Below are 57,671 nucleotides of genomic sequence, written 5' to 3'. Positions count from 1 at the left end.
ATCGCCTGGCGAAGTCCCTGGCGGCCATGAGCTGCGCCCTGCCGCAACTGGACGGCCTGATCTTCACCGGTGGCATCGGCGAGAACTCGCCGCTGGTGCGCAGCAAGACGGTGGCCCACCTGCGGCTGTTCGGCCTGTCCTTGGACAACGAGGCCAATGCGCGTTGCGTGCGCGGCGTCGGCGGCGCCATCCAGGCTTATGGAACGCCCCGCGTACTGGTCGTACCGACCAACGAAGAACGGCAGATCGCGCTGGATACCCTGGCGCTGCTCGACCACTGATCGCAGAACCGCGAGGCGTGCTACCCGCCTGCCTCGCAGAAACAGTACGGGCGTGCAAAAACGCGCCCACAAGGACACGACATGCATACCTTCTTCATCGCACCCACCGGCTTCGGCGTCGGTCTCACCTCCATCAGCCTCGGCCTGGTCCGCGCCCTGGAGCGCGCCGGCCTCAAGGTCGGTTTCTTCAAGCCGATTGCCCAGCCGCACCCCGGCGACGAAGGGCCGGAACGCTCCACCGAACTGATCGCCCGCACCCATGGCCTGACCCCGCCCAAGCCGCTGCCGCTGTCCCAGGTCGAGCACATGCTCGGCGACGGCCATCTGGACGAGTTGCTGGAGGAAATCATCAGCCTCTACCAACAGGCAGCCGAGGGTAACGACGTGGTGGTGGTCGAAGGCATGGTGCCGACCCGCCACGCCAGCTATGCCGCACGGGTCAACTTCCACCTGGCCAAGAGCCTGGACGCCGACGTGATCCTGGTGTCGGCGCCGGAGAGCGAGACGCTCAACGAACTGTCCGACCGTATCGAGATCCAGGCCCAACTGTTCGGCGGCCCGAAGGACCCGAAGGTGCTCGGCGTGATTCTCAACAAGGTGCGCAGCGACGACGGTGTGGACGCCTTCGCCAACCGCCTGAAAGAGGTCTCGCCGTTGCTCAGGAAAGCCAACGACTTCCGCCTGATCGGCTGCATTCCCTGGCGCGACGAGCTGAACGCGCCGCGTACCCGCGACGTTGCCGACCTGCTCGGCGCGCGGGTGCTGAATGCCGGCGACTACGAGCAACGCCGTGTGCTGAAGATCGTCCTCTGCGCCCGCGCAGTGCCCAACACGGTGCAACTGCTCAAACCCGGCGTTCTGGTGGTGACCCCTGGCGATCGCGACGACATCATCCTCGCCACCAGCCTCGCCGCGATGAACGGCGTGCCTCTGGCCGGCCTGCTGCTGTGCAGCGATTTCCCGCCGGACCCGCGCATCATGGAACTCTGCCGGGGTGCCCTGCAAAGCGGTCTGCCGGTGCTCACCGTGTCCACCGGCTCCTATGACACCGCCACCAATCTCAACCGGCTGAACAAGGAAATCCCGGTGGACGACCGCGAGCGGGCGGAGAACGTCACCGAATACGTCGCCAGCCACATCGAGCACGAATGGCTGCGCCAGCGCTGCGGCACCCCGCGCGAACTGCGCCTGTCGCCGCCGGCGTTTCGCTATCAACTGGTCAAGCGCGCCCAGGCCGCCAACAAGCGCATCGTCCTGCCGGAAGGCAGCGAACCGCGCACCGTACAAGCCGCCGCGATCTGTCAGGCGCGCGGCATCGCCCGCTGCGTGCTGCTGGCCAAGCCGGAAGCCGTACACGGCGTCGCCCAAGCGCAAGGCATCGTGCTACCGCCGGACCTGGAAATCCTCGACCCGGACCTGATCCGCGAGCGCTACGTCGAGCCCATGGTCGAGCTGCGCAAGGGCAAGGGACTGAACGCGCCCATGGCCGCCGCCCAGCTCGAGGACAGCGTGGTGCTCGGCACCATGATGTTGGCCCTGGATGAAGTGGACGGCCTGGTGTCCGGCGCCATCCACACCACCGCCAACACCATCCGCCCGGCCTTGCAGCTGATCAAGACCGCCCCCGGCTACAAGCTGGTGTCCTCGGTGTTCTTCATGCTCCTGCCGGACCAGGTGCTGGTCTATGGCGACTGCGCGGTGAACCCCGACCCGAGCGCCGCCGAGCTGGCCGAGATCGCCATCCAGAGCGCCGACTCGGCCACCGCCTTCGGCATTCCGCCGCGGGTGGCGATGATCAGCTATTCCACCGGCGATTCGGGTAGCGGCGAGGAGGTCGAGAAAGTCCGCGAGGCCACCCGCCTGGCCCGCGCCAGCCGCCCCGATCTGCTGATCGACGGCCCGCTGCAGTACGACGCGGCGGCCATCGAAAGCGTCGGCCGGCAGAAGGCTCCGAACAGCCCGGTGGCCGGCCGCGCCACGGTGTTCGTGTTCCCCGACCTGAATACTGGCAACACCACCTACAAGGCGGTACAGCGCAGTGCCGACTGCATCAGCGTCGGCCCGATGCTGCAGGGCCTGCGCAAGCCGGTGAACGACCTATCGCGCGGCGCCCTGGTGGACGACATCGTCTACACCATCGCCCTGACCGCCATCCAGGCCGCGGCCAAGCCGTGAACCGCTCCCGCGAGGCGCCCGGACGGGCGCTTCGCAGGTGACCCGCAGCCCGACAGGCCCCGGAAAACGTGACTTGCCGGTCCGTGATGGCGCTTGCAGTTCAGTGCACAACCGTTAACCTTGGCGCCCGATTCGCCGCCGTGAGGGAGCACAGCGGCCCGACCCACGGCGCGGCTTCGCAGGCAGGCGCCCTTAGCCAAGGCATCTCCGCACCATGCTGAGTTTTCTCCCCGCCGCCCTGCGCGGTGTGCTCGCCGGCTTGCTGCTGGCGCTGAACACCCTGTTCTGGTGTTGGCCCCTGTTCGCCGTCACCTTGTTCAAGATTCTGCTGCCCTTCGGGCCGACCCGGCGCCTGTGCAATGTGGCGATGAGCTTCATCCAGGAATCCTGGATCAGCTGCAACAAGGGCTGGATGGCCCTGGTGCGGCGGACCCGCTGGGATATCCAGGGCCTGGAACCGCTGGACTACCAGCACTCCTACCTGGTCACCAGCAACCATCAGAGCTGGGCCGATATCCTGGTGCTGCAATACATCCTCAACCGGCGCATCCGCCCGTTGAAGTTCTTCCTCAAGCAGGAGCTGATCTGGGTCCCGGTGATCGGCCTGTGCTGGTGGGCGCTGGATTTCCCGTTCATGAAGCGCTATTCGAAGGCCTACCTAGCCAAGCACCCGGAGAAGAAAGGCAAGGACCTGGCCACCACCCGCCGCGCCTGCGCCAAGTTCCGCCACAACCCGGTGGGCATCTTCAACTTCCTCGAAGGCACCCGTTTCACTCCCGAGAAGCATGCCGAACAGGCATCGCCGTTCCGCCACCTGCTCAAGCCGAAGGCCGGCGGCATCGCCTTCGTCCTCGATGCCATGGGTGAGCAACTGGAATCGCTGGTCAACGTGACCATCCACTATCCCAGCGGCAATCCGAGCTTCTGGACGCTGCTCAGCGGCGGGCTCGACGAGGTGGTGGTGCGTTTCGAAGAACTGCCGATCCCACGCGAATTCATCGGCAAGAGCTATGACCAGGACGAGGCTTATCGCCTGGCCTTCCAGCAGTGGGTCAATCGTCTGTGGGAAGACAAGGACGCCCTGCTCGATCGCTTGCACGCTGCTGGCGAGTAACGGCGTGGAGCCTCGCAACGCGGGGCTGGCGCTTACTCTCTGTACGCGGGAATCCGCACTCCCGGATTGCGCTTCGCTTCTCCGGGCTACAGGTATGGGCCCACACGGAGATTCGAAAACCTGTAGGAGCGAGCTCTGCTCGCGAATCGGTGCATCGCCGAACATGTGAATCGCCCGCAAAGCTGGCTCCTACGTCAAGCCCCTCCGCGCACGGCCCCGCGTTCCCCGGCCACCAGCGCGTTCCAGTCCAGTTGCTGCGGAAACACCGAAGCTACCTTGGCCGGCAGTCCCGGAGCGACGAGGTAGCCCTGCATGATGTTGCAGTCATGGGCGATCAGCCAGTCGCGCTGCTCCAGGGTTTCCACCCCTTCGGCGATCACCTCCAGCCCGAGGTGGCGGCCAAGATCGATGATGGTGCTCACCACCGCCGCATCCCGTGGCGATTCGAGCATGTTGGAAATAAACAGCCGGTCGATCTTCAGCGTGTCCAGTTCGAAGTGGCGCAGGTAGGCCAGCGACGAATAGCCGGTGCCAAAATCGTCGATGGCGATGCGCACACCCAGATCGCGCAGTTGACGCAACTGCTCGCGGGTCACATCCAGATCCTGCATCAGGGCGCTTTCGGTGACCTCTACCTCGAGCTGGGCGGGCGCGAGCCCCTTTTCGTCCAGCACCCGGCGCAGGTCGTCGACCAGCTTGGGCATGCTGAACTGCACCGGGCTGACGTTTAGGCTCATCACCAGGCCATTGCCGAACACCGGCTGCCAGTCCCGGCATTGGCCGATGCCATGCTGGAAAATCCAGTCGCCCAGGCGGTTGATCAGCCGGGTTTCCTCCAGCAGCGGAATGAACACACTGGGCGCCACGGTGCCGGCGACCCGGTGCTGCCAGCGCAAAAGCGCCTCGAAACCACGCAGGCGGCCGCTGTCCAGGTAAATCTGCGGCTGATAGACGAGAACGAAATCGTCGTGCTCGATGGCGCTGCGTAGACTTTCTTCCAGCATCAGCCGCGACCGCGCCCGGCCGTTCATCTCCGGGGAGAAGAAGCGATACTGCTGTCGCCCGGCCCGCTTGGCCTCGTACATGGCCATGTCGGCGGCGCAGAGCAGGCCGTCCACCGTCTGCCCACACTCGGGAAAACAGGCGATGCCGACGCTGGCGCCCATGGTCACCTCGATGCCATCCACTTCATAACGGCCCGACAGGGTTTCGATCAGCTTTTCCGCCACCCGCGCGGCGTCTTCCGGGTGGCCGAGGGAATCGAGCAAGGCGGTGAACTCATCGCCGCCCATGCGCGCCAGGGTGTCGTAAGGGCGCATGCAGGCGCGCAGTTGATCGGCGACCCGGCGCAGCACCATGTCCCCGGCGGCGTGGCCGAGGGAATCGTTGATGCGTTTGAAGCCGTCCAGGTCCACATACAGCAAGGCCATGCGCCGGTTGTTGCGTTCGCTGTTGCTGCTGCGCTCGATCCGCGCCAATACGGACTCCAGCGCCTGGTGAAAGCCCCGCCGGTTGAGCAGGCCGGTCAGGGCATCGGTGATCGCCTGGGATTCGAGCTGGGCATGCAGGTCGCGCACGGTCGACATGTCCAGGACGATCACCACCATGGACTGTTGCAACTGCGGCAACGGCGAGCAGGACAGCGCCACCGGCAGCAGCTCGCCGCCCCCGGTGCGCAAGGCGGCGTCGTGCAGGCGGTAGGTCTCGCCCTGGCGCCAGTGGTGATAGAACTCGGACTCGCTCCAGCGCAGCGGCATTTCCGGGCTCGCCAGGTAGCCGAGCAGGGCCGTGCCGCGCAGCGCCTCCACCGTAGTGCCGAGCATGCGCGCCATGGCCGGGTTGGCAAAGCCGATGCAGCCCTTGTCATCCACCACCAGGATGCCTTCCGCGGCATTTTCCAGCACCGAGGCGTTGAACGCGCGGGCGCTGTCCAACTGCTGGCTGAGCATCTGCAGCTCATGGCGATTGCGCTCGTGCTCCAGCAGCACGTTGATCTTGTAGCGCAGTACCTGTGGGTCGAACGGTTTGAGCAGGAAATCCACCGCCCCGTTGGCGTAGCCATGCAACACCGAGTCGTGGGTGTGGGCGATGGCCGAAATGAAAATGATCGGTGTGTAGCGGGTCCGTGGGTTGCCGCGCATCAGGCGCGCCACCTCGAAGCCGTCCATCTCCGGCATCTGCACGTCCAGCAGCACCAGCCCGACGTCCTCTTCCAGCAGGCAGCGCAGGGCGGCCTGACCGCTATCGACGCAGCGTACCTCCCAATCGCCGTCGCCCAGCAACGCCTCCATGGCCACCCGGTTCTCCTCGCGGTCATCCACCACCAGCAGCACCTGGTTCTTGGGCACCGGCTTAAGCTGCGCTAGCACCATCGCGACCTCCCGGTTTGTCCAACCACCGATACAGCACATCGAGCAACTCCTGGCGTCCCACGGGCTTGGCCAGGTAATCGTCCGCGCCGGCCTCCAGGCATTTCTCCCGGTCGCCCTTCATCGCCAGCGCGGTCAGGGCGATCACCGGGGCGCGGCAACCGTGTTCTTCCTTGAGCAGGCGGATCGCCGTGTAGCCGTCCATGTTGGGCATGGCGATATCCATCAGGACCAGATCGAATGGCTCGCGCAGGAACAGCTCGATGGCCTCCTGGCCGTCCCGCGCCGGCATCACCAGCAGGCCGACCTCGTCGAGCAGCGCGGTCATCGCGTAGATGTTGCGCACATCGTCATCCACCAGCAGCACCCGCCGCCCTTGCAATGGGCTGAACGCCTCGCCGATCGGGACCGGTTCCCCCACGCTGGAAAGGAACCCCTGGACCGCGGCGCTCAGCGCGCTGAGATCGTCGCCCGCCTTGCGCACCACCACCGCCGAATAGCGTCGCAGGCGTTGCAGGGCCTGCTGGGTGACATCCACGCCGGTGTTGATCACCACCCGCGCGTTCTCCAGCGGCCGCAACCGGTGCAGGCTTTCCAGCAGATCGAAACCGTCCTGATCGGGCAGGTCGAGATCGATCACCAGGGCGGCGAACGCATGCTGCCCATAGGCCTTCCGCGCTTCCTCGGCGCTCCCCGCGGCAACCACGGTGAAGCCCAGTTGCCGGAGGTGCCCGGCGTAGTGCTCGCGCTCCCACTCGACATCCTCCACCAGCAACAGATAGGGCAGCGTCTGGCTGAGCAGGGTCAAGTCTTCGAACACGTGCTCCAGTGCCTCCCGATCGATCGGCTTAACCAGATAATGGGTGTCGTCCTGCCAGTTCTGCGGCTGCGGTACGCAGGAAATAATATGGACTGGCGTACCACGATGCTGGTTCAGGCTGCGCAGGCGCCGGTAGATTTGCCAGCCACTGACGTCCGGCAACAGGATGTCGAGAATGATCGCGGCGAAACGCTCCTGCTGGAGCAGGTCGAGCGCCTGCCTGCCGGTCTGGCAGAGCACGCTGGAAAAACCGTGGGCCTGGGCCGCCTCGGCCACCACCGCGGCGAAATTGGCGTCGTCTTCGATGATCAGCAGCGCCGGCCCCTCGCCAGCGCGCAACGGACCGCTCCCGGCCGTACTCTCCTGGGTCTGCGGCAGCGGGATGATCGGCAGCCTGACGATGAAATGCGAGCCCTCCCCCGGGGTGCTCTCGAGTTGGATGTCGCCATCCAGTACATCCACCAACTGGCGGGTGATCGCCAGCCCCAGGCCGGTCCCGCCGAAGCGCCGGCTGGTGGAACCGTCGATCTGCTGGAACGCCTGGAAGATTCGCTCGTGCTGCTCGGCCGGAATACCGATGCCGGTGTCGCTGACCTCGATGCGCAGGGTCTGGCGCGTATCGTCCGGGCCGGGCCCGCAGGACACCCGCAACGCCACCTCGCCGTGTTCGGTGAACTTGAGCGCGTTGGACAGCAGATTGCGCAGAATCTGGTGCAGCCGGCCACGGTCGCTGTAGATGGTGCGCGGCACGTCCGGATCGACGCTGCTGTGCAACTGCAGACCTTTCAGCTCGGCCATCGGCCGCAGGCTGGCATCCAGCTCCGCCAGCATGTCGTGGACGGTCACCGGCTCCAGCTTGAGCTGGACGCGTCCGGCCTCGATCTTCGCCAGGTCCAGCACATCGTTGATCAATTGCAGCAGATCGCTGCCGGCCCGGTGGATGATGTCGGCGTGCTTGATCTGCTTTTCGCTCAAGTTGCCGGCGCTGTTCTGCTTCAACTGGTCGCTGAGGATCAGGATGCTGTTCAACGGGGTGCGCAACTCGTGGGACATGTTGGCGAGGAATTCCGACTTGTAGCGGTTGGCCACCGCCAGTTGCTCGGCCTGGATGCGCAGGCGCTCCTCCGCCGCCTTGCGTGCACTGATGTCGATGATCACCGCCTGCACCAGCACGTCGTCGCCGCTACGCAGCGGCGACAAGCCCACCTCCAGCGGGATCGAATGACCGTCGCGGTGCTGCCCGAACAGCTCGCGGTTGCCACCCATGCGCCGCGGAGTCGGCGCACGCAGATAGCCTTCGCGCAGCCCCACGTGGATTTCCTGCAGGGCGGACGGCAACAGGACCTCCACCGGCTGGCCCAGCAGCTCGGCACGGGGATAGCCGAACATCTGCTCCGTCTGCTGGTTGGCCATGGCAATCCGTCCCCGGCTGTCGACCAGCACGATGGCGTTCGGCGAGGCCTCCACCACCAGGCGGAAGCGCTCCTCGGCCGCCTTGCGCGCACTGATGTCGATGATCACCGCCTGGACCAGTACATCCTTGCCGCTGCGCAGCGGAGACAGGCCCACTTCCAGCGGGATCGAGCGACCGTCGCGGTGCTGCCCGAACAGCTCGCGGTTGCCGCCCATGCGGCGGGTTTCCGGGCTCTTCTGGAAATTCTCGCGCAGCCCCACGTGCGCCGCGCGCACGGCGTCGGGCATGAGCATTTCCACCTGCTGCCCGAGCAACTCGTCGCGGGAATAGCCGAACATCACCTCGGTCTGCCGGTTGACCATGGCGATACGGCCGCGGCTGTCGACCAGCACGATGGCGTTCGGCGAGGCCTCCACCACCAGGCGGAAGCGTTCCTCGCGCTCGCGCAGGCGCTCGCCGAGCAACTGGCTGCTGGCCAGCGTCCGCTCCCGCAGGAAGAGGTAGCCGCCGATCAGCAGCGCCAGCAAGGCCGACGCCAACAGGCCGCTCCACAGGCTGAACGACAGATGCCGCCCGCCCAGTGCGCGCTCGTAGGCCGGCATGCTGCTGACCGTCAGCCGCCAGTCGCGGCCATAGAGATTCAGATCGCGGCTCATCTGAAAGCGGGGTGCCTTCGGGCCCACCTCCTGGGCGCGGAGCAGCGGCGTGCCGGTGGCCGCGCTGTCGAACAGTTCGATGTGATAGAGCGTGCCGGTGGCCCCCAGCACGCCACGTAAAAGGTCATCGACCCGGAATGCGCCGTAGACCATACCGGTCAGCGCTGCCCGCCGTTCCTCCGGCGTGGTGATCGGTGATTTCGGGCGATAAACCGGCAGGTAGAGCACCACGCCCTGGGCATCCTGCTCGGTTTCCTGGCGCAGCCGCAACGGGCCGGTCAACACCGCCTCGCCGCTGTCGCGAGCCGCCTCGATGGCCTGCCGGCGTGTGGCCTGGCTGAACATATCGAAGCCCAGCACGCGGCTATTGCGCCAGTCCATCGGGTGGATGTAGCGGACGAACACATAGTCGTCCCGCTTCCCCTCCGGAAAAATCCGTACGGCACCGCTGGCGAGCCAGACGTCCAGCCCGCTGCCCGGCAGATAACGCCCCCAGCCCAGCGCCTGCATGCCCGGATAGCGCTCCTGCAGGCGCAACTGGTCGGCGGCACGGTGCCAGGCTTCCTCGCTCGGCTCGGCATCGTCGACGAACAGCCCGGACATACCGCGCAGTACCATTTCGTAGGCCCGCATGCGGTTGAGCAGACTCTGCTCGACGTCGTCCACCGCCAGCTCGAAACGCTGCTCCTGCTCATGGCGGTTGCTGTCTTCCAGCGTCCGCCACTGCCAGGCGACCAGGCCGCCGAGCCCAACGAACACGACCAGCGCCACCAGCAAGGGCAACCAGGACCGCAAAGAGGAGAAAAAAGCAGGTTCGTCGTCCATGCGAGCTCCGAATCCCTGACCGATACCATCACCGGCAACACAGTGACGGCCTTGCTGAGCAGTCTAGTCAGGAATCCATCCCGCGGCGTTTTGCCACCTGCCCGGCGATGGACGGCTATCGGAGCCCCAAAATGAAAAGCCCCCGATAACGGGGGCTTCATGCGCAACCGGGGAGCTTACTGCTGACCGGCCAGCGGGCGCAGGTTGATTTCCACGCGACGGTTCTGTGCCCGGCCGGACTCGGTGGCGTTGCTCGCTACCGGCTGGTCCGGGCCGGCGCCACGGGTGGTTACGCGCATGCCGTTGACACCCTGGGCGATCAGGTAGTTGGCCACGCTCTGCGCACGGCGCTGGGACAGCGTCATGTTGTACTGGCGGGAGCCGGTGCTGTCGGTGTGGCCGACGATCTCGATGCTGTTCTGGTCGTACTGCTTGAACGAGGTCGCCAGATTGTTCAGCGGGGTGTAGAAGTTGCTGGCGATATCCGCCGAATCGGTGGCGAAGGTGATATTGCCGGGCATGATCAGGGTGATGTTGTCGCCCTGGCGCTGCACTTCCACGCCGGTGCCCTGCATGCTGCGGCGCAGCTCGGCTTCCTGCTTGTCGGCGTAATAACCGTAACCGGCACCGGCCGCACCGCCGACGGCGGCGCCGATCAGCGCGCCCTTGCCACGGTTGTCGTGGTTGATCGCCGCACCGGCGATGGCACCGGCCAGGGCGCCGAGACCGCCGTATTTCATCGTCTTGTTGGAGCCGGCCGGCTCCTGGGCTTCATAGGGATTCTGCGAGGCACAGCCCGCCAGCAGGGTAACGACGGTGGCGGCGGTCAGCAAACGACGTGCAGTGGACATGGATCGACTCCTGAGATTTTCTTACCCAACCCTCTGGGCTGGCCGCGATTAGAACATGATGGCAGATTAAAATTCCGTGCCGTCGCCATCAGTTGCTGGCATTCGATTCGGTCGAGCGGGGCCCGCTCAAGCACGGACGAACGGGTTCTCTCGCATCTCGTCGCCCAGCCGGGTATCCGGCCCATGCCCCGCGACCACCGTCGCCTCCTCGTCCAGGCAGTACAGGCGCTGCTTGATCGAACGCTCGATGCTGGCGTAATCGCCGCCCCACAGATCGGTCCGCCCGATCCCGCGGCGGAACAGCGTATCGCCGGCAATCAACAGTTTAGCCTCGGGGAACCAGAAGCTCATCGAACCGGGCGTATGCCCCGGCGTGTGCAGCGCCACCCCGCACCCGCAGGCCAGCGCCTCATCGTCCTGCAACCACTGGTCCGGCGCCGGCACCGGCGTGTACGGCACGCCGAACATCCGGCACTGCATCTCCAGGTTGTCCCAGAGAAACTGATCGTCCTGATGCAGGTGCAGCGTGGCGCCGGTCTTCTCCTTCATCTGCCCGGAGGCGAGGAAGTGATCGAGATGGGCATGCGTGTGGATGATGCTCACCACCTGCAAGCCGTGGGCCTCCAGACGCGCCATGATCAGCTCGGGATTGCCACCCGGATCGACCACGATGGCCTTCTTGCTTACCGGATCGCCGATGATCGTGCAGTTGCACTGCAAAGGCCCGACAGGGAAGGTTTCGCGGATGAGGGTGGGCTGGGGGGATTGCATGGGATTTCCTGCGCTTAACGGGCGATGGCGCTAAGCGTGGCGGCAACGGGCCCAGGTTTCAACCTTGAAGGTCTGTCGCGCGGCCTTTCGGAGCGGCATCGTCACTCCGCCTCATCCTCGAGGCAGTCCTCCAGCCGGAGCAATACGGGCCTTTCGAACACCCATTCCTGATGCCAGCGCCTGCGCCGCAGCCGTGCGGTGACGAAGCGTTTGTACGGCTCCGGCCTCATCGGGCGTTTGCGCCCGTGGCGGTTGTGGTTGCAGAAGGTGCAAGCGGCGACGATGTTGTCCGGGTCGTCCCCTCCTCCCTCGCTGCGGGCTTTCAGGTGCTCGGCGGTGCAGCGGAAGCGGCCGGTGCGTTCGATGGGGATGCCGTGCTCGCGGGCGAAGGCTTCCGGGCTTTCCAGCCACATGGAGGCGCCGCAGTAGAAGCAGCGGCCGTTTTGGCGGAGGTAGGCGCTCAGGCGGGAAATTGTCAGAAGGCGGGGCATGGATGCCTCCCGGACCCAAACGGCGGGTGAAGTGTGGTGCGCTTGGCTTCTACTTCCATGCGGATTCCTGCACTATGGTCAGCGGATTCGATTTGAACAAAATTCAAGACAAACAAAAGATATAAGTTCAATGAACTATGTTCAAGGGATTTTTATCTTGCGCACCGATAGATTTTTGAATGATCAGAGATCGGCTTATAGCCATATGGGACAGCCAGGGGCTGAGCGCCACCGACCTTGAGAAGTTGACGGGCATCGACAGAAGCAACTGGTATTCGCTACGAAACGGAAGGAGGCGGGCGAACGAGGACGATATCCAAGGTATCGCCAAGGCTTTTCCGCAGTTTGCTTACTGGCTGACAACAGGATTGACCGCTCCCGAAATCGGCCAGATCAGCCCCGAGCAGGAACAGTAAGCGCTCATCTGCCAGAAACACGGGCTTCGCCAGCAAGCTGGCTCCTACAAAGAAGCACTGCGTGGAGCCGCTGGATCAGACGAATTCATTCGCCCAGCGGGGCCGAAGCGGGTGCATGTGGTCGCCCCTGCCCATTTGCCCACCCCACCTCCGCCCCCTCACCCTGCCCTCTCCCCAGAGGGGCGAGGGTATGCGTGGGCTGGCGGCAGCCCCGTGAAACGAAACCTCCGCGTGGCCCGCATTCGCCAGCAAGCTGGCTCCTACGTAAAGCATGGCGTGGGGCTGGGATTCATTCGCCCGGCGGGGCCGAAGCGGGTGCATGGGCGCCCCTCGCTCATTCGCCCCACCTACCTCCGCCCCCTCACCCTACCCTCTCTCCAGAGGGGCGAGGGTATGTGGGGCTTGCGGCTGCTCGGTGAAACGAAACCTCCGTGTGGCCCGCATTCGCCAGCAAACTGGCTCCTACAGGAGCCGCCGCCCGATCTGGCTCCTTACGATCCCCCGTTTCGATAGTCGCTTGGCAGTTTGCCCGTCCATTTCTTGAAGGCGCGGCGGAAGTTGGACGGGTCGCTGAAGCCGAGCAGGAAGGCGACTTCGTGCAAGGGCAGGTGGGTGGTGGTGAGGTATTGCAAGGCCAGGCGTTTGCGCACGTCGTCCAGCACTTGCTGGTAGGTGGTGCCCATGGCGGCGAGGTGGCGGCGCAGGCTGCGTCCGCTGGTGTGCAGGGCGCGAGCGGCGCTGTCGAGGTCGGGGAAGTCGCCGGGGCGGGCCAGCAAGAGCCGGCGGACGCGCACGAGCAGGCCGTCCTGGATGTCGAGGGTAGCCAGCAGGGCTTCGCATTGTTGCTGGCACATCTGCACGGTGGCCGGGTTGGCCAGGGCCATGGGCCTATCCAGGTATCCGGTGGGCAGGCTCAGCCAGTGGAAGGGTTGCTCGAAGACCGGCTCCACGCCAAAGGCCTCCACATAACGCTCGGCATAGCTCGGCGCCGGGTAGGCGAAACCAACCTCGACGCCCTGCAGCTCTTCCCCCACCAGAAAGCGCGTGATGCTGTAGAGGCTGGCCAGCAGGCTCTCGGCGGCGAAACGGCCGAGCGCGCCCAGCGGCATGGTTTCGCTGGCGCGCAATTGAACCCGGCCGTTGTCTTCGACTTGCTCCAGTTCGAAGGCCAACCCCAGCACCCGGTAGTACTTCAGGGCGAATTGCAGCGCCCTTTCCAGGTTGGCGCTGGAGAGCACGGCATAACCGAGGATGCCGTGGCTGGAAAGGTTCAATCGCGGCCCGAGGCGCAGCCCCAGGGCCGGCTCGTTGCAGTGCAGCAGCGCCGCGCTGGCCAGCAGATTGAAATCGATGAAGGAGAGGCGCCCGTTGGGGCTGTCCATCACCTCGGGGCGAACCCGGGCGGCGGCGAACAGGGCCTGGCGTGAAACGCCGAGTTCTTCGGCAAAATCCAACAGCGCGGCGGCATAGGCCACCGGCACGAGTTCGGCGGAAAGATTGAGCGGCTTGTTCATGTTGTTATCAGTCGCTTTGGCCGGATATGACCGTGATCTTGGCTGAAAATAACCTTGTCCGACAAAAATCGGCAAGCCCATAGTCAGGGTCTCGCCATCAGGCTCGGAGAAATGCCATGGCCAGCACCACTCCCAAAGGTTTGGCGATTCGACCGCGCCAACTGGATTTCGATCTGCCGCAACCCATGCCGCGTCACTGGCATGGCGGCGACGCCTTCAAGTCGCATCTGTTCGACGCCATGTCGGTGCTGTTTCCGGACGGCGAACGGTTTTTCATCGATTCGGTGCGGCTGTTCCGCGACAAGATAGACGACCCGCTGCTGAAGGAGCAGATTCGCGGCTTCATCGGCCAGGAAGGTCATCACAGCCGCGAGCATCTGGTGTACAGCCAGCGTTTACGCGAGTCCGGCTATGACGTGGACTATCTGGAGCGCGGCTTGAAACGCCGCCTCGGCTTCATCCAAAAGCATTTCCCGGCGCGCCTGCAACTGGCGGCGACCTGCGCGGTGGAGCACCTCACGGCGATCATGGCCAATGCCCTGTTGACCGACCCACGCTGGCTGGAGGGCGCCGATCCGTCCATGGCCCGCTTGTGGCGTTGGCACGCGCTGGAGGAAACCGAGCACAAGGCGGTGGCCTTCGATGTATTCCAGGCTGTGTGCGGCAGCCCATGGTTGCGGCGGAGGGCGATGTTGCAGAGCACGTTCTTCTTCACTGTGGATACGCTGAAGGGACTGATCCATATGCTCAAGCGCGACGGCCTGCTATGGAACTGGCGTGTGTGGCGCGATGGCCTGCGTTGGCTGTGGGGCCAGGATGGCATCTACCGGCCGCTGGTGCGGGTCTACCTGGATTTCTACAAGGCGGATTTCCATCCGTGGCAGCACGACAACCTGCATCTGGTGGAACGCTATCGTCGCGATTTCGACCCGGAGCCGGGCAGCACCTGAAGGGTATTTCGAGCATGCACCACCTGGCCGGATATGACCGTTACATTGGCTGATGTTAACCTTTTCGCTCCTTTCCTCCTTGCCCATAGTGACCACTCGGTTTCCACCTGAAGTCAGGAGTCACTATGGCCAGCACCACCCCGGAAGGTTTGCAGATTCGTCCGCGCCATCTGGATTTCGACCTGCCCAGCCCGTTGCCGCGCCACTGGCATAGCGGCGATGCCTTCAAGACGCACCTGTTTGACGCCATGTCGGTGCTGTTTCCCGACGGCGAGCGCTTTTTCATCGACTCGGTGCGGCAGTTTCGCGACCAGATCGACGATCCGGTGCTGAAGGAACAGATTCGCGGCTTCATCGGCCAGGAGGGCCATCACAGCCGCGAACACTTGGTGTACAGCCAGCGCCTGCGCGATCTCGGCTATCAGGTCGAACGCATGGAGCGCCGCGCCCAGGCCCGCATCCGCTACACCCAGAAGAAGCTCTCGCCCCGTCGCCAGTTGGCGGCCACCGCGGCGCTGGAGCACATCACCGCAATCATGGCCGATGTCGTGTTGAAGAACCCCGAGCCGCTACACGGTGCCCACCCGGCCATGGCCCGCCTGTGGCGCTGGCATGCGCTGGAAGAGACCGAGCACAAGGCGGTGGCGTTCGACGTGTACAACCAGGTCTGCGGCAGCCGCAAGCTGCTGCGCCGGGCGATGCTGATGGGCACTTTTTTCTTCGTGCTGGATACCACGCGCGGGCTGGCGCATATGCTCGAGCGCGACGGTCTGCTATGGAACTGGCGCGTGTGGCGCGACGGCCTCAAATGGGCCTGGGGCAAGGACGGCGTGTTCCGCCCGCTGGTACGCACCTACCTGGACTTCTTCAAAGCCGACTTCCACCCCTGGCAGCACAATAACCTCGACCTGCTGGATCGCTTCCGCGGAGAGTTCGAGCCGCAGGCCAAGGCGGCTTGAGTTTCGCATCGGTCGAATGAATTCGACCCTACATCCGTTGCCCGAAATAAGCCACCGGCGCAATCCGGGCATGCATTACCCGGATTGCGCCTGCTCATCTTCTCAACCCTGCAAGAAACGCAGGGCGTCGGCGGCGGTGCGTTCGGGGATTTCCTCCATGGGGATATGGCCCACGCCGGCGTATGTTTTCACCTGAATGCCGGGCAGGTCGCGCTGCCAGAGCGGCACGTGCTTGGGCGATATCCAGCGGTCGCGGTCGCCCCACATCAACAGTGTTGGCGCCTGGATTTTCGCTACCCGCTCCGGCGTCGTGTGCAGCTCCTCGCGGTTCACCTTCAGCAATACGCGGAAGATATCCATCATCGCCCGGCGGTTGCCCGGACGGCGGGTCAGGTCATAGTAGCGGTCGACCACGCCCGGCTTGATTCGCCCCGGCTCGCCGTAGACTTCCTTGATGCCCTGGGCGATGAGCGCGCGCGGCATCCACAGCGGCATGGCCCAGGTCGCGCCCGGCAGCGCGGCGGCGGCGATCATCCAAGGCACCTTGGCCATGGGGTAGCCGGCGGGGTCGATGAGCACCAGTTTGTCCACCCGCTCCGGCGCGGCGAGGGCGAAATTCCAGGCGATATAGCCGCCCAGCGAGTTGCCGGCGATGCTGGCCTTGGCGATGCCGAGATAGTCGAGCAGCAAGCCGAAGACGCGCATCATCCGCTCGGCGGAATAGTCTCCGTCGCGCTTCGGCCCGGTCAGGCCGAAGCCCGGCACGTCGAAGCGGATGATCCGGTAATGCGGGGCGAAGGCGCTGATCCAGCCGTCCCAGGTATGCAGGGAGGCGACCACACCGTGGATCATCACCAGCACCGGTTTGTCGCGGCTGCCTTCGTCGCGGTAATGGACGTTAAAGCCATCCAGCTCGATAAAGCGCGAGCCGCTGTCCGGGCTGGCATAGCGGGCCTTCAGCCGGTCGAGCGGCAGGGCGCCGAAGCCCAGGCGGGCGAACCCGACCGCCAGCGGCGGCATCAGGGAGAGGCTTGAAGCGGACATGCAGGCACCTCGGTTTCTTGTCGTTATCCGGAGGTTTATCAGAGCATGGCCACGCTCCATTGGACGCCCAACCTAGGTAGTGCCGTGCGCCCGATGGGGTGACGCCGGACGCCGCGCCGGCTACGCTGGGCCACGCCTTCGCAGGACTTCGATTGCCATGAAACCGCCCCGCCGTTCGCTCTGGCCGCTGGCCTTTCTTCTGCTCGCGTTCCTGCGCCCGCTGGCCGCCGCCGATCTGTTCTACCTCGGCCAGAAGATCCCCGATATCGACAAGCCCTGGGCCAGCGGTGACTACCAGTTGCTCATCGATGCGCTGGCGAAGATCGATACGACCCAGGCCAATGCCCTGCCCCGCCGCAACGGCGAGTTCACCGGGCCGATCTACCGGCGGATGGTGAACGAGGAGAATTTCCGCCCGCAGCTGAATATCTACGCGCCGCTGGAGCTGCGTCAGAACGAGGCGCGCGAGGTGCTGTTCCGCCTCAAGGAGCTGATGCGCCTTTACTTCGATTTCCGTGCCGCGCAGCAGCCCTATGGCGCGGAGGCGCTCGGCCTGATGACCTATTCGCTGCGCCAGCAGGCGGTGCTGTTCACCCTGACGGTGGAGTTCTGGACCACCCTGTCGCAGACCGAGCAGAGCAACCCGGTCCGCCTGCAAGGCTTGCAGGAAACCAAGGCCGCCGCGGCCATGCTAACGTCCAGCGCCCTGGATTATCTGGACCTCACCCGCCAGTTCGCCCGCCAGGACCTGGTGCTATACGGGGCCGAGCTGGGCAAGCAGTTGCCCGAGCTGTTCGTCCATCTGCGCAGCGATGTACGCCAAGAGCTGCTGGCACGCCTCACGAAATTGGCGGAACAGCATCCTTACGCGGAAGTGCGCACCAGCCTCGGCGAGACGCTCCCGGTGCTACAGGCGATCCAGGCGGACGTCGAGCAGCAACTGGCCCAGCCGCAACCGGTGGGCAAGCCTGCCGCCAAATTGGATCTTTCCGTTCCGCAGTGATCCGCTGGGCGAATAAATGCCTCCTACATCTGTAGGAGCGAGTGCTGCCCGCGAATCGATGGTTAGACAGTGCTCAGCGCAACAATCCCAATCCCTTGGCCCTCGCCACCGCCTGGGTGCGGCGCTCCACGCCGAGCTTGCTGTTGATGTGGCGGGCGTGGGTTTTGACGGTGTGCAGGGAGATGAACAGGCGCTCGCTGATTTCCTGGTTCGAACAGCCCTGGGCGATCAGGTGCAGCACGGCCAGCTCGCGGGAGCTGAGGGATTCGGCCTGGCCACTGGCAACGCCGCTCTCCGGAGGGCTGGCGACCTCATCGTCGGGTAGACGGCGCAGCAAGGCGTCACGCAGATCGCCTGTGGCCTTCGTCAGCAGTTGTTCGCGAAACCAGCCTGGTTGCTGTTCGAGCAGATCATGGAAGGGCAGCAACGCACCGCCGGCCGCCGCCTCCAGGCTGGCGCCGAGTTGCTGTTGCGCCTCGCGCTCGCGTCCGCCGGCACGCAATAGCAGGGTCAGGCGCACCTGGGCGATGATCGCGAACAACTGGCCGCCCGCCGACTGCGCCCGCTGGCTGAGGCCGCGCAGACGGCGCTCGGCCTCGACCAGGCGGCCTTGCAGCCGCTCCAGGGTCGCCCGGTGCAGTTCGATATGCAACGGCAGTTGCGGGTGGAATTCCGGTGCGGCGGCGGCTTGCTCGCCGCCGTAGGTTTCCGCCAGGCGCTCCAGCCAGGCTTCGGCCAATTCCAGTTGCCCTTGTGCCAGCCAGAGTTCGCATTTCACCAGGGTGATCATCGCCAAGTAGTAGATCGGCGGCACGTCCCAGATGTGCATGAGCCGTTCGGCCTCGGCGAGCAAGGCGAAGGCTTCGGAAATCCGTCCGCCGCGCCCTTCCAGGCTGGCCAAGGCACAGAAACCGAGGAGCAGACTGATATCGCGGCACGCCCGCGCCTCGGCGATACCGGCCTGCAGGCGGATTCGAGCCTTGTCCGGCTCCAGGCGGACCGCCATCAGGTAGCCCTCGTAGAGCGTCAGGCGCGCCCGTGCCGCATACAGGCGCTGGGCCGGCAGCCCGTGCAGCCGCTCCTGTCCCTGGTGCACCTCTTCCAGGGCGCGCAGCACTTCGCCACGGGCCTGGAGTACCCGGCTGCGGTCGTAATGCGCCAACGCTTCGAACAGGGGATTGCCGACCCGCTGGGCCAGCTCCAGGGCTTCGCGGTTGAGGCCACGGGCGCGCCAGAGATCGCCCCGGACGATCGCCAGGTTGCCCAGCATCGACAGGCTCATGAGACGCTGGCCGAAGCGATCCTGCGGCAGGGCCGTCAAGGCTTCGCTACAGAACTGCTCGGCGCGCCGGCTGTCGCCGCGCCCACGGGCGATCAGGCCGCTCAAGGCCAGCCATTGCGCCAGCAGACCGCGCTGCTCGGTCTCGGTCGGTGCCGGCAGGAAGTTGGCCAAGTGGCTCGCCAGTTCCTCCGCCGCATCCAGTTGGCAGGCCAGGCCCAGGGCCCAGCCGTACAACAGGATCAGCCGGGGCGTGCTGGCCAGCAGGCTATCCGGCAGGTCCATCTTCCAGCGCAGCAGCATCGCGACGTTCTGCTCGGCCAGCAGTTGTTCTTCGGAGAGGTTCTGCACCAGGCTGGCCGCCACGTCCGGCTGGCCGGCGCGCAGGGCCTGGTCGATCGCCTCGTCGAGCAGCCCCTGGGCGCTGAACCAGCGGCAGGCGCGCAGGTGAATGCTGGCCCGTGGCAGGGTCAGGCGGTTGTCCGGCCGCGCCCGCAGCAGGTCGGTAAACAGATGGTGGTATCGGAACCAATGGCCGTGCTCGTCCAGCGGCACCAGGAACACTTGATGCGCCTGCAGGTGCTGGAGGATGGCGGCGCTGTCGTGGGATTCACGCACCGCATCGCAGAGCCCGGCGCAGAAGCGCTCCAGGCAGGCGGTCTCGTAGAGGAACGCCTGTACGTCGGCCGGCTGGCGTTCGATCACTTCCTCGAGCAGGTAGTCGCGGATCAACCCCTCGGCGCCGTGAAGTGCGCGATCGAGGCCTTCGGCGCTTTCCGACTCGGCGGCCAGCAGCCACAGGCGCAACCCCGCCACCCAACCCTCGCTGCGCTGGACCAGGCTCTCCAGGGCCGCCTCATTGAAGCGCGCTCCCTGGTTACCGAGCAGCGCGGCCACTTCGTCGCGGGTCAGGCGCAGGTCCTGTTCATTGAGTTCGAGCAACTGTCGCTGGAGCCGCAACCGGGCCAAGTGCCAGTCCGGCCGCTGGCGGCTGGTGACCAGCACGACCAGCCCATCGGGTAGGTGGTTGAGGAAGAATTGCAGGCAGCGGTCGAGCACCGGCCCCTGGGCCAGGTGGTAGTCGTCCAGCACGAGCAACAGCGGGGCCGCGGGATCGAGCCGTTCGGCCAGTTCGTCGAGCAGACCGTCCAGCCACTCCTCGAAGGCGAACGGCTGGTGGCGCTGGCGCATCTTCAACAGACCCAGCGCCTCGTCGCCCAGGCCAGGAAAAAACTGACGAAGCCCATCGAGCATGCGTTCGAGGAAACGTCCCGGGTCGCTGTCGCGCCGGCTGAGTCCTAGCCAGAGACTGCGCCAATCGTCCGGCAAGTGCTGGCAGAACTCGATGGCCAGGGAGCTCTTGCCGAACCCGGCCGGCGCGCTGACCAGCAGCAGGCGCCCGCCCAGCCCGGCAGCGAGCCGCTCGCACAGCCGCTCGCGCCGCACGTGCCCCGTTGGCAGCGGCGGACGGAAGAAGCGTCCTTCGGCGGGCGATGGAGCGGGTGAAAGCGCGGACGTACCTGGCTGGAAAGGCATCATTCAGCGAATCGGTGTCTCGGAAACTGAACGTTCCGCAGCCTAGCCGCTAACCCGTGGCATTTGAAGCCTTTAAAAGCAGATTGCCGCCATGCGTGATGAGCGGCCTGCGCTTCCGTTGATCCACGACAAGAATTCGCGGGCATGAAAAAGCCGGCCCGAGGGCCGGCTCCTTCCGTTCAACGAAGCGCGATCAGCGTACGCCTGCCTGACGCAGGGCAGCCGGGGTGTAGTCGCTTTCCGCAGCGGTGTAGTTGAAGTCGTAGGCCTGTTTCTCCTCGTTCTTCATACCCAGAGCCAGGTAGCGGCCGGACAGCAGGTCGTAGAGGGCTTCCAGCGTGTACCACGGCACTTGCTTGTCGTAGTAGTACTGGGAATGCGCCTCGGCGACGCGCCACAGGGTGCCGCGGCCGTCGTAGTGGTCGATGGCGGAGGCTTGCCAGGTGTCCTCGTCGATGAAGAAGTCACGCTTGGCATAGATGTGGCGCTCGCCCGACTTCAGGGTCGCAGTCACGTGCCAGACGCGGTGCAGCTCGTAGCGCGACAGGTCCTGGTTGATGTGGCCGGCCTTGATCACATCGGCGTACTTCAGGCTCGGGGAGTCGAGCTTGTAGCTGTTGTACGGGATGTAGATTTCCTTCTTGCCGTTCAGCTTCCAGTCGTAGCGGTCCGGCGCACCGTTGTACATGTCGAAGTTGTCCGAGGTACGCAGACCGTCCGCGGCGGTACCCGGACCATCGTAGGACACCTGCGGCGCGCGACGGACACGGCGCTGACCGGCGTTGTACAACCAGGCCAGGCGCGGCTCCTTCACCTGGTTCAGGGTTTCGTGCACCAGCAGCACGTTACCAGCCAGACGCGACGGTGCGGTCACACGCTGCTTGAAGTAGAACAGCACGTTGCTCGGCTTGTTCGGATCGTAGTCCTTCAACTTATCGCGGAAGGTGAACTCGTCCTGGAAGTACACCAGGTTGTAGGAGCCGTTCGCCTGCGGCGTGGCCTGGGTCACCAGACGGCGCACGCTGCCGCCGCGATAACGGGTGATGTGGTTCCAGATCACTTCCAGGCCGTTCTGCGGAATCGGGAACGGGTTGGCGGTGCGGAAGTTCTCCAGGCCGTTACCGCCCTCCACCAGCTTGGTGTTGGTGGCATTGTACTGGGTGGCTTCGAGCACATTGGCCGGCAGCGTGGCGGAACGATGGCTCGGGTAGACCGGCATCTTGTAGCTGTCCGGATAGCGCTTGAACATCGCCTGCTGGCCGGGGGTCAGCTTGTCCTTGTACTGCTCCATGTTCTGCGCGGTGATGGTGAACAGCGGCTGCTCGTTGGCGAAGGGGTCCGCCAGGAACCCCTTGGCATCCACGGCGCCGGCGTTCTGCGGCAGACCGCCGGTCCACTCGGGAATGGAACCATCGGCATTGCCCGCCTTTTCCGCCCCCACCGGCGTCAGGCTGGTGCCCAGCTTGGCCGCTTCGTCGGCAGAAACCGCAGCCATGACGCTGGTAGCCAACAGGGACAGCGCCAGGGCACCGGTTTGCAACAGACTTTTTGTTGTTTTCATTTGCATAGTCTTCCTCGATTGTCCTGTCCGCTTAGAAGTTCACGCCGAAGCTGAGGGCGACGAAGTCGCGGTCGCTGACGGTGCTGTATTTGCCACCGAAAAAGTCGGTGTAGGACAGGCTGGCGGTGTAAGTGTTCTGGTACTCGGCATCCAGACCGAGACTGATGGCCTTGCGGCCTTCCTCGAAGTTGGCGCCCGGGCCCGGAGAGTAGCCCTTCACATCATGCGACCAAGCGATGCTCGGCTTGAGGTTCACGCCGGCGAAGGCATCGTTGTAGTCCCAAATGGCACGGGCGCGATAGCCCCAGGAGTCAGTGGTGGTAAAGCCTTCGTCTTCGCAGTATTTGCTGACATTTTCGGCGGTTGCACTACCAAGGGTACCTGCGTTCAAAGCTTGGCAAGACGCCACACCACCGATGGTGCCCGGGAGAGGGCCAGGGCCGAACACCGGGTCACGGCCATAACGGACCTTGCTGCTGCTTTCTAGCCCACCCACATGGGTCCAACCGATTTCACCCACCAGAGTCAGACGGCTAGCCCCCATGACTTGATCGATGAAGTGAGTGAAGGTCGTTTGCAACTGGGTAATCTCTTTACGGCGATAACCATGCTGATCCTGACCGGCTAGGCCTTCGAGAAGGGAAGCGTTGTCATAGGGACGAGCGAAGCCGAACAGAGTGATGGGGTCCAAGCCGGAATAAAGGATATCGGTAGTATTCAACTGTACCGGTGCATTCGGCCGATAGCTGATCTCACCGCTCCACGCAGTACCTGTCGGCAACGTAGTGGAGAAACTCAAGCCATAGAGGCGGATATCTTCCGGATACTCAACGAAATAGCTGGAGTTGCCCGCTGTGGCCGCAGCAGCCAGTCGAGCGGCAGTAGAGGCTCCGAGAATAGGCGCCACGGCAGTTGCGATAGAGTTGATTGCATTAACCGCATCAACCGACGCCCCCGATCCACTGAAGATCGGCAGGCGGCTGTGGTAGTTCATGAAATAAGCGCCGAACTCGGTGTCCAGTTGCTCCGCGAAGTAACGGAAGGCGACACCGAATTGGCCATCATCCCGTGCATCGCGGTCCGGACCACGTTTTACTACAAGCCCCTCCCCCCACGGAGACTCGGTAACCCCAAAACCAGCCGGGCCTAAAACGCTGTTGATCAAGGCGATGGACGACGGGTCGTTAGTCAACACAGCCAAGTTCATGTCACATCCATCAGCGATGACATCAGGCTGAGAGAAGAACGTACCGCAGTTGTCCACGACGGTCTGGTCCCACTCAAGTTGGTAGAAGGCCTCAACCGATAGATTGTCGGTCAGGCTCTGGGACACATAGAACATATTGACCGGGATCAGGCCTTCCTTGACCTCGGCCCCCGGGCGGCGGAATGCGGAAACATCGACCGGGTTGATGGAGTTGATGCCGCCCTGAATGAACGTGCTTTCCCCCCAGCTCACAACCTGCTTGCCCAGACGTACCGAGCCCGGCATGTCGGCAATGGCATAGTTGTGGTAGACGAACGCATCGAGCAATTGCGCACCAGATGACTTGGCACCTTCCTTACGGTTGCTGTCGTCGATGTCCTTGAACAGACGGCTCTCGTCCTTCAGTTCGAAGTCATACCAGTATTTGCCGCGAACGAATACGCCGGTATCGCCGTACTTCAGCTCGAGGTCGTGGATGCCTTTGAAAATTTTCGAGAAGGTTTCGCCCTTTTTGAAATTCAGGTGGGAATCATCTGAAGTCTGGGACAACCCATCGCCGCCATTATTGCTGCCGATCAGATCCGGATCGCCGTTGCGTAACGCCCAACTGGCCCCAACCGACAACGACGAATCGAACTGCCCTTCGATTTCCCCGATGTTGAAGGTCACGCCGAATGCCGGAGCGGCGAGGGTAGATGCGAGGCTGACGGCCAGCGGCAGTCTTGCCAGGCGCCAGAGCGGTTTTGTTGTTGTCATCGACGCTACTCCATGTGTTTTTTGTTATGGATGGTGCGGACTATAGCCAGGGGGTGGTGCCGCTTGATCCCTCGAAAGTGTGATTTACGGCACCCAGGCACTCTGGCTCGCAGGTTTTCAGTGGATTAGTCCGATCCGTGAAGAGCCAGTGATGGCCCGGAGGCAGCAATAAGCAAGCCAACGCTTGTTTGACTGATTAGTCACTCCCCCGGACCACGTTTCATCGCTGTTACAGCGTAGACAGGAATGGGCTGCCTGCCTCCTGCCACTGGGCTATATCCACGCGAATGCGTTTCTTGTCGAGCTTGCCGACACTGGTCTTGGGAATTTCGGTAACAACCGCGATCTGGGTGGGAATGGCCCACTTGTTGATGTGACCTTGCTCGACGAAAGGCTTGAGATGTTCCTTCAGGCCCTTGGCATCCAGCGCCTGCCCTTCGCGGACGACCAGCAGGGCGAACGGCCGCTCGCCCCACTGCGGGTCGGGCACGCCGACCACCGCGACCTCGCGCACCGCCGGGTGGCGGCTGATGAGGTCTTCCAGTTCCAGCGAGGAGATCCACTCGCCGCCGGTCTTGATCACATCCTTGATGCGGTCGCGGATTTCGACGAAGCCCATGCTGTCCAGCGTGGCCACATCACCGGTGTGAAGCCAGCCGTGCTCCCATAGTTCCTCGCTCTTCTGCGGTTCGCGGAAGTAGCCCTGGGTCAGCCAGGGGGCGCGCAACACCAGCTCGCCTTGGGACTCGCCGTCAGCCGGCAGGAAGCGCCCTTCACTGTCCATGATCGCCGCCTCGACCAGCGGTACCGGCACGCCAGCCTTGATCCGGTAGCTGGTGCGCTCGTTCTCGCTGCCGGCGCGCAGTTGTTCGTTGAGGTAGGCACACGAGATCAGCGGGCAGGTTTCCGACATGCCATACGCCGCGGTGAGCTGAATGCCCTTGGCCTGTGCCGCCTCGTAGAGCGCGCGGTTCAGCGCGCTGCCGCCGATGATCATTTTCAAGCCGCCGAAGTCGTGGCCCTGGGCGTTGGGTGCGTTCATTAGCATTTGCAGAATGGTCGGAACGCAGTGAGAGAAGGTCACCTTCTCTTCCTGGATCAGACGGCAGAGCATGTCCGGCTCGTAGCGGCCGGGATAGACCTGCTTCACGCCGAGCATGGTGGCCACGTAGGGCACGCCCCAGGCATGCACGTGGAACATCGGGGTGATCGGCATGTAGACGTCGTCGGTGCCCATCAGGCGGATGCTGTCCAGGGCGCCGATGGTGCTGGCCATGGCCAGGGTGTGCAGGACCAGTTGCCGATGGGTGAAGTACACGCCCTTCGGGTTGCCGGTGGTGCCGGTGGTGTAGAAGGTAGTGGCCACCGAGTTCTCGTCGAACTCGGCGAAGTCGTAGCGCGGGCTGGCGGCGGCCAACAGGGTCTCGTACTCGCCCGCCAGGTGGGGAAGGTCGGCGGTCTTGGCGTCGCCGTCGGTCAGCAGCAGGGTCTTTTCCACCGTGGTCAATTGGCCGGCGATCGCGTTGTAGAGCGGCACGAATTCGCTATTGACCAGCACCATCCGGTCTTCCGCGTGGTTCATGGTGTAGAGGATCTGGTCCGGCGAGAGGCGAATATTGATGGTGTGCAGCACCGCACCAATCATCGGGATGGCGAACATGCATTCGAGGTAGCGGTGGCTGTCCCAGTCCATCACCGCCACGGTGTCGCCGGCCTTCACGCCGGCCTCGCTGAGCACGTTTGCCAGCCGTGCGACGCGCTCGTTGAAGGTGGCGTAGCTGTAGCGCAGTTTGTCGCGATAGACGATTTCCCGGGTTTTCTCGTAGCGGCTGCCGGAGAGCAGCAGGCTCTTGATCAACAGCGGGTACTGGTAGGCGTTGTCTGCTGGCGGAATGACACGAGTCTGCAACATGGGAGGCACCTGCACGCATGCTTGTAGTTTTTCGACAGGCCTGCACTCTAGGCCCCCTCACCCGCGTGGAAATCAGCCCAAAGAATGATTTGGGTCGTGACTCTTTTTGCATTTCCGGTCACAGGATAGAATCGAGACCATCGGCCGGTTCCGGCCATCATCACCAGAGGAAATTTCGATGTCAGAAATCGTCATCGTTAGCGGTGCGCGTACGCCCATGGGCGGTTTCCAGGGCAGCCTGTCCGCCGTTTCCGCCGTGGACCTGGGCGCCACCGCCATTCGCGAGGCCGTGGCCCGTGCCGGCATCCAGCAGGGCGACGTGCAGGAAGTGATCATGGGCTGCGTGCTGCCCGCCGGCCTCAAGCAGGGCCCGGCCCGCCAGGCCGCGCTGAACGCCGGTCTGCCCGCCGCCACGGGCTGCACCACCATCAACAAGCTGTGCGGCTCCGGTATGAAGGCCGTGATGCTGGCCCATGACCTGCTCAAGGCCGGGACCAACAGCGTGATGATCGCCGGCGGCATGGAGAGCATGTCCAACGCGCCCTACGTGCTGGAGAAGGCCCGCAGCGGCCTGCGCATGGGGCATGGCGAGATCAAGGACCATATGTTCCTCGACGGCCTGGAAGACGCCCGCACCGGCCGCCTGATGGGCTCGTTCGCCCAGGAGACCGCCGACCGCTACGGCCTCACCCGCGAAGACATGGACGCCTATGCCATCGAGTCGCTGAAGCGCGCCCAAGCGGCCATCGCCGACGGCTCCCTGGCAACCGAGATCGTGCCGGTCACGGTGGTCACCCGGAAGGGTGAGGTCACGGTGAAGGACGACGAGCAGCCGCTGACCGCCAACCCGGAGAAAATCCCCGGGCTGAAGCCCGCGTTCCGCAAGGACGGCACCATCACCGCCGCCAACGCCAGCTCGATTTCCGATGGCGCTTCGGCCCTGGTCCTGATGACCGCCGAGGAAGCCGCCCGCCGCGGCCTGAAGCCGCTGGCGCGGATCGTCGGCCATGCCACCCAGAGCCAGGACCCGAGCGAATTCACCCTGGCCCCGATCGGCGCCATGAGCAGCCTGTTCAAGAAGACCGGCTGGTCCAAGGATGAGGTAGACCTGTTCGAGATCAACGAAGCCTTCGCCATGGTCACCATGTTGGCGATGCGCGAACACGGCCTCGACCACGCCAAGGTCAACGTCTTCGGCGGTGCCTGCGCCCAGGGGCACCCGGTCGGCTCCACCGGCTCGCGGATCATCCTCACCCTGATCAACGCCCTGCAGAAAAAAGGCGGCAAGCGCGGCGTGGCCTCGCTGTGCATCGGCGGCGGGGAAGCCACCGCCGTGGCGATCGAACTGCTGTAAGCCCTGGCCGTGCTCCCCGGTTAGGGGAGCACGGCTCGCCTCCGCGCTCCCTGCCTCTCGCACGTCGACAAGCGCAACGCCAGCAGCCACTCGTCCGGCCACTCCCCGGCCTGCCGAACCCGACCGCGACTGGGCGGCGGTCTCTATAACACGGGATACGCCGACATCGCGCGCAGCAGCTTCATCCGCAACAGCGCCACCGGCAGCGGCGGCGCCATCACCGACACTCATATCATTACCCTGAGCAACAGCACCCTGAGCGGCAATGTCAGCCTCGGTAAATATGCCGTGCTGAGCAATGGCGCGATCGCCGAAAGCAACGGCCCGTGGCCGGAAGCCACGCTGGTGTCACCCTCGCCGACAACACGGGCGACGGCCTGTTCAACCGGGGCCGAATACTGCTGCGTAACAGCCTGATCGCTGGCAACCGGAACGCGGAGGGACGGATGAACAATTGCCAGGCCGAAATCACCGGCTATCCCCTGTACCGCTACCGAGGCCTGATGGTAGGTATCGACGAAGGCAACGATAAAGGTACCTGCCCTTTCGATCTGTTCTTCGAGGACGTACTGACCTTCACCCGCCTGATCCATCCTTTGGCCGACAACAACGGCATCACCCAGACCCACGGCCTGCGCCAGGGCAGCCCGGCACTGGATGCCGCCATCGGTTCCCGCAGCAGCCATGACCAACGCGGCGTGACCCGCCCGCGCGATGGCGATGGCGATGGCGATGGCGACGGAGAGGCGGTCTGCGACCTCGGTGCCTTCGAGCGCGCGCGCCCTTGACGGGCGCCGGACGAAGCGACGAACGGCTGCATAACCGCACCGGGCGCCGGAACCTCAGTGCTGAAAGCCGGTCAATGCAGCGTGAACCGAGCGGCGTCGCTAATAGCAAAACGCCGCTCGCTTTCGTTGCGGAAGCAGCGCCGTGTCCGCTCAGTCCTACGTGTCACAAGGAGCCGACATGCGCACTTCCCGCCTCCCCATGGCCAGCTTTCTGCTCGGCCTCGCTTGTGTTGTTCCCGTTGCCGAAGCCCGCGACCTGAAGGTCACCACCACCGCCGACGAGTACGACGGCCTGTGCAACACCCATTGCTCGCTGCGTGACGCGGTCCAGGCGGCTGCCACCACGGACCAGCCTCGCATCATCCTCGGCGCGGGGACCTACACCCTCAGCCTGCCGCCGGAGCACGACGAGGAAGGCGCCATCCTCGACGAAGACGAAAACCTTAACGGCGACCTCGACATCAAGGGATACGTCCGGGTGACCGGCGCCGGCATGGACCAGACAACCATCGACGGCGGCGGTATCGACCGGATCTTCGAAGTGCTCGCCGGCAGCACGTTGGCGCTGGAGCGCCTGCGCCTGACCAACGGTCGCACCAGTTTCTACGGCGGTGCCTTGGAGAACCACGGCGCGACCTCGCTGAACCAGGTGGCGGTCAATCGCAACACGGCGGCGTCCGGTTTCGAGATCGGCCACGGCGGCGGCCTGGCCAACTTCGGCGACATGACCATTGTCCGCTCGCGCATCGAAGACAACTACGCCGGCGGCAGCGAATCCTCCCTGGGCGAAGGCGGTGGCCTGTACAACGAAAGCAACCTGCTGATCCGCGACAGCCTGTTCCTGCGCAACCGGGGCAGCGACGACAACGACGTCGGCCTCGGCGGCGGCCTGCTTAACAAGGGAACGGCAGACATCGCCCGTACCGCATTCGTCAACAACGGCGTGCAAACACACGGCAGCGGCTCGGCCATCGCCAACACCGATGGCGGCTACCTGAAGCTGAGCAACAGCACCCTGAGCGGAAATTCCTCCGGCGAATACGGCGGCGCCACGCTGAACAACGGCCAGCGCTATCCGGCTACCGGCGCCAAGCCAGTGGCGCACCTCGTCCATGTCACCATCGCCGGCAACCAAGGCTACGGCCTGGCCAACCATGGCGACGTCCTCATCCGTAACAGTGTCATCTCCGGCAACATCGGCTTCTTCGAGGATGCGGAGCCGATGAATTGCTACAACGAAGGCACTTACACCTATCGAGCGACAGGTCTGCTGTTGGGTACCGGGCCGGGCAACTGCACCGGCAGCCAGACCATCGCCAACGAAGCGACGTTCACTACGCACCTGTTCCCGCTGGAAGAAAACAACGGCACCCTGGTCCACCCGCTGCGCCGGCAAAGCCTGGCCATCGACCGTGCCATCGGTTCCTGCAGCAGCCATGACCAGCGCCGCCTGACCCGCCCGCGCGACGGCGATGGCGACGGCCAGGCCGTCTGCGACCTCGGTGCTTTCGAGAGAGCGCGGCCATGACACTCCTGCACTCCATCGCCGCGCAAGCCGCCCTCGTCAGCTTCTGCCTCCTCGGCCTGCCACAGGCCGCCGCGGCCTTGGAAACCCTGCGGGTGAGCAAGACCGGCGACAGCCTCGACGGTGCCTGCGACGCCGATTGCTCGCTACGTGAAGCGGTGGTCCTGGCCAACGAACTGCCCGGCCGGCAGCGCATCCTGTTGCCGGCCGGCACCTACACCCTGACCCTGCCCCCCGAGCGGGGCGATCCGGAGCATGACGAAGAGGACGTGCGTCTGGACGAGGATGACAACCTCAATGGCGATCTGGATATCCACGACGCTCTGGACATCGTCGGCACCGGCATCGGCCAGACGGTGATCGACGGCACCCGGAACGACCGGCTGCTGGAAGTCTTCGCCGGCGCCTCGGTACTGATCCGCGGGCTGACACTGCGCAACGGCTACAGCTCCTTCTACGGAGGCGCCCTGGCCAACGAGGGCGACACCACGCTCAGGCATGTCCGCCTGGAGCGCAACGTCTACTACCATCCCTGGGGTGGAGGGCGGAAACAGGGCGGCGCCATCGCCAACTACGGCAGCCTGTCGGTCTACTACGCCACTTTCTTCCAGAACCACGCCAGCGGCGGCGACAGCAATGCCGGTTACGGCGGGGCCATCCACAATTCCGGCGTGCTGCGAGTACGCGACAGCCTGTTCCAAGGCAACAGTGCCCGCAACGACGACGATTCCTCCGGCGACGGCGGGGCCATCGATAATCGCGGCTGGGCCGATGTCGCCCGCAGCACGTTCGTCGGCAACTATGCCGGCTACGGTGGCGCCATCACCAACATGGGCAACGCCAGCCTGAAGCTGAGCAACAGCACGATCACGCAGAACAACAGCGCCTGGGCGTACCGCAATGGCATCGTGCAGAACGGCTCGCCGCTGGGCGGTGCCATGCCGGAGCTGCGGCTGATTCACGTGACCCTGGCCGGCAACCATAACGTCGGCCTGGTCAACCATGGCGAGGTGCTGATCCGCAACAGCGTCATCAGCGGCAACCTGCATACCGACGAAGGCATCCACTACAATTGCTTCAATTTCGGCACCTATCGCGCCCAGGGTCTCCTGCTGGGCACCGGCCCAGGCGGCTGTACCGGTGAGCGCTACGTGGAAAACGCAGCCACCTTCACCCAAGTGCTCCTCCCGCTCGCCGACAATGGCGGCTTCACCTCCACCTTCGCCTTGCGCCCCGGCAGCCCGGCACTGGATGCCGCCTCCGGCTCGTGCAGCGACCACGACCAGCGCTGGGTCCCCCGGCCGCAGGACGGCGATGGCGATGGCGTAGCGATCTGCGACCTGGGCGCCTACGAGGCCGCAGCACCCTGAAAGCTCCCCGAATCGATGGACCTTCACCCGGACGGGCCGGCTATCCCGGCCCCCCTCATGCCAGAAGGAAATGGAGTCGACCATGAAACAGCCCCGCCCCCACCCGCTCCGCCGAATCGCCTTGCCGGCCCTGTTGTGCGCCCCACTAAGTGCCTTCGCCCTGGATATCACCGTGACCAAGACCACCGACAGCTACGACGGCGACTGCAACGCCGACTGCTCGTTGCGCGAAGCGGTGGTGCTGGCCAACGCCACGCCCGGTCCCGACCGCATCCTGCTCGGCGCCGGCACCTATAGCTTCAGCCTGCCGGCGCCACGCGGCGACGATGGCGACATCTATGACGAGGACAACAACGTCAACGGCGATCTCGATGTCAGCGATAGCCTGACTATCTACGGTATTGCCCCCGAACAGACGATCATCGACGCCGGCCGCCTCGACCGTCATTTCGAAGTGCTGGCCGGCACGACGCTGGGCCTCGAACAACTGACCCTGCGCAACGGCCTGCACAGCTATGACGGCGGGTCGATCGTCAACCACGGCAGCGTCACCCTGAAACGCGCACGGCTGGAGCAGAACAGGGCGTTCAACTGGTATTACCAAGGCCGGGGCGGCGGCATCGCCAACTACGGTTCCCTGACGGTGTATTACACGGAATTCGTCGGTAACACCGCCGACTTCGGCGATACCACCAACGCCCTCGGCGGTGCCATTTACAGCGAAGGCAACCTGATCGTGCGCGACAGTGCCTTCCGCAACAACAGGGCCAGTGGCGACGATGTACTCGGTAGCGGCGGTGCGGTGCACAACATCGGCACGGCGGACATCGCCCGGGCCGTGTTCGTCGGCAACTACAGCGACGGCCGTGGCGCCGCCATCACCAATGAGAACAACGGCGTGCTCAAGCTGACCAACGCCACCCTCAGCGGCAATACTGCCAGTTGGTACGGACCCACCGGCATCATCAACAACGGTGCCAGCTACCCGGGTACGCCGGGCATACCCGACCTGACGCTGGTCAACGTCACCATTGCCGAGAACCAGGGTTACGGCCTGGAGAACTTCGGCAAGGTGCTGATCCGCAACAGCCTGATCGTCGACAACCGCGATGAATACGGCGAACTCAGCCTGAACTGCCGCAATGCTGGCGGCACCTACAGCTATCAGGCACGCGGCCTGCTCCTGGGTATCGACGGCAACAACTGCACAGCAGACATCCAGGTGCCGGATGCCGAGGTGCTGACCAAGGTGATCTACCCGCTGGCCGACAACAACTCGACCCTGCAAACCCACGCCCTGCGCCGCGGCAGCCCGGCGGTGGACACCGGCGTCGGCTCCTGCACCAGCCACGACCAACGCGGCTCCCGCCGCCCGCGGGATGGCGACGGCGATGGCGTCGAGGTCTGCGATCTGGGGGCCTACGAGCGGCCGAAGTATTGAGTTCGGCCCGATTGGCAAACGGCTTGTGGGAACGGATGCATCGCGGATGAATTCGCTGCTTCCGGACCTCAGCGTGGGAGCGAATTCATTCGCGATGGACCGATAGAACGAATTCGCGGATGAATCCGCTCCCACAAGGTTCGATGCCACCCGAACCGCTTGTGTAGAGGCACCAGCCTTTCCCTCGTAGGAAGGGTCCTCAGCCCGGCTTTTTCGGCCCCTTGCGTGCGCCCGCTTTGCCGAAGCCGGGCGTCTTGCGTACCGCCTTCACCGCCGGCTTCTCGCTCTCGTCGAACCAGTTGCCGAGATGGATCTTGCCCTTGCCGGTCGCGCCTGCACCGGGCACCGGCTTCTGCTTGGGCTTCTTCGGTTTCTTCAGGACCTGTCCGTCCAGGGTGGTCTGCGGTACCCGGTGGTCGGGGCTGAAGCCCGGTTCTTCACGACGCGGCAGGACTTGTTTGATCAGCGTCTCGATGGCCGCGAGCAGTTGCACTTCGTCGGCACACACCAGGGAAATCGCTTCCCCTGTGGCCCCGGCACGGCCGGTGCGGCCGATGCGGTGCACGTAGTCCTCGGCGACGATCGGCAGGTCGACGTTCACCACCAGAGGCAGATCGTCGATATCCAGGCCACGCGCCGCCACGTCGGTGGCCACCAGCACCTGCACCTCGCCTGCCTTGAATCGCTCCAACGCGCGCAAGCGCGCCGGTTGCGGCTTGTCGCCGTGGATCGCATCGGCCGACACGCCCTGGGCCTGCAATTCGTCCACCAGTTGATCGACACCCTTGCGGGTCTTGGCGAACGCCAGCACCTGCCCCCAGCGCTTGTCCTGCAGCAGGTGCAGAAACAGCTCGGCCTTGCGTTTCTTGTCCACCGGGATCAGCCACTGCTTGACGCTCTTCGCCGCCGCGTTGCGCGGACTGACCTCGATGGACAACGGGTCGCGCAGCAGTTCCTTGGCCATTTGCCGGATCACGTCGGAAAACGTGGCCGAGAACAGCAAGGTCTGGCGCTTCCTCGGCAGCGCACAGAACAGCTCGTCCAACTCGCGGGCGAAGCCGAGGTCGAGCATGCGGTCGGCCTCGTCCAATACCAGCGCCTGCAACTGCTCGAAACGCACAGCGTTCTGCCGGTACAGGTCGAGCAGCCGGCCGGGCGTCGCCACCAGCACGTCGATGCCCTTGCGCAGCTTCATCATTTGCGGGTTGATGCTGACGCCGCCGTACACCGCATAGCTGCGCAGCGGCAGGTTCTGACCGTAGACGCGGAAGCTTTCGTGAACCTGCTCGGCCAGTTCGCGGGTCGGCACCAGCACCAGCGCACGCACCGCATTGCTCGCCACCTGCGGCCCTTCCAGGGTCAGGCGCTGCAACAGCGGCAGGGCGAAACCGGCGGTCTTGCCGGTGCCGGTCTGCGCTGCGGCCATCAGATCGCGGCCCTTGAGCACGGCGGGAATCGCCTCGGTCTGGACCGGGGTCGGCTGGCGGTAGTCGAGGGTTTCCAGGGTCCGCAGCAGCGGGTCGATCAGGCCGAGGGAGGCGAAGGTCATGGCAGGTAACCGGAGGGAGTAAAAACAGGCCGCCAGTTTACCTGCCTATGAGAGTGAAGAGGGATGTGAAGGGACGGTCTCAGGCGCTCGCTTCGGCCTCTTTCACCTGCTTCTGCTGGCGCCACTGCGGTACGCCGATCAGTACCACGGCGCTGACGATCACGGTCATGGCCAGCCACTCCTCCATGCCGATGCGTTCGCCGGCGAAAAGAATACCCAGCACCACCGCCACCACCGGGTTGACGTAGGCATAGCTGGTGGCCGCCGCCGGGCGGACGTTCTTCAGCAGATAAAGGTAGGCACTGAAGGCAATGATCGAGCCGAACACCACCAGGTAGGCCAGGGCGCCCCAGCCGGCGGCGGTCGGCATCTCGGTCATGCGTTCGCCGCTGAGTGCGCTGGCGATCAGCAAGGCCACGCCGCCAGCGAGCATTTCCGCCGCGCTGGCCATGGGGCCGGCGGGCAGCGGCAGGTGTTTGCTCCACATCGAGCCGAAGGCCCAGGCCGCCGCCGCGAACAGGATCAGGCCGGCGCCCAGCGGGCTGCCTTGCAGGTTGGAGCCGAGGTTGAGCAGGCCGATGCCGACCAGCCCGAGCACGATCCCCGCCCACTCCAGGCTGCTGGTGCGCTGGCCCCAGATCAGCCCGAACAGCAGGGCGAACAGCGGCACCGTCGCCACCGCCAGCGCCGCCACCCCGGAGGCCACGCCCAGGTGCTCGGCCACCGTCACTCCACCGTTGCCACAGCTGAGCAGCAGCACGCCGATCACCGCGGCGGCCTTCCATTCGCGCCAGGTCGGCGCCGGCACGCCGCGCCAGCGTAGCCAGGCGAACATCAGCGAGCCGGCGATGACGAAGCGAATCCCGGCCATCAGCATCGGCGGCCAGGACTCCACACCAATGCGGATCACCAGGTAGGTGGAACCCCAGATCAGGTAGAGGGCGAAAAAAGCACCGAGCAGGATCAACGGGAAGCGACGCGCAGGCATGGAAGGACTCGACCGGGCAGGTAATCAAAGGGTTATTCTAGGCAAGGCAATCGCGGGAAAATAAGCACAGAACCCTGCTTAAACAGCGATACAGCTTTGCAAAGCAAGGAAATCACCATCCTTTACCTTGTATTCGAAATCAGCCTTTGCATCGGGGATCGTCATGGACAAATACGACCGCCTGTTACTCGCTGCGCTGCTGGAAAACGGCCGCGCTTCCTACGCCGACCTGGCGCGACGGGTCAATCTGTCGGCCCCGGCGGTGGCGGACCGGGTCGCCAAGCTGGAGGCCAGCGGAGTAATCACCGGCTACCACGCGGCCATCGACATGGCGAAGATCGGCCTACCCATCGAATGCCTGATCGAGCTGCGCATCGCCGACCATGAATCCCGCCGCACCCTCGAAGCCTTGGCGCAGATTCCCCAATTGACCTTCTGCCACCGTATCACCGGCGACGCCTGCGTCATGATGAAGGCGGCGGTCGGCTCCATGCCGGAGCTGCAGGATTTGCTCGACCGGCTCAGCCAGTATGGCGCCAGCAAGACCTCGCTGATCCTCTCCACCCCCTTCCAGCGCCGCCTGCCGGCGACCTTGCAGAACGGCAACGGGCAGGAGAAGCGGGGTCAGGCGTGAGGCCGCGCCGCGATGGGCGAATGAATTCGCTCCTACAGGAAGGCGGCTCATAAAGAGTGACTTGCAGGGGCAAACTCATTCGTCCAACTGCTGCAAGCGCCGTTCGAGAAACCGTCGCTCCGGCTCCTGGCGGGCCAGCGCCAGCGCACGGCGGTAGGACTCGCGGGCCTCGGCGTTGCGCGCCAGACGCCGACAGAAGTCCGCACGGGCGGCATGGGCGAGGTGGTAGTCGAGCAGCTCGCCCCGGGCGAACAGGCGTTCGACCAGCGCCAGCCCCGCTTCCGGCCCGTCGCGCATGGCCACGGCTACGGCACGGTTCAGCTCCACCACCGGCGACGGCGTGACGCGCGCCAGCACATCGTAGAGCCCGACGATCTGCTCCCAATCGGTGGCCGCGGCATCCTCCGCCTCGGCATGCACGGCGACGATGGCCGCCTGCAAGGTATACGGCCCGAAGCGACGCGACGTCAGAGCGCGCTCCACCAGCGCCGAACCTTCGGCGATCAGCGCACGGTCCCAGCGCGAGCGATCCTGGTCCTCCAGCAGCACCAGTTCGCCGTCGGCAGAGGCACGCGCAGCGCGGCGCGACTCGTGCAGCAACATCAACGCCAGCAACCCCATCACTTCCGGCTCGGGCAGGAGTTCGAGCAGCAACCGGCCGAGCCGGATGGCTTCGCGGGAAAGATCGGTGCGTGTCAGCGTCTCGCCGGATGAGGCCGAGTAGCCTTCGTTGAATACCAGGTAGATGACCCGCAGCACACTGTCGAGCCGCTCGGGCAGTTCGTTCAGCGCCGGCACCTGATAGGGAATCCGCGCATCGCGGATCTTCGTTTTGGCGCGCACGATGCGCTGGGCGATGGTGGACGGCGTGGCGAGGAAGGCGCGGGCGATTTCCTCGGTCTTGAGATCGCATACCTCGCGCAGGGTCAGCGGCACCTGGGCATCCGCCGGCAAGGCCGGGTGGCAGCAGGTGAAGATCAGGCGCAGGCGGTCATCTTCCACCGCCTCGCCGTCCCACACCTCTGCCTCGTCGCCCGCGTCGAGCTGATCGGCCAGCAACGCCAGCGAGGCATCGAAGCGGGCGCGGCGGCGCAAATTGTCGATGGCCTTGAAGCGCCCGGCCGAGACCAGCCAGGCTCGCGGATTGGCCGGCACGCCGTCGCGCGGCCACTGCTCGACGGCCGCGGCGAAGGCATCGTGCAGCGCCTCCTCGGCCCGGTCGAAATCGCCCAGCAGCCGGATCAGGGTCGCCAGCACGCGCCGCGATTCGGCACGGTAGACGGCGTCAATGCTTACGCTCATGAAGTCCTCGTTGCGCCCGGTTCAGTGCTGCGGCAGGTCGCGTACCGGACGGACCTCGACGCTACCCAGGCTGGCCGGCGGAATCTTCGCCGCCACCTGGATCGCCTCGTTCAGGTCGCGCGCGTCGATCAGATAGAAGCCTGCCAGTTGTTCCTTGGTTTCGGCGAACGGGCCGTCGGTGATGTTCAGCGAGCCATCCTGCCGGATGCGCAGTGTCCTGGCCATCTGTACCGGCTGCAAACGCTCGCCGCCGAGGTAGCGGCCGCTGGCGCCGAGCTCGTCGCTGTAGGCCATGCAGCGCTCGGTCAGCGCTTCCCGCTCGCGGGCGGGCATGGCATCCAGCGCGTCCTCGTCGCAGTAGATCAGGCAAAGGTATTTCATGGGCGTCTCCTGGGAATCTCCGTTTTCCTGTCGCGGATGAATCCGCCCCTACAGAACCTCGGTAGGGGCGAGTTCATTCGCCCAATACACGTCGAGCATCTCAGGGCTGCAGCTTGAACAGGGTTTCCCCGGTCTTCATGTCGAACGGTGCCGAGAAGTGATCATGGGTCACTTTCCATTCATCGCCGATCCGTCGCCAACCCACGGTCACGCGCATCCAGCCGCCCTGCTCCTCGCCCTTCTCGTCCGTCCCGCCGCAATAGCAGAGGTAATGGGCGAGGCCGAGATCGCCACCGGTCTCCACCTGTAGCTGATCGATCTTGAACTGCATCGATCCCTGGGCCGGGCACTGCTCCATGCATGCCTGCCAGTGCGCCTTGTAGGCCGCCTTGCCCTTGAACTGCAACTGGGCGACGGCATCGAAGGCGCGGACATCGTCCGCATAGATCTGCATGATGCGCTCTACGTCCCGGCTGCGCACGGTTTCCGCCCACTGCTCGGTCAGTTGCCGGATGCGGGCCTGGTCGTCCAGGGTACGGTCTGCTGCGGTCATGGTCGTTTCCTCCTGCATTGTTGGTTCATTGCACGATGACGTTGCGTTTCGCCGCGGCGCTCTTGCCGCCGGCCTGTCCCGGTTGTGCGGCGCCAGCGCAGCAGCTTTCGGTCGCCGCGGCGCCTTCGTAGCGGTCGTGCAGACGTACCCAGTCCATGGTCGATCGTTCGTTGCGCCCCTTCGGCGTGAAGTCGAGGTAGTTGTGCGCGCCGAGCAGCAGGTCGAGGCCACGGGCGTAGGTGGAGTACGTATGGAAAATCTCGCCCTCGGGATTACGGTAGAACACGCTGAGGCCGGGCATGTCCTCGCCGATGTCGTTGCGTGCCTCGCCGTTGTAGAACGCCCGGCCCGAGGCGATTTCCTCGGCGCTGAACTGCACGCCGAAGTCCCGGTTGAAGTCGCTGCCGGCCGAGGACAGCCAGTCGAAGCGCCAGCCCATACGCTTCTTGAACGGGGCTATCTGTGCCCAGGGCGCCCGCGAGACGGCCAGCAGGGTAACGTCATGGTGGGCCAGGTGCTGGTTGGCGCCGTCGATGTGGTCGGCGACGAAGGAGCAGCCGTGGCAGCCCTCCTCCCAACCGGGAGCGAACATGAAATGGTAGACGATCAACTGGCTGCGCTCGCCGAACAGGTCGGCCAGGCTTTTCACCCCGTCCGGCCCCTCGAAGCGGTAGGGCTTGTCGATTTTCACCCAGGGCAGCCGGCGCCGTTCGGCGGCGACCTCGTCCAACTGGTGGGTGAGCGCTTTCTCCCGCTGCAGGAGCTGGCGACGGGCGGCCTGCCATTCCTCCCGCGATACGACGCGCGGCTGTTCAAGCGTGTTTGCGTTCATGCGGAGTACTCCTCGGTTGTGGCGGGCGGTGATCGGCACGGTTACGCCGCGCAATCAACGCAGCAGCTCCACCCGCGGTGGTGAGCCCGGCACTGGCCAGGGCAATGGAAGCGAGGCAGACGGGGCACATCAGGCCAGCCCCAGCGGCCGGACCGGCCGTACTTCGATGCTGCCGAGACGCCCCTGGGGAATGCGTGCCGCCAGGCGGATCGCATCGTCGAGGTCGCCGGCGTCGATCAGGTAGAAACCGGCGAGCTGCTCGCGGGTGTCCACCGACGGCCCGTCGGCCAGGGACAGCTTGCCGTTGCGCAGGCGCAAGGTGGTGGCGCTCTCGGCCGGCTGCAGCGCCTCGCCGGCGAGCATCCGGCCGCTCTGCCGCAGGCTCGCGTGGTAATCCAGCCAGACGCCCTCGATGGCCGTCAGCTCGGCGGCCGGCACGGTGTCGAGGAGCCTTTCCTCGACATAGATGAGGCAGAGGTATTTCATCGTCGTCTCCTGAACGAGGGCTCGATACCTCTTAATCGTTCGGGAGACATGCGGATCGACAGGAGCAGCGAAAATTTCTTCGCCGACAGACGGACGGTCTACAGCAGCAGGTTGGCCTCGATCGGCTGGTAACGGTCGGCGGCCCGCACCAGCGACTGCGCGGTGAGCCCCGGCACGCCGTAGACGCGGGTGCGCACCCCGTGCCGACGACGGACCTGCTCGAGCAGCAGGTCGAAATCGCCATCGCCGGACGCCAGGACGATCTCGTCGACCCGTGGCGCGGCGTCGAGGACGTCGATGGTGATGCCGACGTCCCAGTCGCCCTTGGCGGAGCCGTCGCTGCGCTGGATGAACGGCTTGAGCTTCACCTCGAAACCGAGGTTGCGCAGGATCTGCTGGAACTGCCGCTGCTTGGCGTCGCCGCGGTCGATGGCATAGGCGTAGGCTTCGACGATCTGCCCGTGGCTGCTCACCTCGTTCCAGAAGGCCGCATAGTGGAAATGCCGGCCGTATACGTGGCGCACGGTGTAGTAGAGATTTTGCACATCGGCGAAGACTGCGATTCGATTCACCGGCGACTCCTGGACGGGGCGAGCAGCGATTATGCGCCCATTCGCCCATGCGTGTTCGGCACTCGTTCCAGCTTTTGTTAGGCTGGCTCTCTTAGAGCCTGTTCAAAGGCTCGCGAGCTAGAGCCATGCAAGGCGAAAACAGGCGAGGATGCGGAGTTTACGAGCTGTAAATGAGCACTCCGAGGTTGTTTTCAACGCAGTAGGGCCGACGCGCAGCAGCCTTTGAACAGGCTCTTATGGAGATATCAATGCACTACCTCATCGCCCTGATCGTCATCGACATGCAGCGCGGCATCCAGCAATTGCCGGAGCGCAGCCGCAACAACCCGCAGGCCGCCGAGCGTATCGCCGTGCTGCTCGCTGCCTGGCGTAGTGCCGGCTGGCCCGTGGTGCACATCCGCCATATTTCCCGCGAGGCCGGGTCGGTGTTCGCGCCGGGCCAGCCCGGCGTGGAGTTTCATCCGCCGCTGGCGCCGCGGCCCCACGAAGCTGTATTCGAGAAAAACACCACCGACGCCTTCCTCCACAGCAGTCTGGAGCGCTGGCTGCGGGTGCGCGGGATCGAATCCGTCGCCCTCGTCGGCGTGGCCAGCGAGAACTCGGTGGAAAACAGCGCCCGGACCGCCGGCAACCTCGGCTTTCGCACGCTGGTGGCGGAGGATGCCTGCTTCACCTACGCCAAGACGGATTTCGCCGGTACGCCACGCCGTGCCGAAGAAGTGCATGCGATGGCCATGGCCAACCTTCACGGCGAATACGCCAAGGTGCTGGACAGCGACACCCTGCTCGGGATGTTGCCGCAATGAGCCTCGCCGCCTTGCACGCACGCAACCTGGCGCTGCTCACGGAGCACCGGGTCCCCTTCCGCGAGGTGGAGCACGAAGCGGTGCTCGACTATCCCACCGCACACGCCGTGCGCCAGCGTTTCGGGCTGCGCGGGGTGGAGAGCAAGAGCCTGTTCCTGCGCCTGAAGAGCGGCGGATACGCGATGCTGGTCACCCTGGAAGAGGCACGCGCCGACTGGCCCCAACTGAAAGCACTGCTCGATGCACGACCTTCGGTTGCCAGCGATGACGAGCTGACGGCACTGACCGGCTGCGTGCCGCAATGTGCCTGCCCGTTCGGCCATGCGGCGGACATCGCGCTGGTGTTCGACCGGGCGATTCTCGATCACGATTACCTGCTTTATTCGCCGGGGCCACCCGAGCGCACCCTGGAGGTGCCCACGGCCGAGCTGTCGCGCCTGCTGCCGAGCCTGCCCAATCGGGTTCTGCACTACCGCTCGTGCGTGCCGACGATTGGAGCCCATGCCGCCATCCGTTAAAGTGGCGCCCTGCTTTTTGCCTGCGATCTGCCGATGAATCCTCTGAACATCCTGCGCGACTCCTGGTTTTTCTTCAGCCGTAACCTGGTCGCCATCGCCTCCTTCTGCCTGCCCCTGATCCTGCTCGAAAGCCTGGCGCAGTTGATGATCGGCGGTACCGGCGAAGAGCGGGCGCGGGTCTACGAAGTGCTCGCCAGCCTGCTCTTCTATCCGCTCTACACGGGTGCGCTGATTCTCTTCCTCGATGCCCGCAGCCAGGGCCACAGGCCGCACAGCGCCAACCTCCTGGCGATGAGCCTGCGCCTGTGGCCGACGCTTGCGGTACTGGTCGGGCTGAGTACGCTGCTGATCATGCTCGGCGCCTCGCTGTTCCTGCTGCCGGGCCTGTGGTTGATGATCCGCCTGGCGTTCGGCGAGATTCTCGTGGTGCTGCGCGGGATGACGCCGCTGGCGGCCATCCGGGAAAGCTTCCGTCTGACTGCCGGGCGCCGCTTCTGGCTGGTGCTCGGTTGCGTGATGGCGGTGATGCTGCCGCTCTGGCTGTTCGACTGGTGGAGCTACCGCCAGCTCGGCGAGGAGCCGGAAACCCTCGCCGCCGTTCTGCTGGACAGCTTCAATGGCTTCCTACAGTTGTTCGCCAACGTGGTCCTGTTTCGCCTGTACATGCTGATGGAAAGCCGGCCGGCCGAGGCCTGACGTCACTCGATCAGCGTACAGGCCATGACCAGGGCATCTTCCCGCCCACCGACCGCCGGGTAGTAATCGCGGCGGCGGCCGATTTCGTTGAACCCGTAGCGTTCGTAGAGGCGGTAGGCCGGCTGGTTGCTGGCACGCACTTCGAGGAAGCACTCTCCTGCCTGGAGTTCGCGGGCGCGGCGCATCAGGTGCTCCAGCAGGCGCAGGCCGAGTCCGCGTCCCTGGCTCTCCGGCTTGACCGTGATGTTGAGCAGATGGGCTTCGCCGGCCACCACCTGGATCACCCCGTGGCCGACCTGTTGGCTGCCTTCGAACATCAGCCAGCAGTCGTAGCTTTTCAGGCTGTCGAGGAAGATGCCCCGGGTCCAGGGATGACTGAAGGCGGCATATTCGATTTTCAACACAGCTTCGAGATCCGCCTCGCTCATTGGGCGGAACGACAACGCATCACTCATTCGCTACGACTCATCCAACGTTGACGCACCCGACGCATGGCCTGCCAGAGTTCGGCCTTGCGGGCCGGTTCTTCCATCAGCGTTTCCAGGCCCGGCAAGGCCCAGGCGGCGCCGAGCCCTTCGATCCGCAGTTCCCGATTGAACGCCTCGCTGTCCGCCTCGCCGGCGAAGCGCACAGCCGGCAGGCCGACCAACCATAGGCAGGCGCACGGTTCGCCTTCGTCCATCCGCGCAGCGACGAAACCCTGGAGAAAGTCGCGCGCGGCATCCGGGCCCTGGTCAAGGTTGCCGCGCACCAGCAGCGGCCAGCGCACCGGCTCGCCGATCAGGCGCGGACTGTCCGGCAGGCCAGCGGCACGCAGCAGGTCCTTGAGCAGCAGGTAGGCCGGATCGCGGCTCTGGAAGCTCTCGCCGTTCGGCAGTTCCACCAGCAGCAGGCAATCGCCGGCACGCAGCAATTGCAGCGCGAAACGCGGGGGCGGCGCGGCCGCGGGCCGGATATCCTCTGCCGGGACGGGCTCGTCGGTCGCCACCGGTTTCGCTTCGCCACGCGGCTGGACGGCGGGCCGGGGAACCTCGATCTTCGGCCGCTCGGCCGGAGTTGACGCAACTGGCGCACTGGTCGGTATCTCCACGACCGGGGCGGCAGCGATCTCCGGCTCGGGCGCCGGCGGCTCGAACAGCTCGGGGCGCGACGGCGCGGCGAACGGCAGCTCGCTGCGCGGCAGCCAACTGACCACCTGCATGGCGCCCAGATAGGCGCGACGGCGAAGCTCGGTAATCAAACGTCAGCCACCTGCGGGTGCGCCTTCTGACCGGCCTGCATCAGGTTCAGCGCGTTGATGTAGGCCTTGGCCGAGGCGACTAGGATGTCGGTGTCGGCACCGTTGCCATTGACGATGCGACCGCCCTTCTCCAGGCGCACCGTGACCTCGCCCTGGGAGTCGGTGCCCTGGGTGATGGCGTTGACCGAGTAGAGCTGCAGGTTGGCGTCGGAATCGGCAATGGACTCGATGGCCTTGAAGGTAGCGTCCACCGGGCCGGACCCCTGGGCGGTGCCCTGCTGTTCGCTGCCGGCGACGCTGACCACGATCTTCGCCTCGGGCACTTCTCCGGTCTTGGAGGCGACCTCCAGGTAGACCAGCTTGAAGTGCTCCGGCGCTTCCTCGGCCAGGGTGTCGGAAACCAGCGCCTGCAGGTCTTCGTCGAAGATTTCGTGCTTCTTGTCGGCCAGTTCCTTGAAGCGGGCGAAGGCGGCGTTCAGCTCGGCCTCGCCGCCGAGGGCGATGCCCAGCTCTTCGAGGCGGGTACGGAAGGCGTTACGCCCGGAGTGCTTGCCCAGCACCATCTTGTTGGTATGCCAACCGACCGACTGGGCGGACATGATCTCGTAGGTCTCGCGGTGCTTGAGCACGCCGTCCTGGTGGATGCCCGACTCGTGGGCGAAAGCGTTGGCGCCGACGATGGCCTTGTTCGGCTGCACCGGGAAACCGGTGATGCCGGAGACCATCCGCGAGGTGCTGAGAATGTGCGGGGTGTCGATGTTGGTGTAGACGCCGAGCAGGTCCTGGCGGGTCTTGATGGCCATGACGATCTCTTCCAGCGCGGCGTTGCCGGCGCGCTCGCCGAGCCCGTTGATCGTGCACTCCACCTGTCGCGCCCCGGCCACCACCGCCGCCAGGGAGTTGGCTACGGCCAGGCCGAGGTCGTTGTGGCAGTGCACCGAGAACACCGCCTTGTCGGCGTTGGGGATACGGTGCATCAGTTGGCGGATGGTCTCGGCGTACTGGTGCGGAATGGCGTAGCCGACGGTATCCGGGATGTTGATGGTGCTCGCCCCGGCGTCGATGGCCGCCTCGATGATGCGGCAGAGGAAATCCAGGTCGGAACGGCCGGCGTCTTCGCAGGAGAACTCGACGTCGGCACACAGGTTGCGCGCCCGCTTGACCGCATGGACGGCCTGGGCCACCACCTGTTCCGGCTGCATGCGCAGCTTGTACTGCATGTGGATCGGGCTGGTGGCGATGAAGGTATGGATGCGCCCGGAATTGGCCCCGGCCAGCGCCTCGGCGGCGCGGTCGATGTCGGCGTCCACCGCACGCGACAGGCTGCAAACGGTGCTGTCCTTGATGGTGTCGGCAATTGCCTTGACCGCTTCGAAGTCACCGGGGCTGGCGATGGCGAAACCGGCTTCGATCACGTCCACCTGCAGCCGCTCCAGCGCCTTGGCGATGCGCAGCTTTTCTTCCTTGGTCATGGAGGCGCCGGGGCTTTGTTCGCCGTCGCGCAGGGTGGTGTCAAAGATGATGACGCGATCGTTGTTGCTCATGGGTTCTCCTCATGGCCCCGCCTTGCGGGCAGATGGGCTCGGGCTGCCGGCGCCATCGCTCGTGACGATGGCACTCAATAGCGGAATTGTGGCTGGAAACGCGGCGGGCGGAAAGGCCGTCGCTACCGGACGGTGCGACGCGGGGCCGGAGATAGGCTCAGGGTGCGGCGAAGAAATACAGGTTGCCGTGCAGGCGCACCTCGCCGTGGGTGCTGTAGGTCAGCAGATCGGTCTGGCGGAACCCCGCTTGGTCGCCGCGCGCCTGGTTCGAGCTGCCGAGGGTGAAGCGGGCGTTTTCGAAGCGGGCCTCGGTCAGTTCCAGGCGCAGGGCCTGGCCGTTGAATTGTGCACCTTCGCCGGCGAAACCGCTGTCGATGGTCACGATATCCAGCTTCAGCCCCTCGAAGCTGAAGGTGCCGAGGATGTTGTCGACGACGATGAAACCGTCGCTGTGGCCCGGCTTGATCGCCACCCGGGCACCGCAACCACCGGCGCAGCGGGTCAGCGCCGGGTTGGGCGCGAAGGTCAGGTTGGCGCTGAGGCTGATGCCGTCCTGGCCGGTCACATCCTGCAGCTCACTCTCGTCGAGCGATCGTAGCTCGGCCTGCGCCAGGGCGGCACCGGCGAGCAGGAACAACGGCAACAACGCTGACATTTTCATTTCGAGACTCCTCAGCGCGGCAGGCTCACCGTGCGGACATCCAGATAATCCACGCGCATCCCGCGCACCACTTGCGAGCCCAGGTCGACGCCGCCGATGTTCAGGTTACCGATGCTGATGTTGCTCTTCGGCACCTGCTGGTAGAACGCTTCATGGTTGGCCCAGGTGACCCCGGGCAGCGACAGGCGCAGCTCACCATCGGACAGCACGCCCAGGCTGAGCGGCTGCAGGGTGCCGTGTCCCAGGTTGATGTCGAAGTAGAGGTTCTTCGCCACGGCGCGGTTGGCATCGGTGCAATTGCGGCAGCCACCGATGATCAGCTTGTCGGCGTACATCTGCAGGCTGGTCTCACCCACCAAGCCGCTGCTGTCGCCCCACAGATTGAGGTAGGCGCCGTGCAGGCTGAAGCCTTCCAGGTTGATGGAAAAGAAGTCGGTTCGGGTAGTAGTGGCGCCCTTGGTCGCACCGCTTGCGGCACCGCTATAGGCGGTCGACGGCAGGGTGAAGGTGGCTTCGATGCCGATGTCCAGCCCCTTGACCCGGGTGCCACCGTTTTGCAGCGAGGTGGCCACGATGACCAGCACGCTGCGGTTGTCCTGGGTCTTCTTGACCCGCCCGGCTGCACAACTCGGCTGCTGCTGGGAGGGGGTCCCGCAGAGGTTGGAAAACTCGTCGTAGTCGGTGGACCGCTGGTTCAGCGTGTAGCCGTCGCGCTCGACATTCCACGCCTCGGCCAGAGATTTCTGCGCCGCGGCCAGCTCGCTGACCTGCTGCTGATAGGCGTCCACCGACTGGTTGTAGGCCCGCGCCGCGCTGTTGATGCAGATGTTGCCGCAGCCGTACTTCTCGCCGAACGCCGGCTTCGGATAGAACAGGTCGGCCGTGGAAGGCGCGGCGGCATAGCGGGTCTGCATGGTGCCGTAGGCGCTCTGCACATCGCTGGTTTCCGTGGCCACCTGCGCCTGACGCTGATAGACCACCTGCATGTCCTGGTCGATGCCGCTCTTGAGGGTGAGGAAGCCGACGCTCTGGTAGCGGGCGAGCAACTGATCGCGCTGGGTCTGCAGTTTGTTCAGCTCGACATCGATGTTGTTCACCGCCTTCTGCGGGTCGGTACAGCCAGCCTCGCCGTACAGGCAGCCTTGGTAGTAGGACCAGAGGCCGTACTGATGGGTATCGTTGAGCGGATCGGTCCAGCTCGGCGTGCGCAACTGCAGCGCCTGGCCGCCCGCCGGCAGGGTCGGTGCCTTGGCGCCGCTGACCACGCCGAGGGTGAACGGATGCAGCGGCGAGCCCAGGCTGGCTTCGGTATCCAGGGCGCCGCGCTGGCTGCCTTCGCCCTTGATGTAGGCCCGTTCGAAGTCGATCGCCAACGGGTTGCCCTGGGTGTCCTTGAGGCCGGTGACCCGCGCGGTGGCACTGCCCTGGTCGTAGTAGAAGTTATCCAGAAAGAAGCCCACCCCGGCGCCGCTGATTTCGCCCAGTTCCTGGTCGTCCAGCGCCTCCATGGCCTGCCCCGTCCCCGCCAGCGCCAAGAGCGCCAACCCTGCGACCGTGGCTACACGCATCTCAGCAACCCTTGCCCTGGCCCATGCAGGTCGGTACCCGCGCGGTGCCGTTCAGGGCTTCGTAGAGCGACACGATGAACGGGTATATCGCATTCGCGCCCTCCCCGGTCTTGGCGAAGTTGGCGAAGGCACCGGACTGGGTTTCGACAAACCTGGCGTTCGCCGCGGCCAGGTCCTGCCAGGGCACGTTCTGGTTCTGCAGGGAAAAGAAGATACCCTGGGCACCGCCGAGGTTGAGGTCGGTCTGGGTGCGGTCGCCGACGAAGATGCTCTTGTAGTTGAGCAAGGCGAAGCAGGCCGGCAGGCCGGAGGCCTTGCAATCGCCGTTGTTGGCGGCGATCAGCGGCAGGATGCCTTTCAGCAGCGCGTTGTCGGTCTGGAAGGAGTCGCCCTTGGCCACGCCGATATCGGTCGCACGGTTGATCGGCTGGCCGTTGATGGTGGTTTCGCCGGTGCCGCTCTTCACCAGTTGCACCTCGCTGTAGATTTCGGTGTCGCCCGCCAGGCTCAGGGCCAGGCAGTTGAAATCGAAAGCGCAAGTCAGGCTGTTCAGGCCGTTCTGCTGCATGTAGTACTCGCGCGCCGTGGATGCCGAGCCGGTCACGAGCCCCTGCATCACCCCGGTCAGCGAGCGGATGTCACCGGACAGATCGCCCCGGGCCCGGCCGAAACCCAGGCGGATGCCAGCCACTTCGCGCACGCCTTGGGCGTTCACCTTGAAAGCGAACTCGACGTAGGGGTCGCGGATCTGGAACGGCACGATGGTGGCGTCCGACGAGTTGGCGTTGTCGATCCGCCCGAGCGCGAAGTTGTCGATCCAGATATCCGCCGGCTGGCTGGAGACGGTGTTGGCGCCCGACCGGCTGTAGTTGCCCAGACGCAGCTCATCGATGTTGGTGAGCAGGTCGATGTCGGCGCCGATATTGACCCTCGTGTACTCGAAGCCGCCGTAGGTCAGGCCATCCAGGGTGATCATCGCCTGGCCGGTGACCTCCGCCAGTTCGCTGTCGGCCATGGGCTTCAGTTCCGCCTGGGCGAAGCAACTGATGAGACCGCCGCAGAACAAGGCGAGCGCACGCTGGGCGAACGGGCGAATCGGGCGCATGGCGTATTCCTGTTGTTATTGTCGGCTCCGCCGGCGAGCGGGCCTCGTTCGCACTATAGAAAGACGGACGCCGATCCGGGCCGACCCATAGTCGAGAAATTCGCCGCGCTTCGCTCTCGGTTGCATCGGGACGCTGGGCGACCTGTTACCCATCGCCACAGCGGCGGAACACTCAGCCCTGGCGGAACAGGCCGATCAGGTGATCGGCGATGGCAGCCTTGATCGCATCCACGCTCAACGGAGCGAGATGCGCGAGCTTCGCCGGGTTGATCCGGTGCAGGTGCAGCGAGGGCATGCGGTCTTCGTATTCACGCAGGTCGCCCTTGATCAGCACCGGCAGGAAACAGTCGTTCTTCGCCTGGTAACGCTGGATCAGCAGCCTCAGGCCGTCCTGGAAGGGCAGCTCCTTGGAAGCTGCCAATGGGTGTTCGCCAGGCACCTTCAGGTACAGGCCGGTGTGTCCCATGGTTTCGCCGGGGAGAATGTGTACACCGGTGGGTTCCACTGCCTCCGCGGGAATGTCATGGAAAGTGTCGTACCAGGCCTGCTCGTCGGGCAGGATGGTGATGCTGCCGTGCTCCTCTTCCGGCACCACGAAGCTATAGGTGCTGTAGAGCTTTTCCACGTAACCGGAATAGACGCAGAGACGATTCTCGAAACGCATCAGGAAAGCGATCGCTTCGCTGCGGTTGCCGATGGCATCCAGGTCCCAGGCCAGGTCGCCTTGGCGTTCGAGTTCGGCCCAGCGGGCAGCGGCATAGGCGGCGGAGGAGGACGAAGACATGGCGTACTGTTCGTAAGGAAATCCTTACCCGATAACGCAGAAAGCATGCCAAGCCCGTGACATCGTAAGGCCAGCAGCAATACGTGAAGTGGCTCAAATTTCCCTTTTGTAGCCTGTCGAATTCTGCCAAATTTCGTCACTTTTCCCCAGTATGCACTTGGCCCGGCCTGTCGCCTCTGATCGGTTGAAGCTCAATCGCTTGGGCTGACCTGAAGTACAATCGCTGTTTTTGCAAAAACCGGCCGGACCCGCTCCGACCGAGCGCGGAGTTCTGGACAGAGACATGATCGATCCCAAGCGCGTACTGCGCGCCCTTGCCGAACACTGGACGTTGCTCGAACCGCTCTGCGAACGCTTCGATACCGGCACCCTGAGCCTGGCCGAGCTGCGCATCCAGCTCGGCGCGCAACTGGCGGACGGCACACCCACCGACATCACGGCCCTGCTCGACCAGTGGATTCGCCTGGACATCCTGGTGCCCGTGGCGAAGAGCCCGAACCGCTTCGAACTGAACGCACAGATCCACGATTTCCTCGCCTACCTGCGCCGCGAACACCGCCTGGGCCTGTGCCTGGAGATCGAAGCCTACCTGCGCCATCTGGAACGCCTCGCCGGCTACATCCAGGACGCCTTCGAGATCCGTGATGGCAACGACTTGGCGCGTCAGTTGCGCCTGCTCGACATGCGCGTGCGCGACGTTCTGAAGAAGCTGGCCAACGACGAGCAGGCGCTGATCGGTGTGGCCGAGCGGGCCAAGACCAGCGACCGGCAGATTCCCCTGCGCCAGCGTTATGCCGAAGTCCTGGCGACCTGGGACGAGTACGTCGAACCCATGATTCAACTGGTCTCCGCCGACGGCGCCTTCGAACAGGGCGTGCGCCGCGTCGAGCAGGTGCTGCTACGTTTGCTCGGCGAACAGCAGCGCCTCGGCCAACTGGTGGACGACGACCTGCTGCTGCGCACCCACGCACGCATCCTGGAAATGCAGACCACCGCCCAGCTCACCTTGCGCAAGGCCCGCGAACTGCTGCTGCCACTGCGCGAAGAGGCCCGCCGGCACAATGCCGTGACCCGTGGTGCCGCGCTGGCCCTGTCGGTGATCCGCAAGAAAGGCCTGGATGCCGTGCCGCAAGCGGCGCTGCCGCTGTTTACCCGTCCGCAGAGCACCTACCTGGGCAATGCATCGCAGGTCGAAGCCTACGTCTATGCCCTCGCCCGCTTCGAGCCGAAGCCGGCGCAGTTCCCCAAAGCCAGCGGAACCCGCAAGGGCTCGCTGCCACGGGCACCGCGCACTGCACGGGAAATGATCGAGCGCTGCGAACAGGCCCTGCCGCTGCCCGACCTGATGGTCTGGCTGCTGGAACAGGAGCCGGACGGTGCCACCGACGAACTGCTCTACTGGTTCTCCCGGCTGTCGCGCGACGGCCGCTTCCAGCGCGAACGCCTGGAGCGCCGCGATTACTTCACCCGCGAGCATCAGGTCAGCCTGAGCTCCTACGCCCTGGTAGGGCGACCCCATGAATAAGCCATGTAGAGAGCGGACGCCGTGCCGCCCCCTGCAACTCGAACTTGCGGTGGAGAACGCGTCGCGCCTTCACCCTACGATCCTGTGCGAGTGACCGCATGAACATCGATCTGATAGAAATGACCCAGCTGGCGCCGATCTTCCGCGAGCTGTTCAAGGGCTACCACCTGTCGCGCAGCGAACCGGAGTGCTACGCCCAGCTCTCCACCCTGCAGGACCAGTACCGTGCCTTGTTCAAGGCGCTCGGTTTCGAGCTGGTCTGCGATCCGCGCGGCTTCTACTACTTCGTTCCCGAACAGGTCGGCCCGCAGGTGAACAAGACCGCCCAGCGCCTGGCGCTGTTCACCTTCATCATGGTCGAGCACCTCGCCGACCAAGGCCGCGACCCGCTCGCCGTTCTCGATGGCGGTAGCATCGGCCGCCACGAGTTGCCAGCCCTGTTGGACAAATACCGCGACCTGTTCCTGCAGGCCGAAGTGACGACCCAGGAAGAGCTGGAGGAAAAGGTCATCCGCCGCCTGACCCAGCTCGGCTTTGCCGAGGACAGCAACGGCATCTACCGCTTTCTCCCACCCATGCACCGTTTCCTCGATGTCTGCCTGGCGGTCCAACACGACCGCGACCTGGCAGCCAGCCTGCACAGCAACGAGCTGGCCCTGCCGGCTCCGGTGCTGCTGGACGACGACAGCGGCGAGGAAATCGTCGCCGTCGAGGGCGATGAAGTCGAAGAGAGCGAAGAAGACGCGCTGGCCCGCGCCATTGCCGAAGAAAAGGAGCTTGAAGCATGAGTCAGGAACGCTACGGCATCCGCCGCTTCGCCCTGCTGAATACCGCCGGCTACAGCCTCGGGCTGTTCCCGCTGGAAAATCCGTTATCCGTGTATGGCGCCAACAACCTGGGCAAGAGCGCATCGATCAACGCCTTGCAGTTCCCGATCCTGGCGCGTATGTCGGACATGAGCTTCGGCAAGTACAGCCTGGAGCAATCGCGCAAGTTCTACTTCGCCTCGGACACCAGCTACATCCTCGTCGAAGTCGCCCTGCCCCACGGCCCTCATGTGATCGGCGTGGCGGGACGCGGGCCGGGTGGCGGTTTCGGCCACCAGTTCTTCGCCTACGCCGGCTCGCTGGACCTGGATCACTACCAGAAGAATGGCACCTGCCTGCGCCAGAAGGAGCTGTTCAGCAACCTCGAGCGCGAGGGGCTGAAAGCCTACGAACTCAAGCCGGATGAACTGCGCCGCCTGCTCGTGGGCGGACATACCTCGATCCCGCTGGATCTGACGCTGATCCCACTGCGCTCGACCAGCGAGCAGAGCCTGAAGACCTTCCGCGCCCTGTTCATCAACCTGCTGCATATGCGCGAGATCACCGCGGCCAAGCTCAAGCAACTGTTCCTCGATGCCTTCGAGCACAGTTTGCGCTCCGGCAGCGTCGACTACATCGCCGCCACCGAAGAAGCCTTCCGCGACGTGCGGCGAATGGAGCAGGACTACCAGGCACTGGTCGCCGCCGGCCCGCTGGTCGAAGCGCTCGCCTCCGGAGTCGCCCAGCGCGAGATGCTGCGCGGCAAGCTGCATCGCCTTTCGCCCTTGCTCGACTCGCTGCTCGGTACCTGGCACGACTACGCTGGCGCGCGGCGCGAGGAACTGGTGATCCAAGCCGAACACTACCGCCGCGAGCAGGACGGCCTGCAACAGGAGCAGCGCGGGGGCACCGCCGAGCTGATGCGCCTGGAGCGCGAAATCAGTGAAATCCAGCGCTGGCTGGGCGAACTGGCGGTGCTGAAGAACCGCTTCGCGCTGGTCGATGACGTCAAGGTCCTGGAACAGCAACTGCTCGCCGCCAAGGATGCCCACGACGAGCTGGCCGGCGCTCTGGCGCAGTCCCGCCAGTTCTCCAGCGAAGACCTGGACGAACGACTGCGCGATCTGGAAAAACGCCTGAAGTCGGTGAAGCAGCAACTCGATCACGCCGACAACAACAGCTATTCGCGTCTGCGAGAGGAGTTCTCGCAGCAGGATGTCGATCGCCTGATGCGCCTATTCAACGGCCAGTTGTTCAGCCTGCCGCTGGGCGAGAAAGGTATCCAGCTCGACGAGGGCGAAACTTGGGTGAAGTCCTTGGAAGCTATTCTGGACAGCTTCAAGGGTAATCATTTCGAAGTGCCGGGCCTGTCCATCGACCTGTCCCACATCGAACCGCCGGCACTGCAGGCCCTCGCTGACCGTGCCGCCCTACGCGACCAGCGCGACCGTCTGGAGCGCGAGCAGAAACAACTGAAGACCCAGCAGGCGGTGGCTGCCGACCGCGCGGCGAGCAAGGCCCAGGCCGAGCAGCTCTATCAAGCCGTGCTGGATGCCCAGAAGGCGCTGGAGGACTTCCGCCGCTGCCAGACGCTTTCTGCCGAAGAGGCCGGCAAGCTGGAACAACTGGCCCAGGCCGAAGCCGCTCAGGATGAGCTGAAGCGGGCCAGCGATGCCTTCACCGAGCGCGTCCAGCAGCTCTCCGCCAAGCTGCAACTGGTGGGGCGTCAACTGGCGGATCTGGAAGCCAAGGAGCGCACGCTGGAAGACGCCCTGCGCCGACGTCAGTTGCTGCCGGCGGACCTGCCCTTCGGCACGCCCTACACCGACCCGGTGGACGATTCGCTGGATAATCTGCTACCGCTGCTCAACGACTACCAAGACACTTGGCAGGCGCTACAGCGGGTCGACGGGCAGATCGAGGCACTCTATGCCCAGGTGCGCCTGAAGGGAGTCGCCAAGTTCGACAGCGAAGATGACCCGGAGCGTCGCCTGCAGTTGCTGATCAACGCCTACGCCCATCGCCAGGACGAAGCCCTCACCCTGGCCAAGGCCCGGCGTGCGGCCGTCACCGACATCGCCCGGACCCTGCGCAATATCCGCAGCGACTACGACAACCTGGAACACCAGTTGGCGCTGTTCAACCGCGAGATCAACAAGCGCCAGGTGTCCAACCTGCAGAGCTTCCGCATCATCCTGGCGCCGAACAAGGATGCGCTGCGCCACATCGACCAGATTATCCATAGCGCCGGCCAGTACGAGGAAGGCGAGACCCTGTCGGTCTTCGACCTCACCCAGTCGGTCGAACAGGATGCGAAGAACGAGGAAGCCAAGGAATACCTGGCCCGCCTGGTAGCCGCCAACAACAATCAGCTGGGTCTGAAGGATTTGTTCGAGCTGGCGTTCGAGATCACCAAAGTGCATGGCCAGCCGGTGATTCACACCGACATCGATGGCGCGGCGTCCAACGGTACGACCATGACCATCAAGGCGCTGACCAATATGTACCTGCTGCTACACCTGATGGACCGCGAGCAGGCTGGTCGGGTGCGGCTGCCCTACTATCTGGACGAGGCGGCCGACATCGATGAGCGCAACCAGCAGGCCCTGATCGAAACCAGTCTGCAGCTGGGCTTCGTGCCGATCCTGGCCTCAGTGAAGCCGCAAGTGTCGGCCCACGTCGCGATCGATCTGGAGGGCGGCAGCGGGCCGAACGGCATCTACATCGACGAAGCGGACTGGAAGTTCATCAAGCGCCGCGAGCAGGTCAGGAACGAAACGGCCGAAGCCGAAGAAAAGGCCGGCGAACCGGCCTGAGGCCTGGGCTGGAGGATTCGCTACGGCGAATCGCTCCAGCCAAGATGAGCAATGCGCCATCGGCCGAGCTGCCGGATGGCGCGAACACTTATTTATCGGCATCTACTGGCCGCTCGACTCTCCAAGCGCAATCTTCGGCGCCCACAGCAGCCATTCCTCCTTCGCCTCGCTGAACAGGGCGAAAGTCTGTCCCGGCTTGGCCGGCAGTCCCATCTGTTCGCCTTCCGGCGTAGCGAAGGCGATACCGCCCTCCAGCAATGCTTCGACGGATTCGGTGCGTACTGATGCGCCCTTGAACAGCCCGAAGTCGAAGCCGAAGCCGCTGGCGTTCCAGAAGCGGCTGCCACTGCGCACCAACGGGGTGTAACGCGGCTCGATGAGGATACGGATCAACACCCGATCCGCGTTCGGCCCCAGTTCGTAGCCCGTCACCCGCCCAACGGTCACCTCTCGGTAGGTCACCGGGACGCCCGGCTTGATCGAACCCCGACGGGGCGCACTCAGGACCAGCTCGAGCCCGCTCTCCCGAGCCGAGAGCGTCGGAGCCTGGGGCAAGGCGGTGAATCGGGTCTGCCGCGCCGCACCTCTGGCTGCCGGCATGACCTCCAGGTATTGGCCACTGACCAGGGTCTCGAGGTTGGCTGTACGAACCAGCCCCAGTTCCGGCTTTACCACCCAGAACTGCGTGCCATCCCGGGCGATACGCTCGGACGCCTCGGTTATCCGTGCCCTGAGCACCACGGCCTGCATATCCTCGGTCAGCTCGACACTATCGATCCTGCCAACGTCGAGCCCCTTGTAGCGGATCGGAGTTCCCGGCCGCAGCCCATCGCCGCTTTCCGCGCGGATCTCGATCTCGACGCCCTTCTGCAAGGCGCTGTCGCGGTCGTCATACAGCTTGAAGCGCTGGATGCGCTTGCCGGGCGGCGCTTGCGGGTCGGGTGTTTCAAAAGCGACGCCACCCGCCAACAGGCTTTGCAGCGACTCGCTCTTTACCTCGATACCTGACAGCCCCCCGCTCAAGCGAATGCCGCTGGCGTTCCAGAAGCGTGTCGAACTGTTCACCAGGCTGCTGTATTCCGGCTCGATGTGGACGCCGAGCACTACCTGCTTCTGGTCGCGGGAGAACTGAAAGCTCTGCACCGAACCGACCTTGACCTGTTTGTACAGAACCGGACTGCCGATATCCAGCGATCCCAGGTTGTCGCTGAAGAGCACCAGATGGAGTCCCGGTGCCCCCAGGTCCAAGGGTGGAGCCTTGGCTCTCGCGACGAAGTCGCGCTTCGGCAGCCCCCCTTTCTCACCGGGACGGACGGCGATGTAGTTACCCTTCACCAATGCTTCCAGGCCGGTAATCCCAGCCAGCGAAATCGATGGCTTGACCACCCAGAACTCGGTCCCATCGACGAGATAATCCTCGGCTAGCGGGTCCATGGTCAGTTCGGCCGTCGCACTGTTCAGCTCCGGATCGACCTTGAGCGTCTTCAGGGTTCCTGCCTGCAACCCCTTGTACATCACCGGCGTCCGCCCGGCCTCAAGCCCCTCGAAATCGGTCAGTTTCAGCCTGACCCGGATGCCCGCCTGGGCCGCGTCGAAGTCTTCGTAGAGACGGAACGGAATACTCGGGTCAGTCGGAGGGCTATCGCTACGATTTTCCGGCGTGGCGAACGCAATGCCTCCCGCGACGATGCTGGCCAGGGATTCGCTACGGAACTTGACCCCCGACAGCCCGGCATCGACGGTAATCCCACTAGCGTTCCAGAAGCGGGTGTGCTTGCGGACCAGATTGGCATAGGTCGGTTCAATGTAGACCTTGATCTCAACGGTGCGCTGATCGTCGGCCAGCACATAATTCTTTACCTTGCCGACCTGGATTTGCTTGTAGAACACCGGGCTGTCCCGGTTCAGCGAGCCCAGACGCTCGGCCTTTAGCGTCAGGTGGAGTCCCGGAATCTGGTCGGACAATGGCGGCGCCTCCGAGAGCGCCTTGAATTTCCTCGCTGGCTCTCCACCACCCGGACTTGCAGCGATGTAGTTGCCGGAAACCAGCGTCTCCAGACCGGTGATACCCGCCAGCGTCACGCTCGGTTTGACCAGCCAGAAGCGGGTGTCGTTACGCAGGTAGGGTTCCACCTCCTTGTTCATCTCCAGGGTTGCAACTACACCCCGGTTATCCCCCTGTTCATCCAGAGCCAATGCCACAACCTTACCGATCGGCATGCCCTTGTAGATCACTTCGGTCTTGTTGACCTGAATCCCTTCACCACTGTCGAAGAGAACCTGGATTTCGATGCCCGCCTGACTATAGGCGCGCCAAGCCAGCCACCCGCCAATAAGCAGAGCGATCAATGGCAATACCCAGATCGCCGACCAATTCGAAGCCGGCCGGGTTCTGGCAGTGGGCAAGTCAGTCATGGTCGTCATCCGATTCCGTGTTATCCCAAATCAAGCGCGGGTCAAACGTGATGGCAGCCAGCATGGTCAGCACCACCACGCTGGCGAAAGCTACGGCACCGAAACCGGCCTCGATACTGGCCAAGCTGCCGAAATTCACCAACGCCACCAAGATGGCGATGACGAAGATATCCAGCATCGACCAGCGACCGATCCATTCGATGAAACGAAACATTAGGATGCGCTGCCGGGCGGATAGCGGCTGATGGCGCTGCACCGAATAGAGCAACAGGGCGATGCCGACCAGCTTGAACGTCGGCACCAGAATACTGGCGATGAAGACCACCGCAGCGATGGGCAGCATGCCGTACTGCACCAGGGTGACCACACCGGACATGATGGTATCGGGCTCGCCCTTGCCGAACGAATTGACTGTCATGATCGGCAAAGCATTGGCCGGAATGTAGAGAATCGCGGCAGTAATCAATAACGCCCAGGTTCTTGCCAGGCTGTTGGGACGCCGAGCATGCACCCTTCCGCCACAGCGGGTACAGAACTGCGCATCGCTGTCCGGCTCCTGCCGATTCAATTGATGGCATTCCGGACAAACCAGTATGCCCGCATCAATGGCACGCATCGGTATCTTCTCCGGAAAGCGCTTCCCATATCTGATGAGGCGACATCGTCACCTCCAGCCAGACTTGGACCAATAACAAACCAATGAAACACGCCAGACCGACACCAATGCTGAGGTCGGCCAGGTCTTTGAGTTTGACCATCGCCACCAGAATACCCATCAGATAAACCTCGAGCATTCCCCATTCACGCAGGTGGTGGTAGATCCGATAGATCAACAGGCCATAGCTACGTCCGGTATCCCAACGAATACTCAGTAATACGAATAACTGGCACAGCAGCTTGAGCAACGGCACTCCCATACTGCAGAGGAAAACCAGCACCGCAATACCTTGCATGCCGCTGTTATACAGGGCGAGCACGCCGCTCCAAACCGTATCATCGGCACGCTGCCCCAATAAATTCAGTTGCATGATCGGCAGGAAGTTGGCCGGCGCATAAAGCAACAGCGCAGCGATCGCCAAGGCCAGACTTCGCCGCACAACCTGATGTCGATGGGTGAATAGCTCATAACCACAGCGTGGACACTCGGCTCTCTCGCCATCGATCAGCTTCGGCTTGCGCATGAGCAGATCGCACTCATGACAGGCAACGAGCTCCTCAAGGGATAACTCCGATATGTCGCGAGTATCGGGCGAGTCGGGCATGAATGAGGCTCTGAAAAGGTGCCGGGTATTTTAGACGAGCGGGAGCCGGGCCTGTCTATCCGTGACTCCATCCGTGACAGCAGTCGAGCGCTGTAGCAACTTCCTGTACGCGTGTTTCCAGGCGCAAAGACAAACCCCCAACCCGACTGCTCGGATTGGGGGTTTGGGATAGGTGCTTGACGATGACCTACTCTCACATGGGGAAACCCCACACTACCATCGGCGATGCGTCGTTTCACTACTGAG

General features: G+C 64.4%; 48 protein-coding genes (1 of these 48 running past the window's edge). 19 read left to right on the top strand and 29 right to left on the bottom strand.

The window, feature by feature from the left end:
• From BZL41_RS08105 to BZL41_RS08095, 3 genes are all read left to right on the top strand, one after another.
• Positions 1-281, top strand: partial view of an acetate kinase gene (locus BZL41_RS08105; protein ID WP_095598816.1) — the final stretch only. 910 nt of this gene lie to the left of the window's left edge; only the last 281 of its 1,191 coding nucleotides appear in the window; its start codon lies beyond the left edge, outside the window; the stop codon is at positions 279-281.
• A gap of 81 nt (positions 282-362) precedes the next feature.
• Complete coding sequence (gene pta, locus BZL41_RS08100) at positions 363-2,456, top strand: phosphate acetyltransferase (protein ID WP_095598815.1); 2,094 nt, start codon at positions 363-365, stop codon at positions 2,454-2,456.
• 214 nt (positions 2,457-2,670) lie between these two features.
• Positions 2,671-3,570 carry an acyltransferase gene (locus BZL41_RS08095; protein ID WP_095598814.1) on the top strand — a complete coding sequence of 300 codons (900 nt, stop codon included), beginning with the start codon at positions 2,671-2,673 and terminating at the stop codon, positions 3,568-3,570.
• Between the two features lie 194 nt (positions 3,571-3,764).
• Here the strand turns inward: BZL41_RS08095 and BZL41_RS08090 are convergent, their stop codons facing one another.
• The 5 genes from BZL41_RS08090 to BZL41_RS08070 form a co-directional block, all read right to left on the bottom strand.
• Positions 3,765-5,942 carry a bifunctional diguanylate cyclase/phosphodiesterase gene (locus BZL41_RS08090; RefSeq protein ID WP_095598828.1) on the bottom strand — a complete coding sequence of 726 codons (2,178 nt, stop codon included), beginning with the start codon at positions 5,940-5,942 and terminating at the stop codon, positions 3,765-3,767.
• Positions 5,923-9,654, bottom strand: coding sequence for a PAS domain S-box protein (locus BZL41_RS08085; RefSeq protein ID WP_095598813.1), 3,732 nt, complete (start codon positions 9,652-9,654; stop codon positions 5,923-5,925). Before BZL41_RS08085 ends, BZL41_RS08090 begins: the two co-directional genes overlap by 20 nt.
• A 176-nt stretch (positions 9,655-9,830) precedes the next feature.
• On the bottom strand, positions 9,831-10,505 hold the full coding sequence (locus BZL41_RS08080) for an OmpA family protein (RefSeq protein ID WP_084335606.1): 675 nt from the start codon (positions 10,503-10,505) through the stop codon (positions 9,831-9,833).
• A gap of 126 nt (positions 10,506-10,631) precedes the next feature.
• Positions 10,632-11,276: an MBL fold metallo-hydrolase gene (locus BZL41_RS08075; RefSeq protein ID WP_095598812.1), complete on the bottom strand. Its 645-nt coding sequence runs from the start codon at positions 11,274-11,276 to the stop codon at positions 10,632-10,634.
• Positions 11,277-11,377: 101 nt separating this feature from the next.
• On the bottom strand, positions 11,378-11,767 hold the full coding sequence (locus BZL41_RS08070) for an HNH endonuclease (protein WP_095598811.1): 390 nt from the start codon (positions 11,765-11,767) through the stop codon (positions 11,378-11,380).
• A 179-nt stretch (positions 11,768-11,946) separates the two neighbouring features.
• Between BZL41_RS08070 and BZL41_RS08065 the strand changes: the two genes are divergently transcribed.
• Positions 11,947-12,183 (top strand): helix-turn-helix transcriptional regulator, encoded by a 237-nt coding sequence (locus BZL41_RS08065; protein ID WP_095598810.1) that lies wholly within the window; start codon positions 11,947-11,949, stop codon positions 12,181-12,183.
• A 491-nt stretch (positions 12,184-12,674) separates the two neighbouring features.
• On the opposite strand, the gene BZL41_RS08060 is transcribed toward BZL41_RS08065, so the two are convergent.
• Positions 12,675-13,697: an AraC family transcriptional regulator gene (locus tag BZL41_RS08060; RefSeq protein WP_095598809.1), complete on the bottom strand. Its 1,023-nt coding sequence runs from the start codon at positions 13,695-13,697 to the stop codon at positions 12,675-12,677.
• A gap of 116 nt (positions 13,698-13,813) precedes the next feature.
• Between BZL41_RS08060 and BZL41_RS08055 the strand changes: the two genes are divergently transcribed.
• Both BZL41_RS08055 and BZL41_RS08050 read left to right on the top strand, forming a co-directional pair.
• Entirely contained in the window at positions 13,814-14,647 is an 834-nt protein-coding gene (locus BZL41_RS08055) for a metal-dependent hydrolase (RefSeq protein ID WP_095598808.1), read from the top strand.
• 125 nt (positions 14,648-14,772) lie between these two features.
• Positions 14,773-15,606: a metal-dependent hydrolase gene (locus tag BZL41_RS08050; protein ID WP_095598807.1), complete on the top strand. Its 834-nt coding sequence runs from the start codon at positions 14,773-14,775 to the stop codon at positions 15,604-15,606.
• A gap of 102 nt (positions 15,607-15,708) precedes the next feature.
• On the opposite strand, the gene BZL41_RS08045 is transcribed toward BZL41_RS08050, so the two are convergent.
• Positions 15,709-16,650 carry an alpha/beta fold hydrolase gene (locus BZL41_RS08045; RefSeq protein ID WP_095598806.1) on the bottom strand — a complete coding sequence of 314 codons (942 nt, stop codon included), beginning with the start codon at positions 16,648-16,650 and terminating at the stop codon, positions 15,709-15,711.
• A gap of 157 nt (positions 16,651-16,807) precedes the next feature.
• On the opposite strand from BZL41_RS08045, the gene BZL41_RS08040 reads away from it, so the two are divergent.
• Positions 16,808-17,653 (top strand): hypothetical protein, encoded by an 846-nt coding sequence (locus BZL41_RS08040; RefSeq protein ID WP_095598805.1) that lies wholly within the window; start codon positions 16,808-16,810, stop codon positions 17,651-17,653.
• 73 nt (positions 17,654-17,726) lie between these two features.
• On the opposite strand, the gene BZL41_RS08035 is transcribed toward BZL41_RS08040, so the two are convergent.
• The 4 genes from BZL41_RS08035 to BZL41_RS08020 form a co-directional block, all read right to left on the bottom strand.
• The gene (locus tag BZL41_RS08035; protein ID WP_095598804.1) at positions 17,727-20,471 is read right to left on the bottom strand and encodes a LuxR C-terminal-related transcriptional regulator; all 2,745 of its coding nucleotides are present in this window, start codon (positions 20,469-20,471) and stop codon (positions 17,727-17,729) included.
• 190 nt (positions 20,472-20,661) lie between these two features.
• A complete protein-coding gene (locus BZL41_RS08030) occupies positions 20,662-22,029 on the bottom strand; it encodes a DUF1329 domain-containing protein (RefSeq protein WP_095598803.1) in 1,368 nt (455 codons plus the stop codon).
• A 31-nt stretch (positions 22,030-22,060) separates the two neighbouring features.
• Positions 22,061-23,992 (bottom strand): DUF1302 domain-containing protein, encoded by a 1,932-nt coding sequence (locus BZL41_RS08025; protein WP_095598802.1) that lies wholly within the window; start codon positions 23,990-23,992, stop codon positions 22,061-22,063.
• 229 nt (positions 23,993-24,221) lie between these two features.
• Positions 24,222-25,904, bottom strand: a complete 1,683-nt coding sequence (locus BZL41_RS08020; RefSeq protein WP_095598801.1) for a fatty acid--CoA ligase — start codon at positions 25,902-25,904, stop codon at positions 24,222-24,224.
• Positions 25,905-26,082: 178 nt separating this feature from the next.
• On the opposite strand from BZL41_RS08020, the gene BZL41_RS08015 reads away from it, so the two are divergent.
• The 5 genes from BZL41_RS08015 to BZL41_RS07995 all read left to right on the top strand — a co-directional run bounded on the left by BZL41_RS08015 (position 26,083) and on the right by BZL41_RS07995 (position 32,382).
• On the top strand, positions 26,083-27,258 hold the full coding sequence (locus BZL41_RS08015; protein ID WP_095598800.1) for an acetyl-CoA C-acyltransferase: 1,176 nt from the start codon (positions 26,083-26,085) through the stop codon (positions 27,256-27,258).
• 326 nt (positions 27,259-27,584) lie between these two features.
• Positions 27,585-28,046, top strand: coding sequence for a choice-of-anchor Q domain-containing protein (locus BZL41_RS08010; protein ID WP_095598799.1), 462 nt, complete (start codon positions 27,585-27,587; stop codon positions 28,044-28,046).
• A gap of 178 nt (positions 28,047-28,224) precedes the next feature.
• On the top strand, positions 28,225-29,574 hold the full coding sequence (locus BZL41_RS08005; protein WP_095598798.1) for a CSLREA domain-containing protein: 1,350 nt from the start codon (positions 28,225-28,227) through the stop codon (positions 29,572-29,574).
• Positions 29,571-30,941 (top strand): choice-of-anchor Q domain-containing protein, encoded by a 1,371-nt coding sequence (locus BZL41_RS08000; RefSeq protein ID WP_095598797.1) that lies wholly within the window; start codon positions 29,571-29,573, stop codon positions 30,939-30,941. Before BZL41_RS08005 ends, BZL41_RS08000 begins: the two co-directional genes overlap by 4 nt.
• 82 nt (positions 30,942-31,023) lie before the next feature.
• Positions 31,024-32,382 carry a choice-of-anchor Q domain-containing protein gene (locus BZL41_RS07995; protein ID WP_168190964.1) on the top strand — a complete coding sequence of 453 codons (1,359 nt, stop codon included), beginning with the start codon at positions 31,024-31,026 and terminating at the stop codon, positions 32,380-32,382.
• A gap of 199 nt (positions 32,383-32,581) precedes the next feature.
• Here BZL41_RS07995 and BZL41_RS07990 read toward each other — a convergent pair whose 3' ends face one another.
• The gene (locus tag BZL41_RS07990; RefSeq protein WP_095598795.1) at positions 32,582-33,931 is read right to left on the bottom strand and encodes a DEAD/DEAH box helicase; all 1,350 of its coding nucleotides are present in this window, start codon (positions 33,929-33,931) and stop codon (positions 32,582-32,584) included.
• Positions 33,932-34,010: 79 nt separating this feature from the next.
• Complete coding sequence (gene yedA, locus BZL41_RS07985) at positions 34,011-34,919, bottom strand: drug/metabolite exporter YedA (RefSeq protein WP_095598794.1); 909 nt, start codon at positions 34,917-34,919, stop codon at positions 34,011-34,013.
• 163 nt (positions 34,920-35,082) lie between these two features.
• Here yedA and BZL41_RS07980 point away from each other — a divergent pair, with 163 nt between their 5' ends.
• Entirely contained in the window at positions 35,083-35,553 is a 471-nt protein-coding gene (locus tag BZL41_RS07980) for an Lrp/AsnC family transcriptional regulator (RefSeq protein ID WP_084335585.1), read from the top strand.
• A gap of 75 nt (positions 35,554-35,628) precedes the next feature.
• Here the strand turns inward: BZL41_RS07980 and BZL41_RS07975 are convergent, their stop codons facing one another.
• From BZL41_RS07975 to BZL41_RS07950, 6 genes are all read right to left on the bottom strand, one after another.
• Positions 35,629-36,855: an RNA polymerase sigma factor gene (locus BZL41_RS07975; protein ID WP_095598793.1), complete on the bottom strand. Its 1,227-nt coding sequence runs from the start codon at positions 36,853-36,855 to the stop codon at positions 35,629-35,631.
• Positions 36,856-36,876: 21 nt separating this feature from the next.
• On the bottom strand, positions 36,877-37,236 hold the full coding sequence (locus tag BZL41_RS07970) for a YciI family protein (RefSeq protein WP_095598792.1): 360 nt from the start codon (positions 37,234-37,236) through the stop codon (positions 36,877-36,879).
• Positions 37,237-37,336: 100 nt separating this feature from the next.
• Positions 37,337-37,789 (bottom strand): SgcJ/EcaC family oxidoreductase, encoded by a 453-nt coding sequence (locus BZL41_RS07965; RefSeq protein ID WP_095598827.1) that lies wholly within the window; start codon positions 37,787-37,789, stop codon positions 37,337-37,339.
• A gap of 25 nt (positions 37,790-37,814) precedes the next feature.
• Positions 37,815-38,621 carry a thioredoxin family protein gene (locus tag BZL41_RS07960; protein ID WP_095598791.1) on the bottom strand — a complete coding sequence of 269 codons (807 nt, stop codon included), beginning with the start codon at positions 38,619-38,621 and terminating at the stop codon, positions 37,815-37,817.
• Positions 38,622-38,750: 129 nt separating this feature from the next.
• Positions 38,751-39,107 carry a YciI family protein gene (locus BZL41_RS07955; RefSeq protein WP_095598790.1) on the bottom strand — a complete coding sequence of 119 codons (357 nt, stop codon included), beginning with the start codon at positions 39,105-39,107 and terminating at the stop codon, positions 38,751-38,753.
• Positions 39,108-39,205: 98 nt separating this feature from the next.
• Positions 39,206-39,679: an NYN domain-containing protein gene (locus BZL41_RS07950; RefSeq protein WP_095598789.1), complete on the bottom strand. Its 474-nt coding sequence runs from the start codon at positions 39,677-39,679 to the stop codon at positions 39,206-39,208.
• Between the two features lie 248 nt (positions 39,680-39,927).
• On the opposite strand from BZL41_RS07950, the gene BZL41_RS07945 reads away from it, so the two are divergent.
• Genes BZL41_RS07945 through BZL41_RS07935 form a run of 3 tightly spaced genes read left to right on the top strand, consistent with a single transcriptional unit; the run spans position 39,928 to position 41,699 of the window.
• The gene (locus BZL41_RS07945; protein ID WP_174706143.1) at positions 39,928-40,485 is read left to right on the top strand and encodes a cysteine hydrolase family protein; all 558 of its coding nucleotides are present in this window, start codon (positions 39,928-39,930) and stop codon (positions 40,483-40,485) included.
• Positions 40,482-41,003 carry a YbaK/EbsC family protein gene (locus BZL41_RS07940; protein ID WP_095598787.1) on the top strand — a complete coding sequence of 174 codons (522 nt, stop codon included), beginning with the start codon at positions 40,482-40,484 and terminating at the stop codon, positions 41,001-41,003. Before BZL41_RS07945 ends, BZL41_RS07940 begins: the two co-directional genes overlap by 4 nt.
• Before the next feature lie 33 nt (positions 41,004-41,036).
• Positions 41,037-41,699, top strand: coding sequence for a YciC family protein (locus BZL41_RS07935; protein ID WP_095598786.1), 663 nt, complete (start codon positions 41,037-41,039; stop codon positions 41,697-41,699).
• 2 nt (positions 41,700-41,701) lie between these two features.
• On the opposite strand, the gene rimI is transcribed toward BZL41_RS07935, so the two are convergent.
• The 7 genes from rimI to BZL41_RS07900 form a co-directional block, all read right to left on the bottom strand.
• Complete coding sequence (rimI, locus tag BZL41_RS07930) at positions 41,702-42,154, bottom strand: ribosomal protein S18-alanine N-acetyltransferase (protein WP_095598785.1); 453 nt, start codon at positions 42,152-42,154, stop codon at positions 41,702-41,704.
• Positions 42,151-42,939 (bottom strand): energy transducer TonB, encoded by a 789-nt coding sequence (locus BZL41_RS07925; protein WP_095598784.1) that lies wholly within the window; start codon positions 42,937-42,939, stop codon positions 42,151-42,153. The genes rimI and BZL41_RS07925 overlap by 4 nt, the downstream gene beginning before the upstream one ends.
• A complete protein-coding gene (locus BZL41_RS07920; RefSeq protein WP_095598783.1) occupies positions 42,936-44,483 on the bottom strand; it encodes a 2-isopropylmalate synthase in 1,548 nt (515 codons plus the stop codon). Before BZL41_RS07920 ends, BZL41_RS07925 begins: the two co-directional genes overlap by 4 nt.
• Before the next feature lie 157 nt (positions 44,484-44,640).
• Positions 44,641-45,144, bottom strand: a complete 504-nt coding sequence (locus BZL41_RS07915) for a DUF6160 family protein (protein ID WP_256578103.1) — start codon at positions 45,142-45,144, stop codon at positions 44,641-44,643.
• A gap of 11 nt (positions 45,145-45,155) precedes the next feature.
• On the bottom strand, positions 45,156-46,712 hold the full coding sequence (locus BZL41_RS07910; RefSeq protein WP_095598782.1) for a hypothetical protein: 1,557 nt from the start codon (positions 46,710-46,712) through the stop codon (positions 45,156-45,158).
• Position 46,713: 1 nt separating this feature from the next.
• Complete coding sequence (locus tag BZL41_RS07905; RefSeq protein WP_095598781.1) at positions 46,714-47,817, bottom strand: DUF6160 family protein; 1,104 nt, start codon at positions 47,815-47,817, stop codon at positions 46,714-46,716.
• Positions 47,818-47,989: 172 nt separating this feature from the next.
• Entirely contained in the window at positions 47,990-48,601 is a 612-nt protein-coding gene (locus tag BZL41_RS07900; protein ID WP_095598780.1) for a hypothetical protein, read from the bottom strand.
• A gap of 283 nt (positions 48,602-48,884) precedes the next feature.
• On the opposite strand from BZL41_RS07900, the gene mksB reads away from it, so the two are divergent.
• From mksB to mksF, 3 genes are all read left to right on the top strand, one after another.
• The gene (mksB, locus tag BZL41_RS07895; protein WP_095598779.1) at positions 48,885-50,126 is read left to right on the top strand and encodes an Mks condensin complex protein MksB; all 1,242 of its coding nucleotides are present in this window, start codon (positions 48,885-48,887) and stop codon (positions 50,124-50,126) included.
• 98 nt (positions 50,127-50,224) lie between these two features.
• Positions 50,225-50,914 (top strand): Mks condensin complex protein MksE, encoded by a 690-nt coding sequence (gene mksE, locus BZL41_RS07890; protein WP_095598778.1) that lies wholly within the window; start codon positions 50,225-50,227, stop codon positions 50,912-50,914.
• Positions 50,911-53,748, top strand: a complete 2,838-nt coding sequence (mksF, locus tag BZL41_RS07885) for an Mks condensin complex protein MksF (RefSeq protein ID WP_095598777.1) — start codon at positions 50,911-50,913, stop codon at positions 53,746-53,748. Before mksE ends, mksF begins: the two co-directional genes overlap by 4 nt.
• 102 nt (positions 53,749-53,850) lie before the next feature.
• Here mksF and BZL41_RS07880 read toward each other — a convergent pair whose 3' ends face one another.
• Genes BZL41_RS07880 through BZL41_RS07870 form a run of 3 tightly spaced genes read right to left on the bottom strand, consistent with a single transcriptional unit; the run spans position 53,851 to position 57,425 of the window.
• Complete coding sequence (locus BZL41_RS07880; protein WP_095598825.1) at positions 53,851-56,163, bottom strand: PqiB family protein; 2,313 nt, start codon at positions 56,161-56,163, stop codon at positions 53,851-53,853.
• Positions 56,156-56,779 carry a paraquat-inducible protein A gene (locus tag BZL41_RS07875; protein WP_095598776.1) on the bottom strand — a complete coding sequence of 208 codons (624 nt, stop codon included), beginning with the start codon at positions 56,777-56,779 and terminating at the stop codon, positions 56,156-56,158. The genes BZL41_RS07880 and BZL41_RS07875 overlap by 8 nt, the downstream gene beginning before the upstream one ends.
• Positions 56,766-57,425, bottom strand: a complete 660-nt coding sequence (locus BZL41_RS07870; protein ID WP_095598775.1) for a paraquat-inducible protein A — start codon at positions 57,423-57,425, stop codon at positions 56,766-56,768. The genes BZL41_RS07875 and BZL41_RS07870 overlap by 14 nt, the downstream gene beginning before the upstream one ends.
• Positions 57,426-57,671: the final 246 nt, after the last annotated feature.

It is taken from the genome of Pseudomonas sp. PIC25 (genome assembly GCF_002286785.1).
Lineage (GTDB): Bacteria > Pseudomonadota > Gammaproteobacteria > Pseudomonadales > Pseudomonadaceae > Pseudomonas_M.
Note: the sequence above shows the minus strand (reverse complement) of the source record. Positions and strands in the feature narration are given on the sequence as shown.

Coding starts and splice junctions, on each gene's coding strand:
- BZL41_RS08005 (WP_095598798.1), top strand. CDS start 28,225: ATGCGCACTTCCCGCCTCCCCATGGCCAGCTTTCTGCTCGGCCTCGCT.
- BZL41_RS07980 (WP_084335585.1), top strand. CDS start 35,083: ATGGACAAATACGACCGCCTGTTACTCGCTGCGCTGCTGGAAAACGGC.
- BZL41_RS07945 (WP_174706143.1), top strand. CDS start 39,928: ATGCACTACCTCATCGCCCTGATCGTCATCGACATGCAGCGCGGCATC.
- BZL41_RS08045 (WP_095598806.1), bottom strand. CDS start 16,650: ATGTCCGCTTCAAGCCTCTCCCTGATGCCGCCGCTGGCGGTCGGGTTC.
- BZL41_RS07990 (WP_095598795.1), bottom strand. CDS start 33,931: ATGACCTTCGCCTCCCTCGGCCTGATCGACCCGCTGCTGCGGACCCTG.
- BZL41_RS07960 (WP_095598791.1), bottom strand. CDS start 38,621: ATGAACGCAAACACGCTTGAACAGCCGCGCGTCGTATCGCGGGAGGAA.
- BZL41_RS07915 (WP_256578103.1), bottom strand. CDS start 45,144: ATGAAAATGTCAGCGTTGTTGCCGTTGTTCCTGCTCGCCGGTGCCGCC.
- BZL41_RS08070 (WP_095598811.1), bottom strand. CDS start 11,767: ATGCCCCGCCTTCTGACAATTTCCCGCCTGAGCGCCTACCTCCGCCAA.
- BZL41_RS08095 (WP_095598814.1), top strand. CDS start 2,671: ATGCTGAGTTTTCTCCCCGCCGCCCTGCGCGGTGTGCTCGCCGGCTTG.
- BZL41_RS08040 (WP_095598805.1), top strand. CDS start 16,808: ATGAAACCGCCCCGCCGTTCGCTCTGGCCGCTGGCCTTTCTTCTGCTC.
- BZL41_RS07955 (WP_095598790.1), bottom strand. CDS start 39,107: ATGAAATACCTCTGCCTCATCTATGTCGAGGAAAGGCTCCTCGACACC.
- BZL41_RS07975 (WP_095598793.1), bottom strand. CDS start 36,855: ATGAGCGTAAGCATTGACGCCGTCTACCGTGCCGAATCGCGGCGCGTG.
- pta (WP_095598815.1), top strand. CDS start 363: ATGCATACCTTCTTCATCGCACCCACCGGCTTCGGCGTCGGTCTCACC.
- BZL41_RS07905 (WP_095598781.1), bottom strand. CDS start 47,817: ATGCGCCCGATTCGCCCGTTCGCCCAGCGTGCGCTCGCCTTGTTCTGC.
- BZL41_RS07900 (WP_095598780.1), bottom strand. CDS start 48,601: ATGTCTTCGTCCTCCTCCGCCGCCTATGCCGCTGCCCGCTGGGCCGAA.
- BZL41_RS08075 (WP_095598812.1), bottom strand. CDS start 11,276: ATGCAATCCCCCCAGCCCACCCTCATCCGCGAAACCTTCCCTGTCGGG.
- mksF (WP_095598777.1), top strand. CDS start 50,911: ATGAGTCAGGAACGCTACGGCATCCGCCGCTTCGCCCTGCTGAATACC.
- BZL41_RS07995 (WP_168190964.1), top strand. CDS start 31,024: ATGAAACAGCCCCGCCCCCACCCGCTCCGCCGAATCGCCTTGCCGGCC.
- BZL41_RS08015 (WP_095598800.1), top strand. CDS start 26,083: ATGTCAGAAATCGTCATCGTTAGCGGTGCGCGTACGCCCATGGGCGGT.
- BZL41_RS08080 (WP_084335606.1), bottom strand. CDS start 10,505: ATGTCCACTGCACGTCGTTTGCTGACCGCCGCCACCGTCGTTACCCTG.
- BZL41_RS08050 (WP_095598807.1), top strand. CDS start 14,773: ATGGCCAGCACCACCCCGGAAGGTTTGCAGATTCGTCCGCGCCATCTG.
- BZL41_RS08060 (WP_095598809.1), bottom strand. CDS start 13,697: ATGAACAAGCCGCTCAATCTTTCCGCCGAACTCGTGCCGGTGGCCTAT.
- BZL41_RS08090 (WP_095598828.1), bottom strand. CDS start 5,942: ATGGTGCTAGCGCAGCTTAAGCCGGTGCCCAAGAACCAGGTGCTGCTG.
- rimI (WP_095598785.1), bottom strand. CDS start 42,154: ATGAGTGATGCGTTGTCGTTCCGCCCAATGAGCGAGGCGGATCTCGAA.
- BZL41_RS07970 (WP_095598792.1), bottom strand. CDS start 37,236: ATGAAATACCTTTGCCTGATCTACTGCGACGAGGACGCGCTGGATGCC.
- BZL41_RS07920 (WP_095598783.1), bottom strand. CDS start 44,483: ATGAGCAACAACGATCGCGTCATCATCTTTGACACCACCCTGCGCGAC.
- BZL41_RS08035 (WP_095598804.1), bottom strand. CDS start 20,471: ATGATGCCTTTCCAGCCAGGTACGTCCGCGCTTTCACCCGCTCCATCG.
- BZL41_RS07880 (WP_095598825.1), bottom strand. CDS start 56,163: ATGACTGACTTGCCCACTGCCAGAACCCGGCCGGCTTCGAATTGGTCG.
- BZL41_RS07935 (WP_095598786.1), top strand. CDS start 41,037: ATGAATCCTCTGAACATCCTGCGCGACTCCTGGTTTTTCTTCAGCCGT.
- mksE (WP_095598778.1), top strand. CDS start 50,225: ATGAACATCGATCTGATAGAAATGACCCAGCTGGCGCCGATCTTCCGC.
- BZL41_RS07870 (WP_095598775.1), bottom strand. CDS start 57,425: ATGCCCGACTCGCCCGATACTCGCGACATATCGGAGTTATCCCTTGAG.
- BZL41_RS08025 (WP_095598802.1), bottom strand. CDS start 23,992: ATGACAACAACAAAACCGCTCTGGCGCCTGGCAAGACTGCCGCTGGCC.
- BZL41_RS08055 (WP_095598808.1), top strand. CDS start 13,814: ATGGCCAGCACCACTCCCAAAGGTTTGGCGATTCGACCGCGCCAACTG.
- BZL41_RS07965 (WP_095598827.1), bottom strand. CDS start 37,789: ATGACCGCAGCAGACCGTACCCTGGACGACCAGGCCCGCATCCGGCAA.
- mksB (WP_095598779.1), top strand. CDS start 48,885: ATGATCGATCCCAAGCGCGTACTGCGCGCCCTTGCCGAACACTGGACG.
- BZL41_RS07875 (WP_095598776.1), bottom strand. CDS start 56,779: ATGCGTGCCATTGATGCGGGCATACTGGTTTGTCCGGAATGCCATCAA.
- BZL41_RS08065 (WP_095598810.1), top strand. CDS start 11,947: ATGATCAGAGATCGGCTTATAGCCATATGGGACAGCCAGGGGCTGAGC.
- BZL41_RS08000 (WP_095598797.1), top strand. CDS start 29,571: ATGACACTCCTGCACTCCATCGCCGCGCAAGCCGCCCTCGTCAGCTTC.
- BZL41_RS07910 (WP_095598782.1), bottom strand. CDS start 46,712: ATGCGTGTAGCCACGGTCGCAGGGTTGGCGCTCTTGGCGCTGGCGGGG.
- BZL41_RS07940 (WP_095598787.1), top strand. CDS start 40,482: ATGAGCCTCGCCGCCTTGCACGCACGCAACCTGGCGCTGCTCACGGAG.
- BZL41_RS08020 (WP_095598801.1), bottom strand. CDS start 25,904: ATGTTGCAGACTCGTGTCATTCCGCCAGCAGACAACGCCTACCAGTAC.
- BZL41_RS08030 (WP_095598803.1), bottom strand. CDS start 22,029: ATGAAAACAACAAAAAGTCTGTTGCAAACCGGTGCCCTGGCGCTGTCC.
- yedA (WP_095598794.1), bottom strand. CDS start 34,919: ATGCCTGCGCGTCGCTTCCCGTTGATCCTGCTCGGTGCTTTTTTCGCC.
- BZL41_RS08085 (WP_095598813.1), bottom strand. CDS start 9,654: ATGGACGACGAACCTGCTTTTTTCTCCTCTTTGCGGTCCTGGTTGCCC.